Source organism: Streptomyces sp. IBSNAI002, assembly GCF_052244475.1.
Classification (GTDB): domain Bacteria; phylum Actinomycetota; class Actinomycetes; order Streptomycetales; family Streptomycetaceae; genus Streptomyces.
In genome coordinates this window covers 395,545-451,239 of sequence record NZ_JBQPXG010000002.1, presented here as the reverse complement: position 1 = coordinate 451,239, position 55,695 = coordinate 395,545, and the positions used below count along the sequence as shown (strand labels likewise).

General features: G+C 73.6%; 53 protein-coding genes and 2 pseudogenes (2 of these 55 cut by a window edge). 34 read left to right on the top strand and 21 right to left on the bottom strand.

Translation table 11 applies throughout. From position 1 onward, the window contains the following. Positions 1-352, top strand: partial view of an amino acid ABC transporter ATP-binding protein gene (locus ACTVZO_RS02420; RefSeq protein WP_443303023.1) — the 3' portion only. 401 nt of this gene lie to the left of the window's left edge; only the last 352 of its 753 coding nucleotides appear in the window; the start codon falls outside the window, past its left edge; it ends in the stop codon at positions 350-352. Between the two features lie 97 nt (positions 353-449). Here the strand turns inward: ACTVZO_RS02420 and ACTVZO_RS02415 are convergent, their stop codons facing one another. The 3 genes from ACTVZO_RS02415 to ACTVZO_RS02405 form a co-directional block, all read right to left on the bottom strand. Next, a complete protein-coding gene (locus ACTVZO_RS02415; protein ID WP_443296729.1) occupies positions 450-665 on the bottom strand; it encodes a hypothetical protein in 216 nt (71 codons plus the stop codon). A gap of 22 nt (positions 666-687) precedes the next feature. Beyond that, positions 688-1,041 carry a PRC-barrel domain containing protein gene (locus tag ACTVZO_RS02410; RefSeq protein WP_443296728.1) on the bottom strand — a complete coding sequence of 118 codons (354 nt, stop codon included), beginning with the start codon at positions 1,039-1,041 and terminating at the stop codon, positions 688-690. Between the two features lie 127 nt (positions 1,042-1,168). Beyond that, entirely contained in the window at positions 1,169-2,356 is a 1,188-nt protein-coding gene (locus tag ACTVZO_RS02405; protein WP_443296727.1) for a winged helix DNA-binding domain-containing protein, read from the bottom strand. Positions 2,357-2,653: 297 nt separating this feature from the next. On the opposite strand from ACTVZO_RS02405, the gene ACTVZO_RS02400 reads away from it, so the two are divergent. From ACTVZO_RS02400 to ACTVZO_RS02385, 4 genes are read left to right on the top strand one after another with little or no spacing between them, the layout of a single operon-like run. Further along, complete coding sequence (locus ACTVZO_RS02400; protein WP_443296726.1) at positions 2,654-3,343, top strand: HemK2/MTQ2 family protein methyltransferase; 690 nt, start codon at positions 2,654-2,656, stop codon at positions 3,341-3,343. Continuing rightward, positions 3,327-3,617 (top strand): CDGSH iron-sulfur domain-containing protein, encoded by a 291-nt coding sequence (locus tag ACTVZO_RS02395; protein ID WP_443296725.1) that lies wholly within the window; start codon positions 3,327-3,329, stop codon positions 3,615-3,617. Before ACTVZO_RS02400 ends, ACTVZO_RS02395 begins: the two co-directional genes overlap by 17 nt. Then, entirely contained in the window at positions 3,614-4,621 is a 1,008-nt protein-coding gene (locus ACTVZO_RS02390) for an iron-containing redox enzyme family protein (protein WP_443296724.1), read from the top strand. The genes ACTVZO_RS02395 and ACTVZO_RS02390 overlap by 4 nt, the downstream gene beginning before the upstream one ends. Positions 4,622-4,675: 54 nt before the next feature. Beyond that, positions 4,676-7,087 (top strand): SpoIIE family protein phosphatase, encoded by a 2,412-nt coding sequence (locus tag ACTVZO_RS02385; RefSeq protein WP_443296723.1) that lies wholly within the window; start codon positions 4,676-4,678, stop codon positions 7,085-7,087. 80 nt (positions 7,088-7,167) lie between these two features. Here ACTVZO_RS02385 and ACTVZO_RS02380 read toward each other — a convergent pair whose 3' ends face one another. After that, positions 7,168-8,151 carry an aldo/keto reductase gene (locus ACTVZO_RS02380; RefSeq protein ID WP_443296722.1) on the bottom strand — a complete coding sequence of 328 codons (984 nt, stop codon included), beginning with the start codon at positions 8,149-8,151 and terminating at the stop codon, positions 7,168-7,170. 97 nt (positions 8,152-8,248) lie between these two features. Here ACTVZO_RS02380 and ACTVZO_RS02375 point away from each other — a divergent pair, with 97 nt between their 5' ends. After that, positions 8,249-8,836, top strand: a complete 588-nt coding sequence (locus ACTVZO_RS02375) for a TetR family transcriptional regulator (RefSeq protein WP_443296721.1) — start codon at positions 8,249-8,251, stop codon at positions 8,834-8,836. A 200-nt stretch (positions 8,837-9,036) separates the two neighbouring features. Here ACTVZO_RS02375 and ACTVZO_RS02370 read toward each other — a convergent pair whose 3' ends face one another. Beyond that, positions 9,037-9,330, bottom strand: coding sequence for a winged helix-turn-helix transcriptional regulator (locus tag ACTVZO_RS02370; protein ID WP_443303022.1), 294 nt, complete (start codon positions 9,328-9,330; stop codon positions 9,037-9,039). A 59-nt stretch (positions 9,331-9,389) separates the two neighbouring features. On the opposite strand from ACTVZO_RS02370, the pseudogene ACTVZO_RS02365 reads away from it, so the two are divergent. Then, positions 9,390-10,047, top strand: a pseudogene (locus ACTVZO_RS02365) (NAD(P)-binding domain-containing protein). 154 nt (positions 10,048-10,201) lie between these two features. Continuing rightward, positions 10,202-10,741, top strand: a complete 540-nt coding sequence (locus tag ACTVZO_RS02360; RefSeq protein WP_443296720.1) for a SixA phosphatase family protein — start codon at positions 10,202-10,204, stop codon at positions 10,739-10,741. A gap of 88 nt (positions 10,742-10,829) precedes the next feature. On the opposite strand, the gene ACTVZO_RS02355 is transcribed toward ACTVZO_RS02360, so the two are convergent. After that, complete coding sequence (locus tag ACTVZO_RS02355; protein ID WP_443296719.1) at positions 10,830-11,300, bottom strand: lamin tail domain-containing protein; 471 nt, start codon at positions 11,298-11,300, stop codon at positions 10,830-10,832. A gap of 461 nt (positions 11,301-11,761) precedes the next feature. Here ACTVZO_RS02355 and ACTVZO_RS02350 point away from each other — a divergent pair, with 461 nt between their 5' ends. The 3 genes from ACTVZO_RS02350 (at position 11,762) to ACTVZO_RS02340 (ending at position 17,772) form a co-directional block, all read left to right on the top strand. Then, entirely contained in the window at positions 11,762-12,757 is a 996-nt protein-coding gene (locus ACTVZO_RS02350) for a hypothetical protein (RefSeq protein ID WP_443296718.1), read from the top strand. A 150-nt stretch (positions 12,758-12,907) separates the two neighbouring features. Continuing rightward, complete coding sequence (locus ACTVZO_RS02345) at positions 12,908-14,770, top strand: HSP90 family protein (protein ID WP_443296717.1); 1,863 nt, start codon at positions 12,908-12,910, stop codon at positions 14,768-14,770. Then, on the top strand, positions 14,770-17,772 hold the full coding sequence (locus tag ACTVZO_RS02340; protein WP_443296716.1) for a tetratricopeptide repeat protein: 3,003 nt from the start codon (positions 14,770-14,772) through the stop codon (positions 17,770-17,772). Before ACTVZO_RS02345 ends, ACTVZO_RS02340 begins: the two co-directional genes overlap by 1 nt. Positions 17,773-17,893: 121 nt before the next feature. Here the strand turns inward: ACTVZO_RS02340 and ACTVZO_RS02335 are convergent. Further along, positions 17,894-18,547, bottom strand: a pseudogene (locus tag ACTVZO_RS02335) (DNA glycosylase AlkZ-like family protein); the annotation flags it as partial. Positions 18,548-18,836: 289 nt separating this feature from the next. Here ACTVZO_RS02335 and ACTVZO_RS02330 point away from each other — a divergent pair. Then, complete coding sequence (locus ACTVZO_RS02330; RefSeq protein ID WP_443296715.1) at positions 18,837-19,421, top strand: TetR/AcrR family transcriptional regulator; 585 nt, start codon at positions 18,837-18,839, stop codon at positions 19,419-19,421. 30 nt (positions 19,422-19,451) lie between these two features. Here the strand turns inward: ACTVZO_RS02330 and ACTVZO_RS02325 are convergent, their stop codons facing one another. Then, entirely contained in the window at positions 19,452-20,633 is a 1,182-nt protein-coding gene (locus tag ACTVZO_RS02325) for a serine hydrolase domain-containing protein (RefSeq protein WP_443296714.1), read from the bottom strand. 253 nt (positions 20,634-20,886) lie between these two features. Between ACTVZO_RS02325 and lanKC the strand changes: the two genes are divergently transcribed. The 4 genes from lanKC to ACTVZO_RS02305 all read left to right on the top strand — a co-directional run bounded on the left by lanKC (position 20,887) and on the right by ACTVZO_RS02305 (position 27,367). Beyond that, positions 20,887-23,532 (top strand): class III lanthionine synthetase LanKC, encoded by a 2,646-nt coding sequence (lanKC, locus tag ACTVZO_RS02320; RefSeq protein ID WP_443296713.1) that lies wholly within the window; start codon positions 20,887-20,889, stop codon positions 23,530-23,532. Continuing rightward, positions 23,519-23,659, top strand: a complete 141-nt coding sequence (locus ACTVZO_RS02315; RefSeq protein WP_443296712.1) for a SapB/AmfS family lanthipeptide — start codon at positions 23,519-23,521, stop codon at positions 23,657-23,659. The genes lanKC and ACTVZO_RS02315 overlap by 14 nt, the downstream gene beginning before the upstream one ends. A gap of 85 nt (positions 23,660-23,744) precedes the next feature. After that, positions 23,745-25,553 (top strand): ATP-binding cassette domain-containing protein, encoded by a 1,809-nt coding sequence (locus tag ACTVZO_RS02310; protein WP_443296711.1) that lies wholly within the window; start codon positions 23,745-23,747, stop codon positions 25,551-25,553. Further along, on the top strand, positions 25,550-27,367 hold the full coding sequence (locus ACTVZO_RS02305; RefSeq protein WP_443296710.1) for an ATP-binding cassette domain-containing protein: 1,818 nt from the start codon (positions 25,550-25,552) through the stop codon (positions 27,365-27,367). Before ACTVZO_RS02310 ends, ACTVZO_RS02305 begins: the two co-directional genes overlap by 4 nt. A 28-nt stretch (positions 27,368-27,395) precedes the next feature. Here ACTVZO_RS02305 and ACTVZO_RS02300 read toward each other — a convergent pair whose 3' ends face one another. Then, positions 27,396-28,004, bottom strand: a complete 609-nt coding sequence (locus tag ACTVZO_RS02300) for a response regulator transcription factor (RefSeq protein WP_443296709.1) — start codon at positions 28,002-28,004, stop codon at positions 27,396-27,398. A 205-nt stretch (positions 28,005-28,209) separates the two neighbouring features. Then, a complete protein-coding gene (locus ACTVZO_RS02295; protein ID WP_443296708.1) occupies positions 28,210-28,659 on the bottom strand; it encodes an SRPBCC family protein in 450 nt (149 codons plus the stop codon). Between the two features lie 420 nt (positions 28,660-29,079). Between ACTVZO_RS02295 and ectA the strand changes: the two genes are divergently transcribed. From ectA to thpD, 4 genes are all read left to right on the top strand, one after another. Continuing rightward, positions 29,080-29,637 carry a diaminobutyrate acetyltransferase gene (ectA, locus tag ACTVZO_RS02290; RefSeq protein WP_443296707.1) on the top strand — a complete coding sequence of 186 codons (558 nt, stop codon included), beginning with the start codon at positions 29,080-29,082 and terminating at the stop codon, positions 29,635-29,637. Between the two features lie 101 nt (positions 29,638-29,738). Further along, complete coding sequence (gene ectB / locus ACTVZO_RS02285; RefSeq protein WP_443296706.1) at positions 29,739-31,004, top strand: diaminobutyrate--2-oxoglutarate transaminase; 1,266 nt, start codon at positions 29,739-29,741, stop codon at positions 31,002-31,004. A 110-nt stretch (positions 31,005-31,114) separates the two neighbouring features. Further along, positions 31,115-31,519, top strand: a complete 405-nt coding sequence (locus ACTVZO_RS02280) for an ectoine synthase (RefSeq protein WP_443296705.1) — start codon at positions 31,115-31,117, stop codon at positions 31,517-31,519. Between the two features lie 50 nt (positions 31,520-31,569). Beyond that, the gene (gene thpD, locus ACTVZO_RS02275) at positions 31,570-32,469 is read left to right on the top strand and encodes an ectoine hydroxylase (protein WP_443296704.1); all 900 of its coding nucleotides are present in this window, start codon (positions 31,570-31,572) and stop codon (positions 32,467-32,469) included. Positions 32,470-32,514: 45 nt separating this feature from the next. On the opposite strand, the gene ACTVZO_RS02270 is transcribed toward thpD, so the two are convergent. After that, positions 32,515-33,267, bottom strand: a complete 753-nt coding sequence (locus tag ACTVZO_RS02270; protein WP_443296703.1) for a class E sortase — start codon at positions 33,265-33,267, stop codon at positions 32,515-32,517. A gap of 130 nt (positions 33,268-33,397) precedes the next feature. Then, complete coding sequence (locus ACTVZO_RS02265; protein ID WP_443296702.1) at positions 33,398-34,177, bottom strand: CAP domain-containing protein; 780 nt, start codon at positions 34,175-34,177, stop codon at positions 33,398-33,400. 430 nt (positions 34,178-34,607) lie between these two features. Here ACTVZO_RS02265 and ACTVZO_RS02260 point away from each other — a divergent pair, with 430 nt between their 5' ends. After that, on the top strand, positions 34,608-35,108 hold the full coding sequence (locus tag ACTVZO_RS02260; RefSeq protein ID WP_443296701.1) for a hypothetical protein: 501 nt from the start codon (positions 34,608-34,610) through the stop codon (positions 35,106-35,108). Between the two features lie 48 nt (positions 35,109-35,156). Then, on the top strand, positions 35,157-35,576 hold the full coding sequence (locus ACTVZO_RS02255; protein WP_443296700.1) for a ribosomal maturation YjgA family protein: 420 nt from the start codon (positions 35,157-35,159) through the stop codon (positions 35,574-35,576). Between the two features lie 5 nt (positions 35,577-35,581). Here the strand turns inward: ACTVZO_RS02255 and ACTVZO_RS02250 are convergent, their stop codons facing one another. Then, positions 35,582-35,839 carry a hypothetical protein gene (locus tag ACTVZO_RS02250; RefSeq protein ID WP_443296699.1) on the bottom strand — a complete coding sequence of 86 codons (258 nt, stop codon included), beginning with the start codon at positions 35,837-35,839 and terminating at the stop codon, positions 35,582-35,584. Continuing rightward, a complete protein-coding gene (locus tag ACTVZO_RS02245) occupies positions 35,826-36,119 on the bottom strand; it encodes a DUF6400 family protein (RefSeq protein WP_443296698.1) in 294 nt (97 codons plus the stop codon). The genes ACTVZO_RS02250 and ACTVZO_RS02245 overlap by 14 nt, the downstream gene beginning before the upstream one ends. Positions 36,120-36,316: 197 nt before the next feature. On the opposite strand from ACTVZO_RS02245, the gene ACTVZO_RS02240 reads away from it, so the two are divergent. The 9 genes from ACTVZO_RS02240 to ACTVZO_RS02200 all read left to right on the top strand — a co-directional run bounded on the left by ACTVZO_RS02240 (position 36,317) and on the right by ACTVZO_RS02200 (position 46,629). Next, the gene (locus ACTVZO_RS02240) at positions 36,317-38,881 is read left to right on the top strand and encodes a molybdopterin-dependent oxidoreductase (protein ID WP_443296697.1); all 2,565 of its coding nucleotides are present in this window, start codon (positions 36,317-36,319) and stop codon (positions 38,879-38,881) included. Then, positions 38,878-39,840: an FAD binding domain-containing protein gene (locus ACTVZO_RS02235; RefSeq protein WP_443296696.1), complete on the top strand. Its 963-nt coding sequence runs from the start codon at positions 38,878-38,880 to the stop codon at positions 39,838-39,840. The genes ACTVZO_RS02240 and ACTVZO_RS02235 overlap by 4 nt, the downstream gene beginning before the upstream one ends. A gap of 346 nt (positions 39,841-40,186) precedes the next feature. Further along, positions 40,187-40,357: a hypothetical protein gene (locus ACTVZO_RS02230; RefSeq protein WP_384222953.1), complete on the top strand. Its 171-nt coding sequence runs from the start codon at positions 40,187-40,189 to the stop codon at positions 40,355-40,357. Positions 40,358-40,435: 78 nt separating this feature from the next. Further along, positions 40,436-40,663 carry a hypothetical protein gene (locus tag ACTVZO_RS02225; protein WP_443296695.1) on the top strand — a complete coding sequence of 76 codons (228 nt, stop codon included), beginning with the start codon at positions 40,436-40,438 and terminating at the stop codon, positions 40,661-40,663. Beyond that, positions 40,660-42,315 (top strand): B12-binding domain-containing radical SAM protein, encoded by a 1,656-nt coding sequence (locus ACTVZO_RS02220; RefSeq protein WP_443296694.1) that lies wholly within the window; start codon positions 40,660-40,662, stop codon positions 42,313-42,315. Before ACTVZO_RS02225 ends, ACTVZO_RS02220 begins: the two co-directional genes overlap by 4 nt. A gap of 3 nt (positions 42,316-42,318) precedes the next feature. Next, on the top strand, positions 42,319-43,215 hold the full coding sequence (locus ACTVZO_RS02215; protein ID WP_443296693.1) for a multinuclear nonheme iron-dependent oxidase: 897 nt from the start codon (positions 42,319-42,321) through the stop codon (positions 43,213-43,215). Beyond that, positions 43,212-44,003, top strand: a complete 792-nt coding sequence (locus tag ACTVZO_RS02210) for a hypothetical protein (RefSeq protein WP_443296692.1) — start codon at positions 43,212-43,214, stop codon at positions 44,001-44,003. Before ACTVZO_RS02215 ends, ACTVZO_RS02210 begins: the two co-directional genes overlap by 4 nt. Then, positions 44,000-45,295 (top strand): MFS transporter, encoded by a 1,296-nt coding sequence (locus ACTVZO_RS02205; RefSeq protein WP_443296691.1) that lies wholly within the window; start codon positions 44,000-44,002, stop codon positions 45,293-45,295. The genes ACTVZO_RS02210 and ACTVZO_RS02205 overlap by 4 nt, the downstream gene beginning before the upstream one ends. Then, positions 45,292-46,629, top strand: coding sequence for a hypothetical protein (locus tag ACTVZO_RS02200; RefSeq protein WP_443296690.1), 1,338 nt, complete (start codon positions 45,292-45,294; stop codon positions 46,627-46,629). Before ACTVZO_RS02205 ends, ACTVZO_RS02200 begins: the two co-directional genes overlap by 4 nt. Here the strand turns inward: ACTVZO_RS02200 and ACTVZO_RS02195 are convergent. From ACTVZO_RS02195 to ACTVZO_RS02180, 4 genes are all read right to left on the bottom strand, one after another. Then, positions 46,596-46,934 (bottom strand): hypothetical protein, encoded by a 339-nt coding sequence (locus ACTVZO_RS02195; protein ID WP_443296689.1) that lies wholly within the window; start codon positions 46,932-46,934, stop codon positions 46,596-46,598. The genes ACTVZO_RS02200 and ACTVZO_RS02195 overlap by 34 nt on opposite strands. A 181-nt stretch (positions 46,935-47,115) precedes the next feature. Beyond that, entirely contained in the window at positions 47,116-48,441 is a 1,326-nt protein-coding gene (locus ACTVZO_RS02190) for a lipase family protein (protein ID WP_443296688.1), read from the bottom strand. Positions 48,442-48,587: 146 nt separating this feature from the next. Next, positions 48,588-49,040, bottom strand: a complete 453-nt coding sequence (locus tag ACTVZO_RS02185; RefSeq protein WP_443296687.1) for a hypothetical protein — start codon at positions 49,038-49,040, stop codon at positions 48,588-48,590. Between the two features lie 164 nt (positions 49,041-49,204). Then, positions 49,205-50,209, bottom strand: a complete 1,005-nt coding sequence (locus ACTVZO_RS02180) for a BtrH N-terminal domain-containing protein (RefSeq protein ID WP_443296686.1) — start codon at positions 50,207-50,209, stop codon at positions 49,205-49,207. Between the two features lie 155 nt (positions 50,210-50,364). On the opposite strand from ACTVZO_RS02180, the gene ACTVZO_RS02175 reads away from it, so the two are divergent. From ACTVZO_RS02175 to ACTVZO_RS02165, 3 genes are read left to right on the top strand one after another with little or no spacing between them, the layout of a single operon-like run. Beyond that, a complete protein-coding gene (locus ACTVZO_RS02175) occupies positions 50,365-52,041 on the top strand; it encodes an FAD-dependent oxidoreductase (RefSeq protein ID WP_443296685.1) in 1,677 nt (558 codons plus the stop codon). Next, positions 52,038-53,555, top strand: a complete 1,518-nt coding sequence (locus ACTVZO_RS02170; RefSeq protein WP_443296684.1) for an ATP-binding protein — start codon at positions 52,038-52,040, stop codon at positions 53,553-53,555. The genes ACTVZO_RS02175 and ACTVZO_RS02170 overlap by 4 nt, the downstream gene beginning before the upstream one ends. After that, positions 53,552-53,905 carry a UBP-type zinc finger domain-containing protein gene (locus ACTVZO_RS02165; protein WP_443296683.1) on the top strand — a complete coding sequence of 118 codons (354 nt, stop codon included), beginning with the start codon at positions 53,552-53,554 and terminating at the stop codon, positions 53,903-53,905. The genes ACTVZO_RS02170 and ACTVZO_RS02165 overlap by 4 nt, the downstream gene beginning before the upstream one ends. 51 nt (positions 53,906-53,956) lie before the next feature. Here the strand turns inward: ACTVZO_RS02165 and ACTVZO_RS02160 are convergent, their stop codons facing one another. From ACTVZO_RS02160 to ACTVZO_RS02150, 3 genes are all read right to left on the bottom strand, one after another. Next, positions 53,957-54,079 carry a hypothetical protein gene (locus ACTVZO_RS02160; protein ID WP_443296682.1) on the bottom strand — a complete coding sequence of 41 codons (123 nt, stop codon included), beginning with the start codon at positions 54,077-54,079 and terminating at the stop codon, positions 53,957-53,959. Between the two features lie 28 nt (positions 54,080-54,107). Next, a complete protein-coding gene (locus tag ACTVZO_RS02155; RefSeq protein ID WP_443296681.1) occupies positions 54,108-54,602 on the bottom strand; it encodes an ATP-binding protein in 495 nt (164 codons plus the stop codon). A 158-nt stretch (positions 54,603-54,760) separates the two neighbouring features. Further along, a protein-coding gene (locus ACTVZO_RS02150; protein WP_443296680.1) for an anti-sigma factor RsbA family regulatory protein crosses the window boundary here: on the bottom strand, positions 54,761-55,695 show its 3' portion. Its footprint extends 13 nt past the window's final position; the window shows 935 of its 948 coding nt (coding positions 14-948); its start codon lies off the right edge, out of view — the gene reads right to left on this strand; its stop codon occupies positions 54,761-54,763.

The window sequence follows — 55,695 nt, the reverse complement described above, 5'->3', positions numbered from 1 at the left end:
GGGTCTGGGTGACAAGGGCGGGAACTATCCCACCCAGCTGTCGGGCGGGCAGCAGCAGCGGGTGGCGATCGCGCGTGCGCTGGCGATGGAGCCGAAGCTGATGCTCTTCGACGAGCCGACCTCGGCTCTCGACCCGGAGCTGGTGGGTGATGTGCTGGACGTGATGCGGGACCTGGCCGAGTCGGGCATGACCATGATCGTGGTCACCCACGAGATGGGTTTCGCGCGCGAGGTCGGTGACAACCTCGTCTTCATGGACGGCGGCGTCGTCGTGGAGTCCGGCCACCCCCGCGAGGTACTGGGCAATCCCCAGCACGACCGCACCAAGGCATTCCTGTCCAAGGTCCTCTGACACCGGGCCGGCGCGTATGGAAGAGGGGCGGTACGGGAATCCCGTACCGCCCCTCCGCCGTGCCCGGCCCCTACTTCAGGCCCAGGACCAGCCGTGCCTATTCGGTGAGCCGTTCCACCACCCGGCGGGCGGCCTCCTGCTCGGCGGCGGGCGGTGACAGTTCGTCCAGGGTGTCGAGGTCGGTGTCCTGTTCGAGTTCCTTCTCCCACGCCGCGGCGAGCCGCTCCTGCTCCCCGCGCGCCTTGGCGCCCAAGGCCTCCCGGTGAGCCGGATCGAGAGCCGCCAGAAAGCGTTCGACCACGTCTGAAGACATCGGTGCTCCTTGTCGCGAGGTGTCACATGTGCGGCATGCCGTAGTACTTGGCGAACTGCTCGAGGTAGGTGGGGTCGCGGGGCTGCTTCTCCCGCTCGAACTCGGGGGCGTGCTTGATCTGGTCCTTCGTCCGGCTGACGTGGACGATTTCGTTGGCGTGGTCGATGCGCTGAATGGTGCTGGCGGGGAGCAGTACGTGCTTTCCGAAGATCCATACGCCGGTGTCGACGACGAGGTAGCCGGTTCCGGCCTCGTCCGAGTGCTCGTCGACCTTCCCGACGTTCCCGTCGGACGCCTCGACCTTGAACCCGGTCAGGTCGGTTCCGGTCGCGTAGCCGCAATCGTCGCGGTAACCCCAGATGTCTTCGTTCGTCATGGCTGCTGCTTTCCTCGCTCGCTGCTACTGCTGTCCGGGCCGTTCAGGCTGTCCACCATCACCCGCACCGGGTGGAGCCGGGCGGGTGGCGCTCCGGCGACTCCCCTGTAAGGCGCAGCCGTGGGGATCAGGAGCGGTCGCCCTGCGACAGGCGTCGTTCCAGCGGTGTGCGGAAGCCGGGGCGGATGCGGATGTCGCCGAAGAAGGCGGCCAGCCGTGCGGTCTCGGTGGCGATGGAGCGGCGGGCGTCGCGGCCGATGCCGGTGTCGCTCAGCAGGTGGGTGACGATCTCACCGTCCGGGCGCTGGGTCCAGCCGCCGACGACCCGGCCGTGCCACCAGAGGGTGGGGCCGATGTTCCCGTACGCGTCGAAGAGTTCGGGAACGTGGGCGGGGTCGAGGTACCAGTCGCGGTGGCGCCAGCCCATGGGGGTCGGATCCAGAGTGGGAAGCAGGGCCGCGGACGGCTCGGGGGCGGCGGGGGCGTCGAGCTGGGCGGGCAGGGCGTGGCCGGGGCCGCAGGCCAGGTCCACGTCGACGCAGTGGGTGGCGGCGAGGGCCTTGCGGGTGTCGGTCACCGTCCAGCCGGTCCACCACCTGAGGTCCTCGGTGGTGGCGGGGCCGAAGGCGGCGAGGTAGGCGGCGGCCAGCTCGGCCCGGGCCCGGTCGGCGGGGAGTTCGGGGTGGGGCTCGGCGACGGTCCAGCGGAACTGGGAGGAGGCCCAGGTCCCCAGCGGGCGGCCGCGGCGGATGCGGCCCTCGGCGGCCAGGACGGACAGGACGCGGCTGGTGAGGCGGGGCCTGGACTCGTACGGCTTGCCCGGCGCGAGGAGGAGCTGCTCCTTCAGCCGCGGTACGGCGTCGGCGAGCTGGGCGGCGGTCGCCTCGCCGCGCTCCGCGAGCGCGGCGAGCACGGCCCCCTCGGTGGCCGACAGCCAGCGTACGTCATGGCCGAGTTGCTCCATCAGCACCTTGAGGAGGTTCCGGCGCTCCCGGGCCGCGACGGTGCGGGCGGTGGAGGCGTCGATCACCGGTGCCAGGGCGCGCGGGACGACGAACACGGTGCGGCGCATGCACAGCATCCGCACCAGGGTCCGGTCCGTGTACAGGGCCCGCTCCGCCTCGGCGACCGAGGGGGTGGCCAACCGGGCGGCCAGGCTCAGGTGGACGCTGGCCGCGTCCGTCGCGTGCAGGGCCAGCAGGGCGTCGGCGACCTGTTCGGGGCTGCCCGCACGGGTCGCGGGGGTGAGCAGATGGCGGGTGGTGAGCAGGCTTCGCCGGTGCTCGTCGGTGATCTTCGGCCGTTTCGGGGTCATGTCGGGTGCTGGGCGGCATGGCCGCCGTCGCCCCTCCCTTCGGATCTGATCGGACCGGACAGGCCGGGCGGCCTGCACACGATGTGACACAAGGTAGCCAGCACGGTGCGGGGGGTGCTTCCCGCCCCGGTCGGCTCACGGGAGCACGCCAGAACCCGTTGAGGACGGATTCGGTCCTGGATCACGCGCACCCGGCTCCGGACGGGTAGGGCGTCAGGTGCCGGGTAGCCGCCCCTTACGACGACCCGCCGCCCCCGGCTCCACGGAGTGCGGGGAGCGGCAGACCGGGAGGTACGCATGACGGCCACCGCCGGCGCGACCATGAGAACCATCCCGCCCGGACTGTTCGTTCCACCCGGTGTCTACCGGCCCCAGGCGGACACCCGGCTGCTGGCCGAGGCGTTCGGGCTCGAGGAGCTGGCACCGGGAACCGACGTGCTGGACATCGGCACCGGCACGGGCGCGCTCGCGCTCCTGGCCGCCTCGCGGGGCGCCCGTGTCACCGCGGTGGACGTCTCCTGGCCCGCGGTCGTCTCGGCCCGCGTGAACGCGTTGCGGCGGCGCCTGCCGCTCAGGGTCGTGCACGGCGACTTCGCGGCCCGTGCGCGAGGCGGGCGCTTCGACGTGATCCTGGCCAACCCGCCCTACGTCCCCTCACCGCGCGCCCGGCTCCCCTCGCGCGGCGCCCGGCGCGCCTGGGAGGGCGGGCTCGCCGGGCGGGAGGTCATCGACAGGATCTGCGCGCGGGCCCCGGCCCTGCTGCACCCCGGCGGCGTCCTGCTGATGGTGCACTCGGCCCTCTGCGGGGCCCGCGCCACCGTGGCCGACCTGGAGCGGGCCGGCATGTCGGCGGAGGTGACGCTCCGGACCTCGGTCCCCTGGGGGCCGGTCCTGCGCTCCCGGCGGGCCTGGCTCGAAGGACACGGCCTCGTCGGCCGGGGCGAGACGCGGGAGGAACTGGTGATCGTCCGTGCCGAATCCCGCTAGGCCGTCCTGTCCGTTCCCGCCGTCCGGCGCCGCCCGGGAATCCGCGGCCGGGCCGCCCGCCCGTGCCGCCGCCCGGCGGGTGACCGTGGAACCGGAGGGGCCGGTCCTGGTCGAGGGCCCGGTGGAGGTCGTCCTGGACGACGGGACGGTGGCCCGCTCCGACCGCTTCGTGGTCGCGCTGTGCACCTGCCGCCGCAGCCGCGTCCACCCCTGGTGCGACACCAGCCACCGCCCGCGCGCACAGTCGGCCCCCGAGGACAGGAGCCCCCGATGACGGCCGGCCCGGCCACGGCCCCGGGCCCCGCCCTGGTCGGGGGACGCGGCGCGCTCTCCGGCCTCGTGGTGGACGCCCTGCGCACCGGTCTGCCGCCCGCCGACCCCGCCGGGGCCGTCCCGGCGGCCGATCCGTGGGGCGAGGACCTCCAGCTCGCGCTCTACCTCCTGTACGAACTCCACTACCGGGGCTTCGCAGGCGTCGACGACGACCGCGAGTGGGATCCGGACCTCCTGCGGCTGCGCCGGGCGCTGGAGACCCGCATGCTGCACGCACTGCGCGGCGACCTCCGCGGGTCGCCGAGCTCCGTCGACGAGGCCTTCGCGCCGCTCCTGGTCGAGCCCGTGGACCTGACGGGCAGCCTCAGCCGTCACCTCGAGACCGACGGCGAACTCTGGCAGCTGCGCGAGTACGCGTCGCTGCGCTCCCTCTACCACCTGAAGGAGGCCGACCCGCACGTATGGGTCATCCCCCGGCTGACCGGCCGGGCCAAGGCCGGCATGGCCGCCGTGGAGTACGACGAGTTCGGCGCCGGCCGCGCCGCCCGCGTCCACGCCCGGCTCTTCGCCGATCTGATGTCCGACCTGGACCTGGACACCACGTACGGCCACTACCTCGACCAGGCCCCCGCACCGCTCCTGGCCACCGTCAACCTGATGTCCCTCTTCGGCCTGCACCGGGCCCTGCGCGGGGCGCTCGTGGGCCACTTCGCCTGCGTCGAGGTCACCTCCTCGCCGGGCTCCCGCCGCCTCGCGAAGGCCATGCGGCGGTGCGGTGCGGGGCCCGCGGCCGAGCACTTCTACGCGGAGCACGTCGAGGCCGACGCCGTGCACGAGCAGGTCGTACGCCGCGAGGTGATCGGCGGACTCCTCGCGGACGAGCCGCGTCTGGAGCCCGACATCGCGTTCGGCTGCACGGCGACGGTCCTGCTGGAGGACCGCCTGGGCGCACACATCCGCGAGGCCTGGGACGCGGGGCGCTCCGCCCTGCGGCGCTGCCCGTAGGCGTCCCCGTAGGCGTCGCCGTCGACGTCCGGCCGGACGTGTCATGCTCGGAGGATGACGGGCGATCCCGCACTCGCCGACGGTCCGGTCGGCCCCGAGGTGCTTGCCCTCGCCAAGGTCGTCGCCAGGCTGCGCGCCGAGCTGGAGGAGCTGGAGGGCGTCGCCTCCATGGCGTCGGTCGTGGAGCGGGCCAAGGGCGTGCTCATGGCCCGGGACGACGTGTCCGCGGAGACGGCCGGCCGGCTGCTCGGCGAGCGCGCCGCCCGCGGCGGGCGGACCTTGGTGGAGGAGTGCTGGTACACGCTGGGCTCCGTGGGCGCGGCCGCCGAGCCGGGCCCCGCACAGGCCCGTACCGGCCCGGTGACCGAACCGCCCGGCTCCCCCTCCGGTACCGCCGGGTACGCCCGGGGCACCAGGCGCGGAGGCGAGGGCCCGGGCGGGCCCCTCGCCCGGCTCGCCGAGGGCCTGAGCAGGACCGCCACCCCGGATGACGTGGCGGCGCTGCTCGCGGAGACACTGGCGGGCCCGGCCGGCGTCGACGCCGTCATGATCTACACGGAGGCGGTCGCCGGGAGTCTGGAACTGGCCGGACACGCCGGAGTCACCAAGGGCCTCGCCGAGCAGTGGTGCCACATCCCGCCGCTCAGCGGAGTCGCCGCGCTGGACGCCGTCGCCGGACGGGAGGCGGTGTGGCTGGAGGATCCGCGGCAGGACGCCGTCCGCTACCTGCTCATCGGGGACCCGCCCGGGCGGTGGCCGTCGCGCGCCTGGCTCCCGGTGCCCGGCGACGGCCCGGTCGCCAAGGTCGTCGGATTCTTCCGCACCCGCAGAGGACCGTTCGACGCCGCGACGAGGAAGCTGCTGCGCCGGTCCGTCAGGCTCTGCGCGGGCGCCCTGCGGGTACGGGGCGAGGCCGGCGCTCCCGAACCCGCGCAGGAGCACGTGGGGGAGGTGCAGCGGATCTTCGACGCCCTGTCCGGAACCGCGACGCTGCTCACCCCCATCCGGTCGCGGACGGGGGAGGTGGAGGACTTCCGGATCGACGCCGCCGCCCCCGGGTCGCTCGACGTGGCCGGACGGCTGGGGAAGGAACTGGTCGGCCGGTCGGTCCTGGAGACCTACCCGACGGTGGCGGGCACCGCTCTGTGGGACGGCTACCTGGACACGCTGACGACCGGGGTGGTCTACGAGGGCGAGCCCTTCGTGTACGAGGAGGTGACCGGCGGCGCCCCGCAGCGCTCCACGTTTTCCGTACGGGCGTCCAAGCTGGACGACCGCCTGGTCGTTTCCTGGGTGCGCCACGACACCGACGAGCGGGAGAGCCGCCGGCTGGCCGACATGCAGCGGCTCGGCAACCTGGGCTCCGCGGGCTGGAACCTGGTGACGGACACGGTCGTGTGGTCCGAGCAGGTGTACGCGGTCTTCGACCGCGATCCCGCTCTCGGGCCGATGAAGCTGGAGGAGCTGCCGGGGCACGTGCTCCCCGAGGACCTGCCGAAGCTCGGTCGCGCGACACAGCGGCTGCTCGAGGACGGCGAGGCGATGGACCAGGGGTTCCGCATCACGACGGCGGCCGGGATCCGGCACGTGCGCATCGTCGCCGAAGCGCAGACCGACGCGGAGGGCACTCCGGTGGAGGTGCACGGCTTCTTCCAGGACGTGACCGCCCTGCGGGACGCCGAACTCGCCCTGCTCGCGAGCGAACGCGCCGTCCTCGTACAGACCGGCATGCTCCAGGCCGAGCGCACCCTCGCCGCCCACCTCCAGCACACCCTCCTGCCCGTTCCCCAGCAGTCCCTGGAACTCGCCGGCCTGCGCGTCGACGTCGCCTACCTGCCCGCCGACCGGGGCCTGAACGTGGGCGGCGACTGGTACAGCGCCATCGGGCTCCCGGACGACAGCGCCCTGTTCGTCGTCGGCGACGTGGCCGGTCACGGGCTGGCCGCCGTAGGGACCATGGCCCAGCTGCGGTTCACGGCCAAGGGCATGGCCATCACCGGCTCGGCCCTGCCGGACGTCCTGGGCCGGCTCAACCGGCTCCTGCTGCACACCGCCCGGGACGCCGGTGTGACGACCGCGACCATGGTGATGGGCCGCTACGGTCCCCGGGACCACCGCCTGACGTGGGTGCGGGCCGGGCACCTGCCCCCGCTGCTGATCAGGGACGGGGAGGCCAGCTACCTCCCGCAGCCCGAGGGCAACCTGCTCGGCGCCGCCTTCGACTCGGCCTACGCCCAGGCCGACCTGCGCCTCCAGCCCGGGGACCACCTGCTCCTCTACACCGACGGGCTGGTCGAGGAGCCGGGGGAGGACATCGACGCGGGCCTCGCGGGGCTCGCCGTCACGGCCCGGCGGCTGATCGAGGAAGGCCGGGGCGATCGGCTCGCGCGCACCCTCGCGGCCCGCAGGCCGGGGCGCCGCGACGACATCTGCGTCGTGCACGTCCACCTCCCGGGCGGCAGATGAGCCGCGGTCCCGGAGGGACCCAGAGGGACCCAGAGGGACGGAGAGGGACGGAGAGGGCGCCGGACGCGCGGGCCGCACGGTCAGCCGTTCAGCGAGTTCATCAGCTCGGGGGCGTAGCGGTCTCCCGAGGCCACGCCGTGCGGGGCGACGGCGTCGATGGCGGCCAGGTCCGCGTCGCTGATCGTGACGGCGGTGGCGGCGATGTTCTCCTCCAGGTAGCGGCGGCGCTTGGTGCCCGGGATCGGCACCGCGCCCTGCCGCAGGGTCCAGGCCAGCGCGAGCTGCGAGGGCGTGACGCCCTTCTCCGCGGCGAGGCGGCGGACCTGGTCGACGACGGCCAGGTTGCGGTGGAAGTTCTCGCCCTGGAAGCGGGGGTCGGTGCGGCGGAAGTCGTCGTCGGCGAAGTCGTCCGGGCTGGTGATGGCCCCGGAGAGGAAACCCCGGCCGAGCGGGGAGTAGGCGACGAGCCCGATGCCCAGCTCGCGCAGCGTGCCGAGGACGCCGTCGTGCTCGATGCCGCGCTCGAAGAGGCTGTACTCGGTCTGTACGGCGGCCAGCGGATGCACGGCGTGAGCGCGGGCGATGGTGGCCGGAGCGGCCTCGCACAGGCCGATGTGGCGGACCTTTCCGGCGGCGACGAGTTCGGCCAGTGCGCCGACGCTCTCCTCGACGGGCACGTCCGGGTCGATCCGGTGCAGGTAGTACAGGTCGACGTGGTCGGTGCCCAGGTGGCGCAGGGACCGGTCGAGCGAGTGGCGGATGTACTCGGGGGTCGCGTTGTGGCCGCGGAAGGCGCCCTCGTCGGTGAACTCGACCCCGGTCTTGGTGGCGACGACGGCTGCCTCCCGGCGGCCGGCCAGGGCCTTGCCGAGCAGCTGTTCGTTGCGGAAGGGACCGTAGCCCTCGGCGGTGTCGAGCAGGGTGACACCCAGCTCGAGGGCCCGGTCGATCGTGGCCAGCGACTCCGTCTCGTCGGTGGCTCCGTAGTGGGCGCTCATGCCCATCAGCCCGAGCCCTTCGGCGCCGACCTCGAGTCCCTGGGTGCCCAGTGCGCGGATGTCCATCGTGATCTCCCGGGAAGTAACTAACTGGATAGATGCAGCATGCGGCGCGCCAGGGCGTCATGTCAATAACCAGATAGTTACTTGCTAGGCTCGGGGCATGGCACGGGATTCCAGCGCGACCAAGGCACGCCTGCTCGATGCGGCCTTCTCCGAGTTCGCGGCGTACGGCATCGCAGGCGCGCGGGTCGACCGCATCGCCGAGGCGGCACAGGCCAACAAACGCCTCATCTACGTCTACTACGGCAACAAGGAGCAGCTCTTCGACGCCGTGCTCCAGCGGGCGCTGGAGACCGGCTCGGAGTCCGTGCCGTTCGACGCCGACGACCTGCCCGGATACGCGGGCGCCGTCTTCGACCACCTCATCGGGCGGCCGTCCCTGATGCGCCTGGTGCTCTGGAAGCAGCTGGAGCGCCCCGAGACGGCCGGCACGGAGGCGGCGCCCTACGCGGGCAAGATCGCGGCGGTCCGGCAGCGGCAGGAGGCGGGCCGCATCGACGCCGGGACCGACCCCGCCGATGTGCTGACGCTGGTGATGGCCCTGTCGCAGGCGTGGTTCGGCGCGATGGGCGCTCCGGCGGACGGCGGTACGGGCTCCGGCTGGGAGGCGGACCGGACCGCCCGCCACCGCGCGGCGGTGGTGGAGGCCGTACGACGGATCACCGCACCGCCCGGGAACGGCGGTTGAGCCGCGCGCCGAGGCGGTGGTAGCGGGCGTTCCCGCAGGGGCCGCCACTGCGGGGCCGCGCCCGTCCCGGCCCCGCCCGTTCGCCCGTGGCACCCACCTTTTTGTGGGTACTTGGCAGCGGATGGAGCCGGGGCGAAGCTGGTCGTGCGCGGTCGGGCGGAGTGCGGACGGGGAGGAGACACGGGGGACGCACCGCTGCGTCAGGAAGCCGACGAGGCCTTGTTGAGCTTCTCCAGGCGGCGATGGCCCCAGTCGGAGAGGGAGTTCAACGCCTCGGAGAGCTCGCGGCCGAACGGCGTCAGGGAGTAGACCGTCTTCAACGGCAGCACATCGTGCACCTCCCGGTGCACCAGCCCGTCCGTCTGCATCTCGCGCAGCGCCTGGGTCAGCACCTTCTCGCTGAGGCCCGGCAACCGCCGCCGCAGCTCACCGGGGCGGTGCTGGCCGGATTCCAGCAGCCAGAGCAGAGCGGTCTTCCACTTGCCGTCGATCATGGCGATCGCGGCGGTCACTCCGCAGACATCCGGGTCCTGGGCACGGCCGCGCGGCCTTCCTGGACGCCGGCCTGCGGACCACGTTCTGGAACCGGACGCCGGGCAGGGACCGCGAGCTGCTCGAACGCGGCGCGCTCGGCGCGCGCTCGGTGGAGGAGGCGGTCTCCGCGAGCCCGCTGACCGTGGTCTGCGTGGTGAACATACGACGCGTCCGACGCCGTACTGCGGTCCGGCACGGTCACCGCTGCGCTCAAGGGGCGCACGCTCGTCAACCTCACCGCCGACACCCCGGCGCGGGCCCGGGACACGGCGGCCTGGGCGGCCGCGCACGGCATCCGGTACCTGGACGGCGCGATCATGACGCCGACCACGACCATCGGAACGCCCGCCGCGGTGTTCATCCACAGCGGCCCCGAGGAGCTCTACCGCGAGCTCCGGCCGTCGCTGGACGCGCTGGGCGGCACCCACACCCACGTGGGCGAGGACACCGGCAGGGCGGCGGCGTACGACATCGCGCTGCTCGACACCTTCTCCGGGGAGGGCAACCCGATCACCTCGGCGGTCTCGTCCATGGCGCACATCGTCCACACCTCCGAGGCCCACGGCATCGATGCGGGCGTGATGCGCGCGGCCGAGGGCATGGCCCGCCGGGCCGTCGGGCGGGGGCACGGCGCGGACGGGTTCATCCGCATCGCGGAGCTCCTGGGCCGTCGCTGAGGGCCGTCACGCGCCGACGGCGCCCGGGCCCGGCCCTCCACGGCGGGGGAGGGGCCCGGGCGGCGCGGACCTCCGTCGGAGGGCTCGCACGTGCGTACGTCAGGTGGCGGCCGCACCATGGCCTTGTACCAGCCCCGCGCCGAAGGAGACGACCATGCCCGTGGAACCCGCGGCCCGCGCGGGCGGCGACGGCCGCCGACTGCTGCTGGTCCGGCACGCGAAGGCCGTGCCCAAGGGGCAGACGGACGACTTCGACCGTCCCCTGAGCGACCGGGGCCGTACGAACGCGCCCGGGGCCGGACGCTGGCTGGCCGGGTCGGGGTACGGGGCCGATCTGGCCCTGTGCTCCCCGTCGCGCAGGACCCGGCAGACGTGGGAGCTGATGCTGCCCGCCCTGACGAGCCCGCCCCCGACGGTGTACGACGACCGGCTCTACGACGCGACTCCGAGCGTGCTGGTCGAGGTGCTTGCCGCGCGGGGCGGGAACCTCGGCAACGTGCTGCTCGTCGGCCACAACTCCGGCATCCACGAACTCGCCTCGGCCCTGTGCGGGAGCGGCCCGGCGGACCTGCTGGCACGGCTCCGGGAGGGGTTCCCCACGTCGGGAGTCGCCGTGGTGGACCTGGCCGACGGCTGGGACGCCGTGACCCCGGGCCACGGCAGGCTGGCAGCCCTCTGGTCCCCGTCCTCCTGACGGGCGGTACCGCTACGCGGCGGCGTGCCGCGGCGGGGTCGTCGCCGCGGCACGCCGTAGGGGAGAGGGGCAGCCCGGAGGCGAGGAGCTAGCGGCGGTTGTCGCGCCGGCCCCAGGACTTGGCGTCGACCACGCGGTCGCGGTCGTCGCGCAGGGTGGCGGTGTCGCGCTCGTCCCAGATCTGGTGGCGGCGGTCCTGGTAGAGGTCGCGGTTGCCGTTGTTCCCCTGGCCGGTGTGGACCTTGACGCTGGAGCGGCCGTCGAGGCGGAAGCCCCGGAAGCGGTAGCGGTTGCCGTCGCTGTCGGTGAGGGTGAAGCCGCGCAGCTCCACCGCGTGGCGGCCGGTGTTCTTCACCTCGACCCACTCGCGGTTCAGGGCGCGGTTGTCGCGGCCCCGGCTCTCGTGCTGCACGTCCCCGATGACGATCGAGGAGTGCCGGCCGCGGTGGTCGCGCCGGTCGTCGTCGTGGGCGGCGGCCGGGACGGCGGCCGCGCCGACCAGGGTGCCGGCGGCCAGGACCGCGGCGAGGAGACGGCGGGTGGCGGGAGAAGCGGACATGGAGAGGACTCCTTCGGAAAGTCAGCCCGGTCCGGCCTCGTGACGGCCGTGCGGGCTCCGTGCGGTGACCGGCGTCCTGCCGGCGAGCCACACTCTGGCCCGATCCGCCACCAAACGCCACAACTCAGGACCCGTGTTGCCAAATGAGGACATGTCGGTAACCCTCCCTTGTAAGAGGCATACGTCAATCCGGTGTTGACCGGATCTCAGGTGACGGATGTGAACGGCCCGTGCGATAGCGGGGCATGCGGGTTTCGGCCACCAGACCCGCGTGTCCGCGCCGGCTCGTGCGCTCTGCGCCGAACGGGTTGGCTGTTCCGTAACAGGCGATCCTGCCGCGTGTTCGCCTACGCGTACGCTGTGAAATCGAGTGTGCGATTTTCGGTCACGCGTGATAGTCACTACCTTCACGAGGGGGTGATCCACGGCCTCCCCGTTCGAACACGGCAAGGGGTGGGGACATGGCGTTGCTCCGTCAATGGGGGCTCACGCTGGGGAAATGGGCGGGCCGGCCCGTCGCGCAGGTGCAGGAGGACTCGGGCGATCCCGAGGCGCGGCGCGTACGGGACGCCGCATCGGCGGGGGACTGGGCCACGGTACGGGCGGTGCTCGACGCGCGTCCCGAGAGCGAGGACCGGACGGAACTGCTGTGGGCCGTCGGTGAGACCGCGGGGGTGGAGCGGTGGATCACCGCGGTCCTCGAAGCGGAACCAGACGCGCCACTGCCCCGTCTGGTGGCCGGAATCCGCCAGATCGGCTGGGCATGGGAAGCCCGGACCGGCGCGCGGGCGAAGGACGTCTCGCGCGAACAGTTCGAGGTGTTCCACGCACGCCTGCACACGGCCGAGCAGTGGCTGTACGAGGTGGCGGAACGCGAACCGCGGTGGAGCTCCCCCTGGTACGGCCTCCAGATCACCGGCCGAGGCCTCGAAGTCGGCCAAACCGCCGCGCGACGCAGGTTCGCGGCGACGGTGCGCCGCGACCCGCACCATCTCGGAGCGCACCAGCAGCAGTTGCAGCAGGTCTGCGCGAAGTGGGGCGGATCGCACGAGGAGATGCACTCCTTCGCCCGCACGTCCGCGTTCGCCGCACCCGGCGGCACGCTCCTGGGCCAGCTCGTCGCCGTCGCGCACCTGGAGGAGTGGCTCTCCCTCGACGCCGGACCCGACGCCGCGTACATGCACCGGCCCGAGGTGAGGGCGTCCCTGCGGGAGGCGGCCGACCACTCGTTCCGGCACCCGGACTTCGACCGCCGGGGTGCCTGGAGCCAGGTCCTCAACACCTTCGCCATGGCCTTCTCCCTGGCCGGGGACCGGGACGCCGCACGGGAGTGCTTCGACGCCACCGAGGGCCGCGTCACCAAGTTCCCCTGGTACTACCTGAACGGTTCGGACCCCGCCGCGGCCTACCGCAAGCAGCGTTCCTCGACCGGACGCCAGGCCGGCCAGGCCGTCTGAGACGACCGGGTGCCGTGACCGGGCGGGACGGCCGGCGCCGCCGCGACCCTGCCCGCCCTTCCACGCCGCACCCCGAACCCCCTCCGTCAGCCCTCCCGCCGGCGCCGCCCCCGCGGCCGCGCCGGCGCGCCCACCGAAAGACCGTGCCAGGTGCCCCCTTCCGAATCCGCCCACACCTTCCAGGTCGACCTGCGCGGCCTGGTCGACCTGCTCTCCCACCACCTGTACTCGAGCCCCCGCGTCTACCTGCGCGAGCTGCTGCAGAACGCCGTCGACGCGATCACCGCACGGCAGGCGGTCGACCCCGGTGCGCCCGCCGCCATCACGGTGCGCACCGGCGACACCCTCACCGTCACGGACACCGGCATCGGCCTGACCGAAGCCGACGTCCACCGCTTCCTCGCCACCATCGGGCGCAGCTCGAAGCGGACCGCGGACGGCGCCCTCGACGGCGCCGGGCTCGACGCCGCCCGCGGGGAGTTCATCGGCCAGTTCGGCATCGGACTGCTCGCCTGCTTCGTCGTGGCCGACGAGATCACCGTGCTCAGCCGGTCCGCGGCCGACCCGGCGGCCCCCGCCGTCGAATGGCGCGGCCACTCCGACGGCCGCTACACCATCCGCACCCTGCCCGCCTCGGCCGTCCCCGAGCCCGGCACCACCGTGCGCCTCACCCCCCGCGCCGACAACGCCGAGTGGACGAAGCCGGAGCAGGTGGTCTCCCTGGCCCGGCACTACGGCGGCCTGCTGAGGCACGAGGTCACCGTCGTCGGACCGCGGGGCGAGACCCACCGGATCAACGACACACCCCCGTGGGAGCAGACCCACCGCTCCCCGCTTGCCCGCCGCGAGGCGCTGACCGGCTACTGCCGCCGGCTCTTCGACTTCACCCCGCTCGACACCATCGAGTTCGACCTCCCCGCCGCCGGACTGCGCGGCGTGGCCTACGTCCTGCCCACCGCCGTGAGCCCGGCACAGCGCGCGGGGCACCGCGTGCACCTCAAGGGCATGCTGCTCACGGACCAGGCACCCGAACTCCTCCCCGAATGGGCCTTCTTCGTGCGCTGCGTGGTGGACACCACCAGCCTGCGGCCCACCGCCTCCCGCGAAGCGCTGTACGAGGACGGCACGCTGTCCGCCGTGCGCGACGCCCTCGGCGACCGCATCCGCGACTGGCTCACCGGACTCGCCGCCAGCGACCCCTCCCTGCTGCACCGCTTCATCGACACGCACCACCTCGCGGTGAAGGCGCTCGCCCGCTACGACGACGAGCTGCTGCGCATCGTGCTGCCGTGGCTGCCCTTCGAGACCACCGACGGCAACGTCACGCTCGAGGAGTTCGCTCGGGCGCACCCGACCGTCCTGGTCGCGCGCAGCGTCGAGGAGTTCCGTCAGGTCGCGCCCATCGCCTCGGCCGCCGGCCTCGGCGTCGTCAACGGCGGGTACACGTACGACCGCGACCTCGTGCACCGGCTGCCGGAGATCCGTCCCGGCACGGCCGTCACCGACCTCGACCCGGCCACCGTCACCGCCCACCTCGACGCCGTCGACCCGGCCGCCGAGCTGAGGGCGGCGCACTTCCTCGCCGTGGCCCGCGAGACCATCGGCGTCCACGACTGCGACGTCGTGCTGCGGGACTTCCAGCCCGTCACCGCCCCCGCGCTGCTGCTCGACAACCGGGAGGCCCGCCATGAGCGGACCAGGTCGAGCCTCGCCGCCGACAGCGACGGCCTGTGGGCCGACATCCTCGGCTCCCTGCGCCACGAGACCCCGCGCGCCCAGCTCGTCCTGAACCACCTCAACCCGCTGGTCCGCCAGGCGATCACGATCACCGAGCGCGGACTGGCCGTCACGACCGCCGAAGCCCTCTACGGCCAGGCCCTGCTGCTCAGCCGGCGCCCGCTGCGGGCGGGAGAGAGCGCCCTGCTCAACCGGGCCTTCATCGGCCTGCTCACCCACGCCATGCACCACCCCGGCACCGGGGCACCCGGCTCCGAGCCCCGGAAGGAACACTGATGCCGGACACCCACGAGGCCGTGGTCGACGCGCTCCGCGAGAACCACGACCGTCCCCACGGCCTGCAGCGCACCATCACCGCCGAGGAACTCGTCGAGGCGGCCGAATCCTTCGACGAGCCCGACGTCCTCATCACGGCCCTGCTGGAACTGATGACGGCCTACGAGCACACCGGCGAACACCGCAAGTCGCCCGTCGTCTTCGCCCGGGTCCTCAAGCTGTGGGAGACCGCTCCCGAATCCTTCAGCCAGTGGGAGGCCCATCAGGTCTTCTGGCGCTTCAAGTGGGTGACGACCTCCCTCCTCCAGGTGCCCGAGGTGTCCCTGGCCACCGTCCGCGGATGGATCGACCAGATGCGCATCCGCTACGAGGCCGCCGGACACGGCATGCAGCCGGTGGCGGCGATGCGCTACCACGTCGCCTCCCACACCGGCGCCGGCGTCGCCGACGCCTACGACCTGTGGGCCACCCGCCCCCGTACCGAGCTGAGCGACTGCGAGGCCTGCGAGACCCGGCACCTGGCCTGGCACCAGGTGACGGCGGACGACGACGCCGGAGCCCTGGACGTCTGGCGGCCGGTCCTCGACGGAGCCATGGGATGCAGCGACGAACCGCAGATGAGCCAGGCCCGCGCCCTGCTGCCGCTGCTGCGCGCCGGCCGTCCGGACGACGCCCGCTCCCACCACCTCACCGGCTACCGGCGGGTGCGGGGCAACACCGGCATGCAGGACGAGGTCGGTCTGCACCTCGAATTCTGCGCCCTCTCGCGCAACGAGGGCCGGGGGCTGGAGATCCTCGCGGAGAACCGCCCGCTCTTCGAGGCGACCGGCGCCCCCCTGGGCCGCCTGCACTTCCTCACCGGCGTCGAGGTGCTCCTCGCCCGCCTCGTCGAGGACGGCCACGGCGACACCGCCGTCGCGGGACCGCCCGGACGGAACTGGCGCGCCGGTGAACTCCTCGCCCACGTCCGTACCGAGTCGGACCGGCTCACCACCGCGTTCGACGCGCGCAACGCCACCACGGCCGTCGGCGACCAGCGCCGCACGCGCCTCGCGCGGCGCCCGCTGCTCGACCAGCCGCTGCTGCCGCTCGGACTGCGGGCGTCCGTCACCCTGTCCTCCGCGGCGGGCGGCACGAAGCCGGCCGGCACCGCGCCCGTCGCGCAGACGGAGGTACCCGACGACTTCGTGTCCCTGGTGCGCGAGGCCCGCCGCATGGCGGCCGCCGGCCATCCCGGGGAGACCAGGCTCTGGAACCGGGTAGCGGAACGCCTGGCCGCGGACCCCTCCCCGTACGAGGACCAGCTCGGCCCGGAGGACCTCCTCCAGGCCGAGCTGGCCGCGCACCGCGCGTACCGGCTCGCCAAGGAGGACCGGGTAGCGGAGACCGGCGCGGAGCTGGAGCGGGCCGCCGGGCTGTACGAGCGGCTCGGGATGCCCTGGCACGTCCTCGCCGTGCGCACCCGCGCCCTCGCCTGGGCCTCCTCCGGCCTGGAGACGGACGACGAGGCCCCGCAGCAGGACCCGGCGGCCGGCCACGGCGCCGCACGGCCGGACGCGGACGCGATCCGGGCGGGCCTCGACGAGGCCCCGCGCGAGGCGGAGAGGCTCAAGGCCGAATTCCCGCTCACGGACCGGGACTCCGGAGCCGACGGGCAGCCGGCGGAGCGCGTACAGGAGTACCTGAACGTGCTGTTCTCCTGCGCCTTCGCCGCCTACCAGGAGGCGCTGCGGCAGCCGCCGGAGGCCACGGGCCCCGTCATGGAGCGGTTCGAGGAGCGCGCCGGGGCGCTGCGCGCCGAGGCGCAGCGCCTGTCCGTGCCCCACCAGGTGGCCAATGCGCGGCAGCTCGCCGCGGACCTGGCCGGCCGCGCCGGCGACACGGTGCGCGCCGAGCAGGAGCTGCGCGCCGCGCTCGAGGAGGTGGACGGCTCCGGGCGGCCCTGGCGCGGTTCGCGCCTGCGCGCCATGCTGGCCCAGATCCTGCTCCGCAAGGACGAGCCGGCGGAGGCGGCGGAGCTCCTGCACCGGGCGGTCTCCGACGCGGCCCGCTACGACGACACGGACTTCGCCCTGGCCCCGACGTACGCCCTGCTCGGCCACGCGGCGACGCACCTCGGGGACTCCGGCGGCGCCGTGCGCCACCTCTCCGAGGCGGCGGCGCGGTTCGACCAGGACGGGGCGCACGACCAGGCCGCCGACGCGCGGCTCCAGCTCGCCGATGTGCTGGCGCGCAGCGGGCAGCAGGCCGACGCCGTCGCCGTGCTGGAATCGGTGCTGTCCGACGAGGCGGCGCCCGCGCTCGACGAACGCGTGCTCGCCCAGGCCCGGCTGACCCTGGGGCGCGGGCTGCGGGAGCTGGGGGAGTTCCTGCCCGCGGCCGAGGAGTTCCTGCGGCTGGCGGACACGGTCGCCGGATGGGAGGACGACCGCGCCGTCCACACCCTGGTGGCGGGGGAGGCGGCCACCGCACTGGCGATGGCCGACCGCTGGGACGCGACGGGCACCGCGTACGAGCGCGCCGTCTCCTCGCACGCCGAGGCGCCGAACCCCGGCCTCATCGTGCACATGATGTGCGAGTTCGCGCGCCTCACCCTGGAGTCCCGGGGCGCCGAAGGCCTCGACACGGCACTGGAGCACCTCGTACGGGCGGACGGGGTACGGGCCGCCGTGCCGGAGGAGACCGAGGACTTCGCCCCCTGGCACGCGGCGGGTTCGGTGCACTACCGCCGTGCCCGCGTCCTGGCGGCGGCCGACCGCTTCCCGGAGGCGCTGACCGAGGCGGAGGCGGCCGTCGCCGCCCACGAGCGGGGCGGGGAGCACGGCGAGGTGCCGCGCGCCGAAGCGGTCCGGATCGCCGCCCTGATCGAGGGGAACGGCCTCGCCCGGTTCGAGGCCGCCGTCGCCCGGCTGACGGCGGCGGCGGCGCGCTGCCGTGCGGCGGACCTGCCCGAGGCCGCCCACGTCCTCGACGCCCTGCGGCAGGACTACCTCAACCGGTAGCGCGGGAGGCGCGGTCCGCGCGGTCAGGCGTGCGGACCTACGGTGATCTTGTCGAGCGCCAGTTCCGCGGTCCCCTCGAGGATCGCGGCCGTACGCTCCGCCTGCTCGTCCAGTGCGCGTCGGGGAAGGCGGTGTCGCCGGCGGCGAGCCATGCCCGGCCGGACGCGAAGGCCACCTCCTCGATGCGTCCCTGCCCGGCGAGGGAGGCGAAGAGATCGCCGGCCCAGCCCTTGGGGGCGGCGAGCCAGGAGGCGAAGTCCTGGGCCGTGGCGGGTCCGTAGGCGTGCAGGTAGCGGTCCACCAGCTCGTGCAGCGACCGGGTGGCGGCGGCCGGGGTGCAGCCGGGGTTGGTGTAGGTGACCTTGCGCCCCCGGTCGCGGCCGAAGGCCAGCACGCCGCGGTGGGCCGCGGTGTGCGTGACCTGGCGCCAGCGCGGCCACACGGTCTGGAAGGCGGGCACGACGGGGTCCGCGGCCCAGGCGCCGGTCCGGGCCGGCAGCAGATGGACGGTGCCGCGCGGCCCGAAGGTCTTGACCAGAGCGCCCGCTGCCGGTCCCGCTGCCGCCCCCGTTACCCGGCCTGGTGGAGCGGCCGGCTGCCGTCCGAGGGTCAGGGCGTCGCGTACGTCCGTACGTGTCGCGCCGTCCAGGCGCAGCGCGATGGAGAGTTCCGCCGCGGACGCCACCTGGGCGTGCGCGCCGAGCATCCGCCCCGCGATGTCGGCGGGCGAGGCACGGCCCGCCGGGACCGGAGTCAGGAGCCCCTGCCGCTCCATCCGGCGGGCGCTCGCGGCGGTCCAGGAGACCGGGATCCTCTGCATGGCCCCACGCTACGACGCGCCGCGAGCCGTGCCGGGACCGGCGCCGCCCGGTTCCGGCCACCGGCGTGCGCGCCGGGCCTCGACGATCTGCCGTACGGCACCTTCGGCGACCGGGCCGGCCATGCCTACTGTTCGTTCGAACGAACCGTGGGCATGGTTCCGCCCGTTGTGCACACCGTGAGCGTCCCCAACTCCCCGTTCCCGCCCGGTCGGCAGCGCCGCCCGATGGGGCAGAATTGCCGGCATGTCCCCTGCTTCCGACACCCGCCAGAGCATCATCGACGCCGTACTGCGGATCATCGGGGAGGACGGCATCGCCGCCGTCACCAACCGGCGGATCGCCAAGGAGGCCGGCGTCTCCCTCGGCTCCGTCACCTACCACTTCGTCACCCAGCACGAGCTGCTGCGCGAGAGCCTGCTGCACTTCGTGGCCGAGGAGACCCGGCACTTCACGGCGCTGGCCGACGCCTGCTCCGACGAGCGCTTCGACCTCGGGCAGGCGGCCGACGCGGTGGTGCAGGTCGCGGGCGGCAACGCCTTCGACAGCCGCCACATCGCGCCCTTCGAGCTGTACGTCCAGGCCGGGCGCGACGAACGGCTGCGCGCCGCCGCCGCCGAGTGCTTCGCCGCCTACGACCTGCTCGCCACCCGGATCCTGACCCAGCTGGGCGTACCGGACCCCGAACGCCTGGCCGGCGCGGCCGTCGCCCTGGTCTTCGGGCAACAGCTGCGCCGTCTGGCCACCGGGGCCCCCGCGGAGGACCTCGTCGACGCCCTGCTGGTCCTCACGGAGTTCGCCCCGCCACGGAGGCCCGTAGAAACCCCGTAGACCCTCCGCGGACGCGGAGGCGGGTGCGGCTCAGCTCGCGGGGGCCGCCGCCGGGCAGTACTCGGCCTCCATGATGCTGGTCGGGGATCCGCTGCTCCAGTCCCCGTTGCGGTTGTAGACGAGCTGATGGCGGCCGTCCTCCGTGGAAACGGCCAGGGAGGTCGACCCGATCATGCCCCCGCCGTGGCCCCAGAGCGTGGTCCCGCAGCTCGTCCGGAGCCGGGTGAGGCCGAGTCCGTAGGCCATGTCGGGGCGTTCGGGGGACTCAACCGTGGTCTTCATGGCCTTGAGCTGCTTCGGCGGCAGCAGCTCACCGCGCAGCAGGGCGCCGTAGAACCGGTTCAGGTCCCCGGTGGTGGAGATGATGTCGCCGTCGGCCCAGCCCTGCGACCCGTTCATCTCGGTGACGTCGTCGATCCGGTCGGGCGCCGACGCGAACAGCTTGGAGTAACTGCGGCTGCTCGGGCGGGGGATGCGGATGCCGTTGCCGGGGTTGGAGGTGGCCTTCAGGCCCAGCGGCCTGATGATGCGGTCGCGGACCTCGGCCTCGTACGTCCGGCCGCCCGCCTTCTCGATGATCAGCCCGGCCAGCACGTAGTTGGTGTTGGAGTAGGAGAACCGGTCACCGGGCGCGAACAGCGGTTCGTGGGAGACGGCCACCTTCACGTGCTTCTCGGGCGGCAGCGTGTCGTAGCGGTGCTCGAGGTATCCCTGACCGCTCATGTACGTCGCGAAGTACTCCTCGTCGGCCAGGTAGTCGAAGAGACCGGAGGTGTGGCTCAGGAGCTGACGCACGGTGATCTTGTCTCCGTCATTCCCGTTGCCCCTCACCAGACCCGGGAGGTGGTGCTCCACACGGTCGTCGAGACCGAGCTTCCCCTCCGCTTCCATCTGGAGCAGTACGGTCGCCACGAACGTCTTGGTGATGCTGCCGACCCGGAACCGGTCGTTCGCGCCGCGCGGCGCCCCCGTCTTCCGGTCTCCGACGCCCGAGGTGGCCTTCCAGACGCCCTTGCCATCGCGCACCTGCGCCGTGATGCCGGGGATGCCGCCCTTCACCTCCGCGTCCATCGCACGCCGGGTCGCCTCGTGCCCGGCCCTCGCGGCGGCGGTGTCGGACGCGGCCTGGGCGGGGGCCGCGAGGACGGTGGCCGCCACCGCGGCCGCCGCCAGACCCACCATGCCGACCCGTGCGGTCTTCCGTAACGTCATGCCGTGCTCCTTGGCGTGTCCTCTGCGAACTCCGTGGCCCTCGTGCGGTTCACGCGGGCCATGGGGAGCCGCTTTCCCCACAAGACCGTGAACGGCCCGCGGATGGTTGAGCGGCCTGCGGCCGAGCCGTGCGCGGGCCTCCGCGGCCTTCGTGACTCATGAGTACTGCACACCGCACCGGTGACAGCCGTGACTGTCGCCGCCCGCGCCGGGCGTGACACGGTCAGGTCTGCCACCGACCGAGGGAGCAGGTGTGAACAAGGGGTACGCCGCCTTCTGCGACGCCGACCGCTGGTTCTACGACGCGCCGTACCGGCGGGCCGGCGAGAGCTACCCGGCCGCGCTCGCCCCCGTGCCGGCGGGGTGGCGTTCGCACCGGAGCGGCGACTGGCTCGCGCTGCGTCCCGACGCCGTCGAACTGCCCGCGCAGGGCTGGAAGATCCACGTCTCCGCCACGCTCGACAACGCCGAGTCGACGCTGACGACGGTGTACGACTACTGCACCGCCCGGCGCATCGCCTTCAAGTTCATACCGAGCCGCTACCTGCTGCACCTGCGCAACGCCAAGTACGCCGACCGTGCGGCCAGCGGCAAGTTCATCACCGTCTACCCCGCCGACGAACAGCAGTGCCGCCGGATCGCGGAAGACCTCGACAGCGCGCTGGGCGGGGCGGCAGGCCCGTACATCCTCAGCGATCTGCGCTGGGGCGCCGGACCGGTCCACCTGCGCTACGGGAGCTTCACCCTGCGGCACTGCTACGACGACCACGGCGAACTGGTCCCCGCCCTCGCAGCCCCCGACGGGCGGCTCGTCCCGGACCACCGCGGACCGGCGTTCCAGCCGCCCGAGTGGCTCGAACTGCCCGACTTCCTCGCACCGCACCTCGCGGCGCGCTCGGCGGTCACCCTCACCGACGTCCCCTTCACGGTGGAGCGGGCCCTGCACTTCTCCAACGGGGGCGGCGTCTACGCCGGCACGGACACCCGCACCGGTGAGCCCGTGGTCCTCAAGGAGGCCCGCCCCCACGCCGGACTCGCCGCCGACGGCGCCGACGCGGTGACCCGGCTGCACCGCGAACAGGCCGCGCTGGAACGGCTGGCGGGGCTGGACTGCGTCCCCGCGGTCCGCGGCACGTTCACGGTCGGCGACCACCACTTCCTGGTGCTGGAACACCTCGCCGGCAAACCGCTCAACACCTACTTCGCCCGCCGTCACCCGCTCATCGAGGCGGATCCCGACCCGGCCGAGCTCGCCTCGTACACCGACTGGGCACTGAAGATCCACCAGCGGGTCACGGCAGCCGTCGACGCCGTGCACGCCCGAGGCGTGGTCTTCAACGACCTCCACCTCTTCAACATCATGGTGGCGGAGGACGAGGCGGGCGAACCCTCCGTCGCACTGCTCGACTTCGAAGCCGCGGCGCACGTGGACGAGGGCCTGCGGCAGACCGTGGCCAACCCGGCCTTCGTCGCCCCCGCCGAGCGGCGCGGGTTCTCCGTCGACCGCTACGCCCTCGCCTGCCTGCGGCTCGCCCTCTTCCTCCCGCTGACCAGCCTGCTCGTCCTGGACCGGGCCAAGGCCGCGCACCTGGCCGCCGTCGCCGCCGAACAGTTCCCGGTCCCGCGGAAGTTCCTCGACGAGGCCGTCGAGGAGATCCTGTCCGGTGTCCCGCTCGGCGCACCGGGCGACCGCCCGCCCGCACCGGCGGGACCGTACCTGCCCGTCGAACCGGGGCAATGGCCGGCCGTCCGTACGTCGATCACCGCGGCGCTGCACGCGAGCGCCACCCCGGACCGCGAGGACCGGTTCGTCCCCGGCGACATCGCCCAGTTCGCGACCGCCGGCGGAGGCACCGGCTTCGGCTACGGGATCGCCGGAGTGCTCCACGCCCTCGCCGAAACCGGCGCCGACCCCTGGCCCGAGGCCGAGGAATGGCTGCTCGACCGGACGGCGGACCCCGCCTCCGGCACTCCGCTCGGCTTCTACGACGGCCTGGCCGGCACCGCCTGGACCCTGCACCGGCTCGGACACCGCGAACGCGCCCTCGCCCTCGCCGACCTGCTGCTGAGCCAGCCCTGGGAGAGCGCCGGCCCCGACCTGTACAGCGGACTCGCCGGCATCGGCCTGGCCCTGGACGCGCTCGGCACCGCGAGCGGCGAGAGCGCACTGCACTCCGCGGCCCTGCGCTGCGCCGAACTGACCATCCGGCCCGGGCAGCGGCCCAGCCGCGCGGGACTGCTGTACGGCAACACCGGCCCCGCCCTGCTCCTGGTACGGCTGTACGAGCGCACCGGCGACAAGGAACTGCTGATCCAGGCCGCCCACGCCCTGCACCGCGACCTCGACCGCTGCGTCACCAGCGCGTACGGCACCCTCCAGGTGAACGAGGGCTGGCGCACGATGCCGTACCTCGGCGAGGGCAGCGTCGGCATCGGCATGGTCCTCGACGACTGGCTGGAACACGGCCCCGACGAGCGCTTCGAACAGGCCCGGCGCGAGATCGTACGGGCGGCGCAGGCGACCTTCTACGCCCAGCCCGGGCTGATGCGCGGGGCCGCCGGGATGATCCTCCACCTGGCCCGGACCACCACACCCGGCCCGGGCACCGGACCCGGCGCCGTCGCCCGCCAGATCGAGGCACTGGCCCGGCACGCCGTGCCGTACCAGGGGCATCTGGCCTTCCCCGGCGAGCAGATGATGCGGTTGTCCATGGACCTGTCCACGGGCACGGCCGGCGCTCTCCTCGCCCTCGGCAGCGCGGCGCCCGGCGGGCGCGCGCACCTGCCGTTCCTCCCGCCGCTGCGCGAACGCGCGCGGCCCCACGAGCCGGTCCCGTCCGGGACCGTGACCCATCGCACCACTCGAGAGAAGAAGAGGAACCGACATGACGCTTCTTGACCTGCAGTCGATGGAGACCCCGAAGGAAGAGGCCACCGAGGTCGCGATGGGCGGCGGCGGTGGCGGCAGCCGGGCCAGCCTGCTGCTCTGCGGTGACAGCAGCCTGAGCCTCACGACCTGTAACTGACCAGGTCACCTCGGGCCCGGGCGGTTCGCCGCCCGGGCCCGCACCACATCACTGGAGGCACCCGCACCACTGGAGGCACCCGCCGATGAGTCCCCCCGACCCGGCGGTCGACCGGGCCGAGACGCGAGCCCTGGAACGAGGCGCCGACCGGGCACTCGTGGCAGCGGCCCGGCACAGTGGTGGGCGCACCGCCGCCGTCCTCGGATGCACGGTGGCCGCCGCCGCGGCGGCACTCGCCGAACCCGCGGTCCTCGGGCACACCCTCGACCTGCTCCTCCGCGGCGACCCGTCGGGCCCCGCCTGGACGCTGCTGTGCGCCGTGGTCATCGCGGCCGAAGTGGCACTCGACGCCGTCGCCGCCCGGCTGACCGGCGAGGTCGACGGCCGCACCACCGCCCGGCTGCGCAGGCTCGGGCTCGCCCGGCTGCTGCGGACCGCCCCGCACCACGCGGCCCGCCACGCCTCCGGAGAGACCGCCGCGCGCCTGACCGCTCACGCCACTGAGGCCGGCCGGGTCCCGGCCGCCGCCGCACACGCCGTCTCCGCGCTGCTGCCGCCGATCGGCGCGGTCGCCGCACTGTTCCTCATCGACCTGTGGACCGCGCTCGCCTTCCTCGCGGGCGTCCCGCTGCTGGTGCTCCTGCTGCGGGCCTTCGCCCGCGACACCCTCACCAGCGTCGGCCGCTACCAGCAGGTGCAGCTCGCGACCGCCGGCCGGCTCCAGGAGGCACTGGCCGGGGCGCGCACCATCGCCGCCGCCGGCAGCGCCGACCGCGAACGCGCGCGGATCCTCGCCCGGCTGCCGGAGCTCGGCGCCGAGGGCAGGCGGATGTGGCAGGTGTACGGCGGTACGACGGCCCGGTCCGCGGCCCTGATGCCGATGCTCCTGTACGTGGTCCTCGCCGTCGGCGGCGTCCGCCTGTCGGCCGGGGCCATCGGCGTCGGCGAACTCCTCGCCGCCGTACGGTACGCGGGCCTCGCGGCCGGGGTCGGCGCCGTGACCGGAGGACTGGCCGCCGTGGTCCGCGGACGCGCCGCCGCCCGGCGGACCGCCGCCCTGCTGGCCCTGCCCGTACTAGGCCACGGCGGGCGGGAGCTGCCGGAGGGCGGCCCGGGCACGCTGGAACTGCGGGGCGTCCGGGTCGTGCGCGGCGGATCCACGGTCCTGCGCGACATCAGCCTGGTGATCCCGGGAGGCAGCACGGTGGCGGTGGTGGGCCGGTCCGGCGCCGGCAAGACGCTGTTCGCCGCCGTGGCCGGCCGGCTCACCGACCCCGACGCCGGCCAGGTCCTGCTGGACGGCGTACCCCTGGCGGAAGTGACCGCCGAGGCGCTGCGCCGCGAGGTCGGGTACGCCTTCGACCGGCCCGTGCTGCTCGGGGACACGGTCGGGGACGCGATCGCCTTCGGCGCGGGCGGGCATCCCGGTCCGGGGGCCGTCCGCGCGGCAGCCCGGGCCGCGGGCGCCGACCTGTTCGTACGCCGCCTGCCCCACGGGTACGGCACGCGCGTCGCCGACGCGCCGATGTCCGGCGGCGAGGTCCAACGCCTGGGTCTGGCAAGGGCGTTCTGCCACGCGGGCCGGCTCCTCGTGCTCGACGACGCCACGTCCAGCCTGGACACCGTCACGGCCCGGCAGGTGGAGCGGGCGCTCGCCCACGAGATCCGGCCCGGCACCCGGATCGTGGTCGCGCACCGCCTTTCCTCCGCGGTCCGCGCCGACCTCGTCGTATGGCTGGAGGACGGGCGGGTGCGGGCGGCGGGCACGCACGGCGAACTGTGGGGGCAGGACCCGGCCTACCGGGCGGTGTTCGCCGCCGGGGAGAACGCGGACGCCCGAGGGGGAACGGCGCGGGAAGCGGCTCCGGAAGCGGGAACGGAGGCGGCACGGTGAACCGGAGCGGCAGCGGCAGCGGCGCGGTGACGGAGGGCGAGGCCTGGCGCCGGGTGGCCCCCGAGGGCCGCCGCTTCCTGCGCGGACGCAAGCGCGCCGTGGGGCGGCTGGCGGCATGGTCGCTGCTCGAATCGGCGCACACCTTCCTCGGAGGCTACGGCGTGGCCCGCGCCCTCGACGACGGCTTCCTCGCGGGCCGCACCGCCACCGGACTGGCCTGGCTGGCCGCGGCCGGAGTCGGCGCCCTGCTCGGCGGGTTCGCGCTGCGCGGTGTGTTCGCCGGACTCGCCGACCTCGTGGAGCCGCTGCGGGACGGCCTGGTCCGGCGGGCGGTCCGGCAGGCCCTGGACCACGCGCTGGCCGACCCGGCCCGCACCCCCGACGCCGGCGCCGTGTCCCGGCTCACGCAGCAGACCGAAATGGCCCGGGACTCCTTCGCGGGGCTGGTCCTGACGACACGTTCGTTCGTCTTCACCGCCGTGGGCGCCCTGGCGGGCATGGCGGCCCTGGCGCCCGCGCTGTTGCTGATCGTGCTGCCCCCGCTGCTGCTGGGCATCGCCGGCTTCCTGGCCACGCTCCGCCCCATGGCCGCCGTGCAACGCCGGTACCTGGACGCCGACGAGGCGCTCTCGGACCGGGTGGGGGAGCTGGGGGACGGGCTGCGCGACATCGTCGCCTGCGGTGGACAGGCGGCGGCGGAAGCCCGGGTGGAACCGCTGATCGCGACCCAGGAACGGCTGGCCCGCACGCTCGCGCGCTGGGCGGCCCTGCGCACCCTGGCCCTGGGGACGGCGGGCCGGCTGCCGGTGATCGCACTGCTCGCCGCGACTCCCTGGCTGCTGGGACGGGGGATCACCGCCGGAACGCTGGCCGGCGGTCTCACGTACGTGGTCACGGCGCTGCTTCCCGCCCTCAACTCCTTGATGACGGCGCTGGGTTCGGCCGGCACCCGACTGCTGGTGGTCCTCGAACGGTTCTGTGACCCGCTGCCGGGGGCCCCGCACGACGACCGCGTGACGCAGCCGCGGGCCCCCGTCCACAGCCGCCCGCCGACCGCCCCGGCCGCCGAGCTCCGAGGCGTCACCTTCGCGTACGGCCCCGGCGCGGCCCCCGTACTCGACTCCCTCGACCTGGTGGTGCGGCGGGGTGAGCACCTCGCCGTGGTCGGGCCGAGCGGCATCGGCAAGTCCACGCTCACGGCGCTGCTCGCCGGGATGCTGAAACCCGGCGCGGGGACGGTCCTCCTCGACGGAGCACCGGCCCGCCCGGAGCCGGGCGCCGGAGGGCCCGACCCGCGGCGGACCCTGCTGCCGCAGCAGGCCTACGTGTTCACCGGTACCGTGCGGGAGAACCTGACCCACCTGAGTCACCTGCCCCCCCACCCGTCCCCGGGGCAGGGCGGGGCGCTCGGGGACGCCGAGCTGGGACGCGCCGTCACCGCCCTGGGGCTGGAAGAGCTGGTCGTGCGCCTGGGCGGCCTGGACGGCGAGGTGACCCCCCGGCAGCTGTCCCGGGGCGAGTGCCAGCATCTCGCACTGGCCGCCGCCTACCTCTCGCCGGCGCCGCTGCTGCTCCTCGACGAGGCCACCTGCCACCTGGACCCGCGTACGGAGGAGCACGTCGAACGGGCCCTCGCCGACCGCCTCGGCACCCTCGTGGTCGTGGCCCACCGCGTCTCGTCCGCCGCCCGCGCCGACCGGGTCCTCGTGCTCGACGGGTCCCGCGCCGTGTGCGGCACGCATGCGGAGCTTCCGGCCAGGTCGGCCCTGTACCGCGATCTGGTGGGGGAGTGGAACGGGACCGCGGACGCATGACGCGGTCCTCGCTGCCGTCGGAGGAGGCTCAGACCCAGCCCTGTCGCCGGGATATCCGGATCGCGTCGATGAGGTTGCGCGCGCCGGTCTTGCGGGTCGCCGCGGCCATGTAGTTGCGCACGGTTCCGCTGGCCAGGTGCAGGGCTCGGGCGATCTCGACGATGGAGTCGCCCTCGGCGGCGCGGGCCAGCACGCTGACCTCGCGCGGGCTCAGCGGTACGGGATCGGCCTCCATGAAGGCGGAGGCCAGTGAGGCGTCGATGAACCGTTCTCCGGCGGCGACCTTCCGGACGGCCCGTACGAGGCGGCCGGGCGACCCGTCCTTGTCGACGTAGCCGCGGGCCTCGGCCCGGAAGGCCCGGTGGAGCGAACCGGGCGCGCCGGTCGAGGCGAGGACCAGGACCGGGGAGGGGGACGCGAGGACCTGGCGGTCCGCGCGCCGTTCACCGGCCAGGACGGCCGTCGTCCCCGGACAGTCGAGGTCGACGACCGTCACGTCTGGTCGTAAGGATTCGGCCTGGCGCACCGCGGTCCGCCAGCCCGCCGAGGTGACCTCGAAGGGCCCTTCCGATCTCAGCAGGGCGGCCAGTGCCGACCTGACCAGGCTGACGCTGTGCAGGACGAGGACCTTCGTCATCGTGCGCTCTCCTCGGTAGACGAACCAACTGCACCACGCGAGTGCCCCCGTACAGGGGTGCTGGAACGTCACTGCGGGGGGCGCGGAGGGGCGTACGCGCAACTTGGCCGAGATACCCAAGGATTCCCGCTTCCGTTCGGCGGATTTCCCACTTGAAGACCGGCCCCTGCGCCGCTCCGGCCTGCGGCAGCGCCGCTCGCCGCGGTCAGACCATGCCGCGCCAGGCGCCCGTCTCGGCGCCGCGCGACTCGATGAACAGCTTGAACCGCTTCAGGTCGCCCACGACCTGGCGCTTGACGAAGCCGAGCTTGTCGGCGGCCGTTTCGGCCAGACCCTCCGGCACCCAGTTCATGTGCAGGACGATTTTGGTGGTGGTCGCGTCGATCGGCTGGAAGACGACGAGCCCGGCCTGGCGGGCCTCCCCGTCCACCGTCATCCACGCGACCCGCCGGTCCGGGAGCTGCTCGGTGATCTGGGCGTCGAACTCGCGCTGCACACCGTTCATGTTCGTCACCCAGTGGGTGAGCGTGTCCGTGCGCTGTTCGATGCGCTCGACCCCCTCCATGAAGGCGGGGAACTCCTCGAACTGCGTCCACTGGTTGTAGGCCGTGCGAACGGGGACGTTGACCTCGACATATTCCTCGACGTGCGACATGCGTGCACCCCTTCCGTGTCGTCGGCGGCCCCGCGGCGTGCGGGGCAGCCGTCCGTCTGGACGTCTCGAAGCGCGGTTGCCCATCGCGGGGGTACCCCATGCGCCGTCGCGTGCGGCGGCCTCGCGGCCCCGAAGGCCCGATGGCGCCCGCCCCGCCTTCCCCGTCCGGCGCTCGCGAAACGGTCCCGAGAGGGGAAGTGGCGACGATTACAAGGGCTGTTCACGCCCGATGTGAGAAGTTATGTTCTCGTTATAATCGCTTGGGAGGGGTAAATATGTCCCTCTAAAACATCCTAAATGGGTCACTCGTGAGAGTAGATGAAGGGTTCTCGTGGACTTCGCCAACTATCACGTCCGGTCGCTGCATGGAAGCCTTCAGGTCCATGCAATTTGAGCTTGTGCTGGGTAACTTCCCTCCGCATGACCACTGCACCCGCAGACCTGGCCCGCAGCCCGAGCGGCGGCTTCCCGGAACTTCCGGCGGAGCTGGCGTTCGACCGCCCGGACGAGGGAGACGGAGCCTCCCTCTGGCGCATCGCCCGTGACTCCCAAGTCCTCGACCTGAACTCCCCGTACAGCTACCTCCTCTGGTGCCGCGATTTCGCCGCGACCTCCGCGGTGGCCCGCGACCCGGGCGGACGGCCCGTCGGATTCGTCAGCGGGTACCGGCGGCCCGAGGCCCCCGGCACCCTGTTCGTCTGGCAGGTCGCCGTCGACGAGGCCGTGCGCGGCCGGGGAGTGGCCGCGGCGATGCTCGACGGGCTGTCCGCCCGCGAGGCGCGACGGCAGGGCGGCCTGCGCTGCCTGGAGACGACCATCGAGCGCGGAAACACCGCGTCGGAGCGCCTGTTCACCTCGTACGCCGCGCGTCACGGAGCCTCGCTCCGCCGCGAAGTGCTCTTCGAGCCCGGCCACTTCCCCGAGGGCGAGGCGCACGCCACCGAGGTGCTCCACCGCATCACCCTGCCCGGCTCCTGACGTCCGGGCCCCCAGGCCTTCTTCGCCGGTCCACCGCACCACCCGCGTGGCGGTCCCGCACAGCCGAGCCGCAGCCACGCCGCACAACGTTTGGAGAGCGCATGACCATCACAGAGCCGCTTCTGAGTGTCTTCGAGACGGTTGAGTCGGAGGTCCGCAGCTACTGCCGCGCCTGGCCGACCGTCTTCGAGACGGCGAGCGGCAGCCGGCTGTTCGACGAACGGGGCCGCGAGTACCTCGACTTCTTCGCCGGAGCCGGATCGCTCAACTACGGCCACAACCACCCCGTACTGAAGCGCGCCCTCCTCGACTACATCGAACGGGACGGCATCACCCACGCCCTGGACATGTCGACGTCCGCCAAACGGGACTTCCTGGAGGCCTTCCAGTCCGCGGTCCTCGCCCCGCGCGGTCTCCCGTACAAGGTGATGTTCCCCGGGCCGACCGGCACCAACGCCGTCGAGTCGGCGCTCAAGCTGGCGCGGAAGGTCAAGGGCCGTGAATCGGTCGTCTCCTTCACCAACGCCTTCCACGGAATGTCCCTCGGCTCGCTCGCGGTGACGGGCAACGCCTTCAAACGGGCCGGGGCGGGCATCCCCCTCGTACACACCACCCCCATGCCCTTCGACAACTACCTCGGCGGCCGGACACCGGACTTCATCTGGTTCGAACGGCTCCTGGAGGACCAGGGGTCCGGCCTGAACCAGCCCGCCGCCGTGATCGTGGAAACCATCCAGGGCGAGGGCGGTGTGAACGTCGCCCGCGCCGAATGGCTGCAACAGCTGGCGGACCTGTGCCGCCGCCGCGACATGCTCCTCATCGTCGACGACGTCCAGATGGGCTGCGGCCGCACCGGAAGCTTCTTCTCCTTCGAGGACGCGGGCATCACCCCGGACATCGTGACGGTGTCCAAGTCCATCAGCGGCTACGGACTCCCCATGGCGCTCTGCCTGTTCAAGCCGGACCTGGACATCTGGGAGCCCGGCGAGCACAACGGCACCTTCCGCGGCAACAACCCGGCCTTCGTCACGGCCACCGCCGCCCTGGACACCTACTGGCGCGACGGCCTCCTCCAGCAGCGCACCCTCGCCAACGGCAGCCGGATCGACGCGGCCCTGCGCGAGCTCTGCTCCGACCCGGGCCTGGGCGCGGCCCACCGGGGCAAGGGCATGGTCTGGGGCATCGAGTTCCAGGACGGGAAGCGGGCCGCCGAGGTGTGCGGGCGGGCCTTCGAGCACGGCCTCCTCGTCGAGACCTCCGGCCCCGAGGGCGAGGTGGTGAAGCTGCTGCCGCCGCTGACCGTGTCGCCCGCCGAGCTGGACGAGGGGCTGGGGATCCTCACGCGCTCGGTCCACGAGACGGCCTGACCACGGGCCACACAGGCCACACAGGCCACTCGGGCCACACAGGCCACTCGGGCCACACAGGCATAGGCCGCACAGGCCACGGGCACCGGAAGAAAGGAAGGCAGACCAGAATGATCGTCCGTTCCTTCAAGGACATCGAGGGCACCGAGCGGCACGTGAAGGCCGCCTCCGGAACCTGGGAGAGCAAGCGCATCGTCCTCGCACGCGAACGCGTCGGCTTCTCCCTGCACGAGACGGTGCTCTACGCCGGCACGGTGACGTCGATGTGGTACGCGAACCACGTCGAGGCCGTCGTGTGCGTGGAGGGCGAAGCGGAACTCACCGACGAGGAGACGGGCGAGGCGTACCGCATCACGCCCGGAACCATGTACCTGCTCGACGGCCACGAGCGGCACACCCTGCGCGTCGAGCGGGACTTCCGCTGCCTGTGCGTCTTCAACCCGCCCGTCACCGGGCGCGAGGACCACGACGAAACCGGCGTCTACCCGCTGCTCACCGAGCCGGACCACGCCTGACGCCCCGACGGGCACCGAAACGGATGACGAGAGGAGAGGCAGGCAACACCATGAGCACCACAACCGAGCGCATAGCGGACCTCTACCCGACCAGGGGCCCCGAAGAGGCCCTGATCGGTCGCAAGGACCCCGTCGTATGGTCCGCCCCCGGAACTCCGGGACCCCTGTGGAGGCGCGAACTGGAGGAGTTCGAGCAGCACGGGTTCCACCCGGTGGAGCAGCTGATCACGCCCGAGGAGGTCGAGGTCTACCGGAGCGAGCTGGACCGCCTGGTCGCCGATCCCGCGGTACGCGCCGACGAGCGCTCCATCGTCGAGCGCACCTCGCAGGAGGTGCGCTCCGTCTTCGAAGTGCACCGGATCAGCGAGGTCTTCGCCCGGCTCGCGGCGGACCCCCGTGTCGTGGGCACGGCCCGCCAGATCCTCGGTTCGGACGTGTACGTGCACCAGTCCCGGATCAACGTGAAGCCCGGGTTCGGAGCCCGCGGATTCTACTGGCACTCCGACTTCGAGACGTGGCACGCGGAGGACGGACTGCCGAACATGAGGACCGTCTCGGTGTCGATCGCGCTGACTCCGAACCACCCCACCAACGGCGGGCTCATGATCATGCCCGGCTCGCACCGCACCTTCCTGGGGTGCGCGGGCGAGACGCCGGAGGACAACTACAAGAAGTCACTCCAGATGCAGGACGCGGGCACGCCCTCGAACGAGGCCCTGGCGAAGTTCGCGGAGGCCTGCGGGATCCGCCTGTTCACGGGGCAGGCCGGCTCGGCCACCTGGTTCGACTGCAACGCGATGCACGGCTCCGGCGACAACATCACGCCGTACCCGCGCAGCAACGTCTTCTTCGTGTTCAACAGTGTCGAGAACGCCCCCGTGGAGCCCTTCGCGGCCCCCGTCCGCCGCCCCGGTTTCATCGCGGCGCGGGATGTGACCCCCGTGCGCTGACGGGCGCGCACACCTCGTGTGCCGCCGCCGCCGTCCGGCCCGGCCTCAGCCGGCGGGCGGGGGCGTCGGCGCGGTCGCGGTGGTCTTGCGGAGCACGCCTATCTTGTCGATGCGGTGCTCGGGGTTGCCCTGGGCATCGCTCCAGAAGTTCCCCTTGGCGTGGTCCTCCGGGGTGGCGCAGGTCGAGAGGGTGATCATGGCCTGGCTGGGCGCCGCCCCGGGCTCGCCGGGCACCGCGGCGCGCTGCTCGCTCAGCGACAGCGCGGACCGGAAGGACGTCTCGCGGGTCGCCACTATCTCGTACGTGTACACCACGTCACCCACCGTGACCATGACATCGTCGCCCTCCTTCACGGCGGGCAGGTCGCGCAGCGGTCCGCCCGCCGACAGGCGGTGCGCGGTGACCAGGAAGTTCCCGACCTGCCCGGGTCCGACGCCGCCCCGCTTCCCGTACGGGCTGGCCGCCTCGCCCCGATCCTGGATGCGGGTGCCCGGCACGTCGTCGGTGGTGCCCTCGTACGGGACCACCCGCAGCCCGGCGACGCCCGCCGAGGGTATGGACAGCGTGGACTCGCGGGGCTGCGCGGTGGCGGCGGGAGACGGGTCCGGCGCGGCCGTGGGCGACGGGGCCGCCGGAGCAGGGGCGGCCGGGGCCGAGACCGGCGCCGCTGCCGCCCGCACCGGGCCGGCCGGATGCGCCGGACCGGCGGCGGCCTCGGGTGCGCAGGCCGCCAGCAGGGCGGTCGCGGCGGCGGCCAGTACGGCTGCGGCGGCTCGGGTCGGGTTCGGCAGGGGCATGGCGGTGTTCCGTGTCGCTCGGTCGGCAGGATCGCGGGCTGTGGGTCGTACGTCGGCGCGGTGACCCGGCCCGCTCCGACAGAGTGACATACGGAGCAAGCCGCACATAAGGCCCTTCGGGGCAGTGATGTCAGCGGGCCGCGCCGAAGCTCTGGGTCCAGTAGGAGTTCGGCTGTGCGAGGCCGACGCCGATCTCCTTGAAGGCGCAGTTGAGGATGTTCTCCCGGTGCCCGGGGCTGTTCATCCAGCCGGTCATCACCTGCTGGGGCGTGCTGTAGCCGTAGGCGACGTTCTCGCCGTAGGTCCTCCAGGGGTAGCCTGCGCGGGTGATGCGCTCGCCCGGGTCCGAGCCGTCGGATCCGGTGTGCGACATGTTGGAGTGCGCGGCCATGTCCTTGCTGTGGTTCAGCGCGGCGGTCGTCAGCTTCGCGTTGACGGTCAGGGCCGGGCAGCCGGCCTTGGCGCGTTCCTGGTTCACCAGCGCCACCACCTCGGCCGCCGGGCCGGACGGCGCGGCGGCCGGCGGCGTGCTCGGCTGCTTCGGCGCGGCCGGGGGCTTCGGCTTGGCCGGGGCCGGCTCGGCGGGCCGCGGGGCCGCCGGGGGCTCCGTCGTCGCGGCGGGCGGTTCGACCGGCTGCGGATCCGCCGTGGGCTGCTGCTCCGCCGGCTCCGTCGTCGCGGGAGCCTCGGCGGGGGCCGCCAGGGTGTCCGCCTGGGTCTGGAGCGGCACGGTGGGCGACGGCGCGCCGGAGGAGTAGTGGCGGGAGCCCTGCCTCTCGGAGGCCCTCGCCCCGCCCGTCTCCTGCGTGTCGAAGCAGGCGATCGCGGCCGTGGGTACGGCCACGATGCCGAGGGTGACGGCGGCGATCGATATCTTCCGGTGGTGCTTCTTCTTGCGGTGCTTCTGCATGCTGGCCTCACCTGGTCTCTCTGCGAAGCGTCCTGCGCCTGAGGTGCCGGAGCGCCGGGCGGGCCGCCATTCTTAGAAGGCGGGTGAGGGGCTGGCAAGTCTCGGCGCCGACCCGCGCGGCAGCGCCGTGCGCGGGGCTTGAAATGGGCGGAGAGTCGTGCTGGCGGGGTGTGCGGCCGGTCGCCCGAAGTGGAGGAGAACCCTCAGAAACGCTTGTGACGTGGCACGTTGCGCGACGTCGCCCCCTCACTGGAAAAGCCCATTTCGGCGGCAGGGGGAATGTCGACTCCGGTGGGACAAATCTCGACATTTCTGTAAGCACTTAACGGACGTAATACTTCCGTGACCCTGGAGCCCGCCGTGACGCATGTCACTGTTTCGCGGCGCAACCGGAGGCGCTGCCGGACAAGAGACGAGAACGGGAGTCGTTGTGGCGATGGTCGGACTGTTCTGGGTCACTCCCGACGCGGTGTACGTGGGTTCGCCGCCGGCCGCCGACGGGGGGTGCGTCCGGCTGGGCGCCGACGGGCTGGAGGCCGTAGACCCCGACGGCTCACGGTCGTGGGGGTGGGACGGACTGAGCGCCGCGGTCGTCGAGGACGTGCCCACCGAGGGCCCGGCGGGGCGCGCGCCGAAGTTCCTCGGGTCGATCGTCTCGGCCGCGGTCGGCGCGTTCCTCGGAGAGGGACCGCCCGAGATGACACTGCGGCTGGAGACCGGGGGCGGGCCGCAGGAGCTGACGGTGCACTCGGCGGCGGCCGGAGGGTACGGAGCCGAGGAGGCGGCGCTCTCGCAGGAGCTGCTCTCCCGCTTCGTGGCGGGAACCGCGGACCCGCGGGTCATCGGGGCCTGGGGCCGCGAACACGGCCTGGAGGGCACCCCGAAGCCCCGCGAACGGGAGGTCTTGCTGCGGGCCTGGGCGCAGGGCTGACCCGGCCAGGGCCCCGCCGGTCGTCGAAGCCTCCGGCAGGATGACCCCGTGACCGCCCTGCCAGGAACCCGTGACCGAACCGCCGCCGAGCCGCTGCGCAGCCGCGCGGCGGCGGCCGGGGCCGCGGTGCTGACGGTCGGCGCCGGGCTGGGGCTGCGGGCCGTGACGGAGGGGAGCGTGGCCAAGTACGGCGGCGACGCGCTCTACACGGTCCTGATCCTGGCCCTCGTCGTCCTGGCCGCCCCGCGGCTGACCCCCCGGAAGGCCGCCGCGAGCGCGCTGGCCCTCAGCTGGGCAGTCGAGCTCCTCCAGCTCAGCGGCGTACCGGCGGAGCTGTCCGAGCGCAGCCTCGTCGCCCGTCTGGTCCTCGGGTCCACGTTCAACGCGCCCGACCTGTTCTGGTACGCCGTCGGCGCGGGCGCGGGATGGCTCGTCCACACCGCGTTGCGGCGGTGCCGGCGACGCTGAACCGCTCAGAAGTGGGGCAGCGCCCCGACGATGCGGTTCCACACGGAGCGGGTGGCGCCGAATCCGCTCTCGTGCACCCAGACATGGGTGCACGCGGGGCACTGGAGGTGGAGCAGGCTGCCGGTGTTGGTGAGCAGGTAGCGCCAGTGGGTGGAGCAGCTCCGCCGCTGTTCGCAGGGCTCACAGCCCTGGGCGTCCGAGCACTTCGGGCAGGCCACCCAGGCACGGCGGCCGGGGTCGGCCTGCGGGTCAAGCGGCAGCACGGCCGTCTCCCCTCGCGGGCAGCACACCGGCCGCGACCAGGTCGTCGTAGAGGCGCTGCTGCTGCGCGTCGAGTCCGGAGTACAGCAGGTCGTACGCGGCCTCCTCGCCGAGCAGCACCTCGACCGGATCCCAGTCCGGTCCCAGGGCTTCCATCACCTGGGCGCGCCGGAGCACCTCCTGTGACGTGAGGTCCACCTCGAAGTCGACCGGCGCGGACGCGCCGGAGACGTCGGCGGCGCCGGGCTCGTCCGGGGTGGGGGTGGGGTCGTGGGGGGCCATGACATCGAACTTAGGTAACCCTTCCTTCCCTGGTCAAGGGAGGGTGGGCGGAGTCACAGAGCAGGGCCGTCGGCGGCCGGAGACGGCCCGGTGCGTGCGCGCGCCGAACTGCGCCGACCTCCGGAGCGGGATATCAAGGAGCGTGAAGGCGAGCGCGCGGCACGGCGGTCGCCCACCACGGCTAAGGAGCACGTCTCGTGGAATTCGAGGTCAATGGCGTCCGGCACACGGTGGACGTGGACGACGATCCCGCCGCCGTGGACGTGGTGCGCGACCGGCTGGGGCTGACCGGCACCAAGCTGGTCTGCGCGGGCGGGGTGTGCGGGGCCTGCACGATCCAGGTCGACGGTGAGCCGCGCGTGTCCTGCCTGACGCCGGCGGTCGTGCTGGCCGGCCGGCGGGTGACGACGGTCGAGGGCTTGGCCGGTCACCCGGTGGGACGCGCCTTCGCCGGCGAGGACGCTCTCCAGTGCGGCTACTGCACCCCCGGGTTCGTGGTCGAGGCGGCCGCCTTCTTCGAACGGTGGCGGGCCGAGCACGGCCGCACCCGGCCCGGGCGGGAGCAGATCGCGGACGCGCTGGCGGGCCACCTGTGCCGCTGCGGCGCCTACGAGGGGATCTTCAACGCGGTGGCCGCGGCCTGCGCGGGCGACTACGACCGGGCGCCGACCGGTGCGGGGGCCCCGGCAGTCCCGCGCGCCGAGGCCCCGGAGAAGGCCGACGGATCGGCCCGGTACACCACGGACCTGCGCCCCGAGGGGCTGCTGGAAGGGGTGATCGTCCGCTCGCCGCACGCCCACGCGCACGTACGTTCCCTGGAGGCCGGAGACCTCCCGCTGGTGCCCCTGCTGCCGCCCGACGGAGTGGTGCGGTACGTCGGACAGCCGGTGGCCGCGGTCGCGGCCCCGGACCGGGCCTCGGCGCGGGCGGCCGCGGCGCGGGTCGTGGTCGACTACGAGGTGCTGCCGGCGGCCCTGGACCCACGCCGGGCCCGGACCGGCGAGGGCCCGCTGGTCTACGAGGACAAGGCGGCGCGCAAGCGGGCACCGGGATCCGGCGAGACCCCCCAGCTGGTGCCCGCCCGCTGGCGCGGGAACCTGCGGGGACCCTCCGCCATGAACAAACGCCCCGCCACGGCCGTGCGCCGGATCACCGAGGCCCGCAGCCGGAACCCCGAACGGGTGGTGGAAGGCGTCTTCACCACCGCCGCGCAGACCCACACCCCGCTCGAACCGCACGCCTGCCTGGCCCAGTGGATCGACGGCACCCTCCACCTGGACGTGTCCACGCAGTCCGTGAAGCACACGGCCGAACTGGCCGCCGAGCGCTTCGGGCTGCCCGTCGACCGGGTGGTGGCGCGGGCCGTCCACGTGGGCGGCGGTTTCGGCTGCAAGATGGGCCTGACCTCAGATGTCGTCGCCGCGGTGGAACTGGCCCGGCTGCACGGCGCCCCGGTGCGGGTGGTGCTGGACCGGGACGAGGAGCTCACCGACGGCGGATACCGGCCCGGCACCCGGATCCGGCTGGCGATGGCCGCGGACGAGGCGGGCGGCCTCAGCGCGCTGGCCATCGACGCGGACACCGACGGCGGGGTCGCGGTGGGCGGCACCGTGGCGGCACTGGCCCGGTTCATGTACGGCAAGGCCCCGCGCCGCCTGCGCGACTTCGACACGCTCACCCACCGGCCTCCGGGCGCCCCCTTCCGCGGCCCGGGCGGACCCACGATGTGCTGGGCCCTGGAGCAGGCCGTCGACGAGATGGCCCACCGCCTCGGCCAGGACCCGATCGCCCTGCGCCGGCGCTGGGACGGCAACCCCAAGCGGCACGCCCTGTACGACCGGGCCGCCTCGCTGCCCGTCTGGGCGGGCGCCCGCGGCGGCACCGGGCGGTTCCGCCGCGGTGTCGGCGTCGCCGCCGCCAACTGGCTGTACTTCCTCGATCCCGTCACCGAGGTCGAGCTCACCGTCGAGGACGGGGTCGTCGTCGCCCGTTGCGCCGTGCAGGACATGGGCACGGGCTCGCGGACGGTGCTGCGCCGGGCCGTCGCCGAGGGGCTCGGCGTGCCGGAGGACCGGGTGCGTGCCGAGATCGGCCACAGCGACGCCGTCCACGGTCCCACCTCCGGCGGCAGCCGCACCACGCCCTCCATCGTGCCCGCCGCCGCGGACGCCGCGGCCCGGCTGCGCGAGGCGCTCGGCGGCGGTGACGTCGCCGCCCGGCTGGCCGCGGCGCACGGCGTACGGGTGACCGGCAAGCGCCCCCGCGACCGCCGGGGCTACGTGTCCCCCTTCCCCCTGGGCGGTATCGCCATCGGCCGCGGCTTCACCGGATCGGTACAGGTCGCGGAGGTCGAGGTGGACACGCGGCTCGGCCGGATCCGGCCGCTGCGAGTATGGAGCGGCATCGCCGCGGGCCGCATCCACGAGGAGCGGCTGGCCCGGAGCCAGTGCGAGGGAGCCGTCGTACAGGGCGTCGGCTACGCCCTGTACGAGGAGCGGCGCACCGACCCGGCCACCGGGCGGGTGCTGACCGAGAACCTGGAGGACTACCGCATCCCCGGGATCGGCGACACCCCCGAGATCACCGTCCACTTCCATCAGGAGGGCTTCGACCACGTCCCGGGCGGCGGGGTCGGCCTCGGTGAGATCGCCACCCTGCCCACCGCGGCCTGCCTGGCGAACGCGGTCCACGACGCGACCGGCTGGCGCCCGTACGACATGCCCATCCGCCCCGACCGGCTCCTGGAAGGACTGGGCACATGAGCACCGAGCCCGCCCTCACCGACCTCTCGGCCGCCGTCCTGGCCCGCGGCGGGGAGCTGCGCGCCGGCGGCACCGACACCACTGCCCGGCGGAGCAGCGGCATCTCGCCCGGTCCGTTCACCGACCTCGGCGGCATCGGCCGCCTGCGCGGCACCGCGCCGCTGCCCGGCGGCGGACTTCGGATCGGCGCCCTGACCACGCTCGCCGCGCTCGCCGCCGATCCGCAGCTGCGCGAAGGCTGGCCGGCCCTGGCGCTGCCGGCCGGGACGGCGGCCACCCCGCAGATCCGCGCCGCCGGCACCCTGGGCGGCAACCTGCTGCAACGCAACCGCTGCTGGTACTTCCGCAATCCGCACGTCGGCTGCTTCCAGAAGGGCGGGACCGGCTGCCCCGCGCGCGAGGGCGACCACCACTTCGGTGTGGTCAGCGGAGACGGCCCCTGTGTGGCCCCGCACCCGTCCACCCTCGCGATGGCCCTGCTGGCCTACGACGCCGAGGCCGAGATCCACGGCGAATCCCCGCGCGGAGTAGCCGACCTGTACGGAGACGGCGACGGACTGCACCGCGCCGACCACCTGCTCGCGCCGGACCGCATCCTCACCGGGGTGCGCCTGCCCGCGCCCCTGCCCGGCGAACGGGCCGCCTACCACCGGGCGATCAGCCGCTCCCACGCCGAATGGCCCCTGGTCGAGGCGACCGCGCGGCTCGCGCTCGACGGCACCACGGTCACGCACGCCGCCGTCGCGGCGGGCGGGGTGGCACGGGTCCCGCTGCGGCTGCCGGAGGTGGAGGCCGCGCTGATCGGCCGGGAGGCCACCCCCGGCCAACTCGCCGCGGCGGCCTCGAGGGTGCTCACCCGCTGCCGCCCGCTGCCGCAGACCGGCTACAAGGCCACCCTCTTCAGGGACACGGTCCTGGAAGCCCTGGAACAGGCCGCCGGCCAGTCCGCCGTCCGCTAGTGCGGTGACCGCTAGCCCGGTGACCGCCCGGCGCCCGCCGTGTCCGGCCCCAGCCGGAAGCGGCGGGCGCCCCCGCGGCGGGTGAAGGTGTGATCAGCGGATCTCCGGACCGGTCCTGACGATCCGTCCGTGCGTTTCGACAGTCCTGCGGCCACGCCCCGCGCACACCTGTCCGCCGTGCGCCCCCGAATGTTCCGGTTGTGTCCCGACACGCCTCGCGCGCCCCTGCCGATCCGAGATCAAGCGGAACCCGTGTAACTAGCATCTGGGTAAGCGGTTTCCCTGGTGACAGGGCGACTTTCGATCAGGCGCCGGAGCGATCCGGAAGATACGGAGGGAAAGACCGATGACCCGTGACCACAGCGAGAACCAGAACACCGTCCGCAAGTCGCTGACCGAGCTCACCGAGTCCGAGCTGGAGATCAAGGGCTTCGACGAAGTCGACACCCCCGAGGCGGACATCGTCAGCCTCGGCAGCGCCAGCTACACCAAGATGCTCGGCAAGATCTACTCCTGACCCAGTGTCCGGGACCGGGATCCCGGGGCGGCTCGGCCGTCCCGGGGCCCGGGCCGGCCGAGCCCCGGAGGGCGGCTGATGGTGCGATTCATTCCAGAACTCCCTTACCTGGACCAGGCGGGCCACGTGTACGTGCCTCTGGCCGGCGACGACCGGTCGTGTCTGAAACTGAACCGCCACGCCTCCCAGCTCTGGCGCGACGCGGTCTCCGCACCCGTCGACCACGACGGACTCCCCGAAGCGGACCGGGCCTTCCTCGCCCGGCTCGTCGAGCGCGGCGCGCTGCGGACGGAGGCGGCACGATGAGCGGCCCCCCGGCACGTACACCGGGCATCGCCTTCGTCAACCCCTCCGTCGGCTTCTCGGACCGCCGCAAGGCGAAGCCCATCGGCCTCGCCTACATCATGGCCTACCTGGAAAAACACGGCTACGCGAGCTCCGGGTTCGACTTCGGGGACTCCGAGGACGACGCGGTGGAACTCGCCGAGATCTACGGGCTCGACCGGTTCGACGTCGTCGGCTTCTCCGTCTACAACGAATCCTTCCGCAACGCCGTCGCGATGGCCGACTGGATCAAGAGCCGCCACCCGGGATGCCTGATCGTCCTCGGCGGACCGCACGCCACCGCCGTGCACGAGCACATCCTGACCCGCCACCCCAGCGTGGACGTCGTGGTCCGCCGCGAGGGCGAGGAGGCCATGCTCGAACTCGTCCGCGCGCTCGACGACCGCGAAGCGCTCACCCGCGTCAAGGGCACCACCTGGCGTTCGCCCGCCGACAGCGCACCGGCCGTCAACCCCGACCGCGCCTTCGTCCCCGACCTGGACCAGATCCCCTTCCCCGACGCCGAGTTCGTCTCCCACTCGGGCTATCCGGACCTGACGTACTACGACGAGGTGCAGGGCCGGCTGAAGGCCGCGCTGACCATCTGCAGCAGCCGCAGCTGCCCGTACAACTGCTCCTTCTGCGGGGTTCTGACCATCGGCCGCAAGTACCGCTCGCGCGAGGCCGGCCGGGTCGCCGCCGAACTGCTCCACTTCCGCGAGCGGCACGGCATCCACTACGAGCACGTGTACTTCAGCGACGCGAACTTCTTCGTCTCGCCCTCCCGCGCCCTGGAGGTCGCCGAGGCCCTGTACGAGGCCGACCCGCTGATCTCCTTCAGCTTCGGCACCCGCGTCAACCAGATCCTCAAGGCCGCCGCCGTCCTGCCGCGGCTCAAGGAGCGCGGCCTGCGCTTCATCGAACTGGGCATCGAGAGCGCCTCCGAGCCCGTACTCGAACGCCTCGCCAAGCACGTGGCCCCCGACGTGAACGTGGCGGCCGTGCGCCTGCTGCGGCGCCTGGGCATCGAGATCTCCCTCGACTTCATCATGCTGGACCCGGCCACCACCCTGACCGACATCCGGGCCAACATGGAGTTCCTGCGCGAGTCCGGCTTCTACGACTACCTGCCGCACGACCACCTGTACACCGCGCTGGTGCTCTACGAGGGAACCCCGATCCGCGGCTTCTACGCCGAGCGGCACGGGGTCGAGTTCGACCCCGACGAACTGCCCAACCCGTACACGATGTTCGAGGTCCCCGAGGTCCAGCGGTTCAGCGACGAACTGCGCGCCTTCCGGCGGCGCTGGCAGGGCCGCATCGACGACACCCTCGCCCGCGCGGAACTCGCCCTCTCCGCCCTGCCCGAGGACACCCCGCGCGCCCTGCACGCCCAGCTCCAGCTGGACGTCGTATCGCTGCGGCACGCCCCCAACCTGCTGATGGAGGCCCTGCTGGCGGACGCCGAGCAGGGCTACCCCGTCCTGGGCGCCGGCGGACTCGAGGCGCTCCTGCCGGTGCTCGGCCCCGACCGGCTCACCCTGGACGAACTGCTCACGCGCGCCGAGACGGTGGCGCGGGACGCCGGCTGCGCCGAGCTCCCCGGATCCACCGGACCCCTTGGGAGGGACTGACCGATGACCACCGCCGTCACCCACGGCTCACAGATCCGCGAACTCGGTCCGCCCGGCCTGCGCGGCATCTGCTTCAGCTGCGACTCGATGACCGGGCTCGACATCGCCGAGGAGACCGCCCGGCGGGTGGGGGACGCCGCCGCCTGGTACGGGGTCGGCATCCTCGCCCACGACGAGGAACTGGCGCTGCGCTGCGCGGAGTTCGCGCGCGGCCACGGCCTGCACCCGCTGTTCCACCCGCTGGACCTCGACGTCTGCGGCACCGACCCGCTCGACGACCGGGTGCTGAAGGCCATCGGCGCCCGCGCCGACGAGCTCGGCTCCCCGTGGCTGAACGTCGACCTCGCCATGTGGGTGCGCCAGGGCGAGACGCTGCTGGAGTCGCTGGTCCCGATGCCGCTGGTCGACGAGGCGGTGGAGTGGGCCGCCGACCGCATCAAGCACGCCCAGGACGTCATCGGACGGCCCCTCACCATCGAGAACGCCCCCTACCCGTTCGTCGTGGGCAACCAGGACGTCCTGCTGCTGATGACCAGGATCGCGGAGCGCGCCGACTGTCTGATGACCGTCGACGTCGGCCACCTCTACGGACTGCGGATGCAGCGCGGCGTCCCCGCCCGACTGCCCTCCGACGACGGGGACGTGGCCTGGGAGCGCGTGGTCGAGGCCCATATGAGCGGCACCTTCACCCGCCGCTTCGACGAGGGGGTGCTCGTCGTCGACGACAAGCACGACTGGCCCGTCGCCGACGAGGTGTGGGCGCTCGCCGACGACCTGCTGCCCCGGGCCGCCAACCTGCGCTCCGTGATGGCCGAGGCCGAGGGCATGAACGCCGACGATCTGACCGACAGCGTGCTGCGCTTCGCGCGGAGCGCCGACCGATGGTGGAGCACGCCGTGACCACTGACGCGACCCTGGACGTCACCCGCATCCAGGACACCACCTGGCACATCCTCAACGCGACCGCCGCCGGCCGCCGACGGCTGCTGGCGGCCCTGCCCGAAGCCGAACGCGAGATCGTCGCCGCGGGCACCACCGGCCCGGGCTTCGCCATCGAACAGGCCCGCCGCCGCAAGACCCTCGCCAACGTGCTGACCGTCAGCTACCCCGTCACGTTCTTCGCCTACTACGCCCGCACCGGCGCCGACGGCCTGCACGGCCTGCTGGAGGGAGAGCACTGGCGCGGCCGGTCCGCACAGCCGGGCTCCGCCTTCCCGCCCGCCGCCTCCACCTCGGCCGCCTTCAGCGCCCACCTGCGCACCGGAGGCTGGCCGGACCGGCAGGAGGAATGGGTGCGCGAGGCCTTCCGGTTCGAGGACGGCCTGCTCTTCGGCGCCACCATGCCGGGCGCCGCCCGCACCCGCCTGGTCCCCGGCGCGTGGGCCGTCGAAGCCTCCTTCGACGTACCCGAGTACGCCACCGTGCTGCGCGAGCGCGGCGCCACCGACCCCTGGCCCGAGGCGCTGCTGCTGACCAAGCGGCGGCCCGCCCCGACCGCCGTGGTCAGCGTGCCCGCCGACGGCCGGATCCGGCGCCTGCGGCTGCGCGGCGCCGACGTGGCCGCGCTGCGCTGGCTGTGGGACGACCGGCTGCCGGTGCCCGAGGACGCGGCCGGGGCCGCCTCCGTCCGGCGGGCCGTGGCTGCCGGGATCGTGGCCGCAGGGATCGTGGACGGGGTGCGGCCGTGACGGCGGGCGGAGTCGAGGTCCGCCGGGTCCGCCGCACCTACCTGCTGGTCTCCGGCCTGGACTGGTTCGCCGACATGGCGCTGACCGTCACCTCCGTGCTGCTCCTGCAGTCCCTCGGCATGAGCGGGACCGGCGTCTTCGCCGTCATCGCCGCCGTCTGGATCGTCGAGGGACTGTCCGAGATCCCCACCGGCATCGCCGCCGACCTCCTCGGACGCCGCTCCGCGGTCGCGGTCAGCTTCGTGCTGCGTGCCGTCGGCTACTCGGCGCTCTTCTTCAGCGACAGCATCCCGGTCGCCGTGGCGGGCACCCTGCTGGCCGCCCTCGGCGGCACGTTCAGCTCCGGCGCCCTGGAGGCCTGGGCCGTCGACGAGACCGAGCGCACCGACCCCGGCGGGCTGGACCGCATGTTCACCCAGGGCCGGATCGCGGACAACACCGGCCTGGTCCTGGGCACCCTCACCGGTGCCTGGCTCGGCACCCTCGACCTGGCCCTGCCCCAGCTCGCGGCGGGTCTGGCCTGCCTGGCCGGAACCGCGCTGGCGCTGGCCCGGATGACCGAGACCCGGCGGCCGCCCGCGGACGGGCGGTTCGCCGCGAGGCTCCGCGAGTCCACCACCGACGTCCTGGCCGGCACCCGGATCACCCTCTCCGGGGACCGCGTCCTGCTGGCCCTCATCGTCGGGGCAGCCGTCCTCGGACTGTGCCGGGGCGTGCCGGGCGTGCAGTGGACCGTCGTGTTCGAGAGCGCCGCGGGCGGCAGCCTGCTGCTGCTCGCCCTGATGCGCGGCGCCGGTTCGCTGCTGGAGATCCCGCTGCTCGGCTGGGTACTGCGGTTCCAGAAGCGGAACACCGGCGCGCGGCGCACGGTGATCGCCGCCGGGGCCCTCGTGGCGGGCCTGGCGCTGACCGGGGCCGCGCTGCTGCCCGGTGCGCTCGGCCCGGCAGTCGCCTTCGTGGTCTTCACCACCGCCTTCGGGATGTGCATGCCGGGCATCCGGGCGGCGCTCAACGAGCGCATCGGCGGGGAGCACCGGGCCACCGTGCTCTCCGTCGCGGCCCTGTTCACCAATCTCTTCACCGGTGGGGCGCTGGTCCTCATGGGCGTGGTCGTCGGGGATCTCGCGGCCGTCTCCGTGGCCTGGCCGCTGGCCGCCCTGGTCTTCGCCGCGACCGGTCTGGGCATGGCCCACCTCGCCGGCCGCCCGGCTCCCGCTCCGGACCCGGCCTCCACCCCTGCTGTCCCGGGCCCCAAGCCGCGGTCGGCCGTGGGCGTGGAGGAGGTGGCGTGAGCACCGCCGTCGGAGCCGGCGCCGAGCCGTTGCTGGAGGGGCTGCTCGCGGACCTCCAGCTCGAACTGGCCGGACTGCCCGGGTCCGGTCGGTCGCCCGCCGCCGGTCGCGCCGGAGCGCTGGCCGCGGACGCGGCTCGGCTCGGCCTCGGCGCGTACCTCGGCGAACTCCTCGGTACCGGCCCGCCGGTGCCCGGCACCCGCACCCTGCTCGACCTGGAGGCCGACGAGGAGGGCCGCCGCCGCAGCCACACCCGGTGGTGCGCCGAGGCCCGCGACCTGACGGTCCAGGTGTGGGACTGGCTGGCCGACCGCCGCGCCGAAGCCGCTCCGGGCCGGCCCTGGTGGAGCACCCGCATGGCCTTCCCGCTGCCCGCCGGTTCCCTGCACGCCCTCGCCGCGGCCACCGCCGCGCCCGCCCCGCTGGCCCCGCTGGCCCCGCTGGCCCGCGAGTGGGCTCGTACGGCCGGGGTCGCGGACGGCACCGCGGAGCACAACTGGCGCTGGCTGATGCTGGGCAAGGGCCTGCTGCCGCCGGGCACCCCGTTGCCCGGGCTGAACGAGCTGATCACCGGCCTGGTCGAGCGGCTGCGGGACCGCTCCCTGCTGCCGGCCGAGCACCGGGTCAAGGTGCTGCGCAGGCCCAACAGCCCCTCGATGGTGCAGGCCGTGCGCCTGCCCGGCCTCTCGCTGCTGTCCATCCCCACCGCCGTCACCCCGGTGACGGTCCAGTACCTCCAGCACGAGCTCGGCCATCTCGTGGAACACGCGCTCCGCCCGCCCGGCGCACCGCTGGCGGAACGCTGGAGCTTCGACCCGGTCCGCTCGGAGGGGTGGGCACTGCTGCTGGAGCACCTCGTCCGGTCGCCCGCCGTGCTGCGGGAGCTGGGGATGGAGCCTTCCACGGCCGGGACCGTGGCCCGCTTCCTCGCCCAGGAGGAGCGGTTCAGCCGCGGTCTGATGGCCGTGGACGCCGCTTTGGACACCGCCCTGGACGGCGTCACCACCCCCGCCGCCGCCCTCGCCCGGGCCGCCGAACTGGCCGCCCCCACGGGCCTGCACTGGGCCCCCGAACTTCTCCTGCTGCGCCAGGTCCGCATCGTCCAGTGGCGCGCCTACCTGGCCGGATACGCCTGGCGCGACGCCGCTCTGGCCACCCTCACCAGCCGCTTCGGTCCGGGCTGGCCCGCCTCGGCCGACGCCTGGGCGCTGCTCCGTGCGGCCCTGGCCGCCACCGGTTCGGCCGGGGACTTCCTGCACACCCTGCGCACCTCGCGCCGCGCGGCCGCCGCGCCCCGCCGTCAGTTCTCGACGAGCCGGACCACCAGCAGGTAGCAGGCGAGCAGGAGCAGGACGATGGTGTACACCGCGAGCAGCCGGCGGCGCCCCTGCCGCAGGCTGCGGACCGCGGCGGTGATGCCCAGAGCGGCGGCCGCAATCCCCAGGCCCCCGAGCACCGCGGCCGTCCAGTACGCCCAGCCGTGCTCCCCGAGGTAGCGCAGCAACGCGAGGGCGGGCGCCAGCAGCACCGTGGCCGGCAGGTTGTCCACGAGGCCGAACCCGTCCGGCCGCGCCGCCGCTCCCGGCTCCGCCGTCCCGCGCTCCGCCGCCTCCGGTCCCGCCGTACCCCGCTCCGACATCCCCGTGCCTCCCCGTTCCGGCGCGTCCCGTACGCACCGCCTCCCGCGAAGACGCCCGTTCCGGCCCGCAGGGTTGCCCCGCTCGCGGATCACCCCGTCCGTGACGCCGCGAACCCGGACTCCGCGCCGTCGCGCCGGAGCCCGGGTTCGCAGGGAGCAGACCCTGTACGGTGACGTACCGTCAGCAGTTGTCCGGAGCCGGGCGGCCCGCGAAGCGGTCGGCGATCCAGGTCAGGTACTCCTGCTCGGCGACGAACGGGATCGTCTGGTGCGTCGCGCCCTGGTACCGCGTGTACTGCACGGGCTGGTCGAAGGTGCAGGCCCGCTTGACGTAGTCCGTCGTCGAGTTGGGGTTGATGACGGTGTCCGCCGTCCCCTGCATGACCAGCACCGGGGCCACCGTCGTCACGTAGCCCTGGGTGTTCTCGTGGAACCGCTGGTGCCAGGTCTCCGGCACCTCCAGCAGCCCCTTGAACAGGGTGTCGAGCTGTCCGACGTTGCCCACGTTGTTCTGGATGACGTCGGAGAAGTGCTCGATGCACGCCACCCCGTCACCGCCCAGCGCGTCCAGTCCGGCCGGCTTCAGCACGTCCGTCGCCTGGAGTTCGGGGTACGCGGCCAGGAACCCCCGGTACACGTTCACCCGCAGCGCCGCCTGGTGCGAGGGCGAGGTGGCGTCGGTCGGCCCGGGCAGGACCAGGCCCCTGAACTCGGGCCCGAGGTCGGCCGCGGGCGCCAGCGCCGCCACGCCGACCAGCTGGGTCTCGGGGGTGTACGAGGGCGCGTTCTGCCCGACGAACAGTCCCGCGCCGCCGCCCTGCGACCAGCCCAGTACCGCCGTCTTGTTGTTGGCGTGTGCCGCCTGGATCCGGCGGGCCGCGCGCACCGAGTCCAGGACGTTGTTCGACTCGGTCGCGCCGACCACGTACTGGTGCACGCCCGGCGTGCCCAGCCCCTGGTAGTCGGTGCCGACGACGACGTTGCCCGCCGCAAGGAAGTCGGTCAGCGCGGGAACGCCGACGTCGATGCCCCACGGGCTCTGGTAGGTGAAGTAGTCCACGAGGTCCACCGCGGGCTTCGGCACTGCCGACGGGGCGCACATGTTCGGCCCGCCGACCGTCCCGTGCGCCCAGGCCACCACGTTGCGGCCCTGCTGCGGCGCATGCCGGTCGGGCCATGCGACGATGCCCGACACCGCGACGGGGCTGCCGTCGCCCAGCGTCGACAGGTACAGGATCCGGCAGGCCCGGGCTCCGGACGGGGCGTCCACCCGGCGCGCCCAGATCAGGTCGCCGTGTTCGCCCTCGGGGAGCGGGGACGGCGGGGTGTAGAAGCGCTCGCCGTGCGGCCCGGTCGGTACGCCCGGTGCGCACTCGACCTGCTGCCCCTTGCCGCCGGGGCCGCCCGGCCCGTCGTGCTCCGAGGCCGCGGCCACGGGGCCGCCGACGCCCAGGGCGAGCACCGCGGCCGTTCCGGCCGCGATGACCGCCGATACCCGTCGTCTCATCCGATGTCCCTCTCGATCGATCGACCTCACTCGACGTCGGAGCAGACATTAGGGAGAACAGTGTGATGTGTCACATATGCGGACAAGTCGCATTTATGTGTCGCGTTGCTCGGAGGCCCGCTGACGGGCCGTGGCCGTCCGTCCCGTCAGTACACGAGCTTGTACGTCACGTCGTCGGGGACCGGAGCCGGTGCCGTGTCGGTGTAGACGAGGCGGATGAGCGTGAAGCGCTGCACCCCGGGCTCCTCGGGCCAGGCCTCCGGGTGGCTCAGGGTCACCTTCACCGGGTAGGCGCGGAAACGGCCCGCCGCGCAGTAGGGGCGGCAGTCGTTCACCATGTCGGTGCCGGTGGCCCGCGCGGTCCTCGGCCCCCAGGTGTGCCAGCGGAGACCGACGAGGCGGTTGTTCCCGTCGCCGCAGGCCAGCAGGTACTCCTTGGGGCGCCTCTGGGCCTCGGAGAAGCAGTCGACCACGACCGGTTCCGGGGGCGCCGCGCTCCGGGCGGACGCCGTGCCGCCGGGGTGCGCGGAGGCCGGGGCCACGGAGGCCGGGACCAGGGCCGCGGACAGCGCCGCCACCGTGCACAACAAGGTGGTCATCCGCACCCTGTTCCGGGAGGCGCGTGCGGGTCGGCCGGCTGCTGAAACGTTCACGAAAGGACCTTCCTCGCACTCCCTGGCCGCCGCCGCTGCGGCACTACCCAGCTTCCCCCATGCGTGGGGGCCTTGCACCCGCTGGGCAGCGCCGCGCCGGTCCGCCGCGCCTACCCCTCCAGCGACCGGACCGCCTGCCGTTCCAGGTCGAGGGAGCGGTCCACCCGCTCGGCACACGCGTCGAACAGCGCCCGTCGCTCCTCGGCTCCCGCATGCGGGTCCGCGTCGCGGGCGAGCGAGGCCAGCTCCGACCAGTGCCGGCCGGACTCCGCGAAGAGCTCGGCCGCCTCCCGGCGCCCGACCAGGCCGAGGAAGTCGGCGTACAGCGGCCGGGTCGCGCCCGGCGCGGTCCACTCCTGCTCCAGGCAGGCGTGCAGCCGCCCGGTCCCGGCCCGGAAGGCCTCGGGGGAGCTGCCGAAGCGGCGTTCCCAGCCCGTCTTGGTGGCGCTGTCGCGCAGCTGCGCCGCGAGCTTCTCCATCCCGGTGAACCCGAAGTTCACGTCGAACTTGTTCCCCAGGACCGGCCCGGTGAGGTGCGTGACGGTCGAGGCGACGGCCCCGGCCACGTCCGGCTCCGCCTCCGAGGGCCCGGTGGGAACGATCAGCTGGTGGCGGCCCTTGCGGTGCGCGGTCCAGGCGGCGCCGAACTCCTCGCGGTCGATCCGGTACGGGGTCCCGGCGCCGTCCTCGATCAGCAGCTCGTCGCCGTCGTACCCGGCGATGACCACGGTGTACGGGTCGGCGCCGGTCATCTCGGCGTCCGGGTCGGCCTCGTGCCAGGGCAGCGAGGAGCGGTCGACGACGCAGAAGGCGGGCTGCCCCTCGTCCAGCGCCGCGCGGACCCGGCCCCAGCGGGGCTTCATGGCGCGGGTGGCCTCGTACGGGACTCCCAGGCGGCCGAGCGCCACCTGCACCCACGGCTCGGGGTGGGCCTGGGCCACGATCGTGGCGATCGGCACCCGGCCCGCGTACTCGAAGACGAAGTACATGAAGCCGATCCCGCCGGCCAGGCCGGCCACGAGCTCCTCGTCGTGGACGCTGCCGAGCGCATGGCGGATCAGGGAGGCCTCACGGTGGCGTCCGGTGCCGAAGTCTTCGTACACGAGCACAGTCATGCGGTCAGCCTATCCGCGGGAGGTGCGGGACCTCGCCGCCCGGGGGCGGCGGCCGCGGCATCCCGGGGCACATCCGGACGGGCGAACGTACGATGGGCGGGAACCGGCGCCGGCGGCTCGCCGTGCCGCCGGTCCGGGCCCTTCGTGGGAGACGCATGGCAGAGCTGGCCGACACCGCGCGGACCGTCATCCTGACCGTGGACGACGATCCGGGGGTCTCCCGCGCCGTCGCCCGTGACCTGCGCCGCCGCTACGGGTCCGGCTACCGGATCGTGCGCGCCGAGTCCGGCGAGTCCGCGCTGGACGCGCTGCGCGAACTGAAGCTGAGGGGCGACCTGGTCGCCGTGATCCTGGCCGACTACCGCATGCCCCAGATGAACGGCATCGAGTTCCTCGAACAGGCCCTGAACGTCTACCCGGGCGCGCGGCGCGTGCTGCTGACCGCATACGCCGACACCGGCGCGGCCATCGACGCGATCAACGTCGTCGACCTCGACCACTACCTGCTCAAGCCCTGGGACCCGCCGGAAGAGAAGCTCTACCCGGTCGTGGACGACCTGCTCACCGCCTGGCGATCCAGCGACTACCGGCCGGTACCCGCCACCAAGGTCATCGGACACCGCTGGTCGGCGCGCTCCTCGAACGTACGGGAGTTCCTGGCCCGCAACCAGGTGCCGTACCGCTGGTACTCCTCCGACGAGCCCGAGGGGCGGCGGCTGCTGGAGGCCGCCGGGACCGACGGACACCGGCTGCCCGTGGTGATCACCCCGGACTGCACCGTGCTGATCGAGCCGGACGCCCCCGGTCTGGCCGCCCACGTGGGGCTCGCGACGACGCCGGCCGCCGAGTTCTACGACCTCGTCGTGATCGGCGGCGGCCCGGCCGGGCTCGGCGCGGCCGTGTACGGGGCCTCCGAGGGGCTGCGCACGGTGCTGGTCGAGCGGTCGGCGACCGGCGGGCAGGCCGGACAGAGCTCCCGCATCGAGAACTACCTCGGCTTCCCCGACGGCGTCTCGGGCGCGCAGCTCACCGAACGCGCCCGCCGCCAGGCCGGCCGGTTCGGCGCCGAGATCCTCACGGCGCGCGAGGTCACGGGACTGGAGGTCAACGGAGCCGCGCGCGTCGTCCGCTTCTCCGACGGCTCGTCGGTCACCGCGCACAGCGTCATCCTGGCGACCGGGGTGTCGTACCGGCAACTCCAGGCGCCGGGCTGCGAGGACCTGACCGGCCGCGGGGTGTACTACGGCTCCTCGCTCACCGAGGCCTCCGCCTGCCAGGGGCAGGACGTGTACGTCGTGGGCGGCGCCAACTCCGCCGGGCAGGCCGCGATGTACCTGGCACGGGGTGCGAAGTCGGTGACGCTGCTGGTGCGCGGCGAGTCCCTGGCGGCGTCGATGTCGTACTACCTGATCCAGCAGATCGAAGAGGCGCCGAACATCACGGTGCGGACCCGGACGGTCGTCGAGGCGGCGCAGGGCGACGGTCACCTGGAGCAGCTGACCCTGCACGACGTGGACAGCGGCGCGAGCGAACTCGTCGACGCCCAGTGGGTGTTCGTCTTCATCGGAGCCGCCCCGCGGACCGACTGGCTGGACGGCACGGTGCTGCGCGACGCGCGCGGCTTCATCCTGGCCGGGCCGGACCTCACACCGGACGGCCGCCCGCCCGCCGAGTGGGAGCTCGACCGGCCGCCCTACCACCTGGAGACCAACATCCCCGGCGTGTTCGTGGCGGGCGACGCCCGCGCCGAGTCCGCGAAGCGCGTCGCGTCCGCCGTCGGAGAAGGAGCCATGGCCGTGATGCTCGTCCACCGGTACCTGGAGCAGTCATGAGCGGGCACACCATGCCCTGCAGCCCGCAGGAGATCGCCTCGCTGTTCTTGTTCGAGAAGCTCACCCCCGAACAGCTCGGGCGGCTGTGCGCCGAAGGGCGGGTCGAGCGGTTCGAAACCGGTCCGGTGTACACCGAGGGATCCCCGGCGACCTGCTTCTACGTGATGATCGAGGGCACCGTCGTGCTCTCCCGCCGGGTCGGCGGCGACGACGTCGAGGTGAGCCGGACCTCGCAGCGCGGGGTGTACGCGGGCGCCATGCAGGCCTACCTGGGCGACCGGGTGCCCCAGACGTACACCAACTCGATGCGGGTGACCGAGCCGACGCGGTTCTTCGTACTGCCCGCGCAGTCGTTCGCGGACTTCATGCGGGACTGGTTCCCGATGGCCGCACACCTGCTGGAAGGGCTCTTCTTCGGCGCGAAGAACACCCAGCGCGCCATCGGGCAGCGCGAACGCCTGCTGGCCCTCGGTTCGTTGTCCGCAGGGCTCACCCACGAGCTCAACAACCCGGCCGCGGCGGCCGTCCGGGCCACCGCGGCACTGCGCGAACGCGTGGGCAAGATGCGGCACAAGCTGGCCGTCATCGCGCACGGCCCCTACTCCCGCGAGGCACTCGCCGAACTCATCGAGATCCAGGAGCGCACCGCCGAACGCGTCGCGAAGGCACCGGTGCTGAGCCCCCTCGAAGCGTCCGACCGGGAGGACGAGCTCGCGGACTGGCTCGACGACCACGGCATCGCGGAGGGCTGGCGGGTCGCACCGACCTTCGTGCAGGCCGGGCTGGACACGGACTGGCTGGAGCAGGTCGCGGCGACCGTGGCCGAGGACATCCTCCCCGGGGCGATCGGCTGGCTCAACTACACGGTCGAGACCGAGCTGCTGATGGACGAGATCGGCGACTCCACCACCCGCATCTCCCACCTGGTGGACGCCGCCAAGCAGTACTCGCAGCTCGACCGTGCCCCGCACCGGGTCGTCGACGTCCACGAACTCCTCGACAGCACCCTGCTGATGCTGTCGGGCAAGATCGGCCCCGGGATCCGGGTGGTCAAGGAGTACGACCGCTCCCTGCCGGACGTGCCCGCCTACCCGGCGGAGCTCAACCAGGTGTGGACCAACCTCATCGACAACGCGGTCTTCGCGATCGGGAGCACCGGCGGCGAGGGCACGCTCACGGTCCGCACGGGACGGGAGGGGGACCGGCTGCTGGTGGAGTTCCGGGACACCGGGCCCGGCATCCCGGCGGACATCCGCAGCCGCATCTTCGACCCTTTCTTCACCACCAAGCCGGTCGGCGAGGGCACGGGGCTCGGCCTGGACATCTCCTGGCGGATCGTCGTGAACAAGCACCACGGCAGCCTCCAGGTCGAGTCCGCACCGGGCGACACCCGCTTCCAGGTGCTGCTGCCGCTGACCGCACCGGAAGCCGGAACGGAGACCGGGACGAGATCCGAGACCGAGACTGAGCCCGTGACCGAGACCGAGAGCGACATCGCCGAGGAGCCGGTATGACCGACATCGACGGAATCGACCCGAGCGCCGCGCCCACCGGTGCCGGCTGCGGCGACTGCGACGCGGCGGGCGGCTGGTGGTTCCACCTGCGCCGCTGCGCCCAGTGCGGACACGTCGGCTGCTGCGACTCGTCCCCCGCCCAGCACGCCACCGCCCACTGGAAGGCCACCGGCCATCCCTTGGTGCAGAGCTTCGAACCGGGCGAGGAGTGGTTCTGGAACTACGACAGCGGCGAGCTCTACGAGTCCGGGCCCGAGCTGACGCCGCCGCGCGACCATCCCGCGGACCAGCCGGCGCCGGGACCGGCCGACCGGGTGCCCGCGGACTGGACGCAGCGGCTGCACCGCTGAACGGCCTGCCGTCCGGCGGCAGCCCGCGGGCCCGCCCGGCACCGGAGCGCCCTACCGGTGCCGGGCCAGGGTGCGCAACAGGACGAGCAGGGCGAAGGCGATGACGGCCAGGTGGAACCAGGCGGGGCCGGGCGCCGGGGACAGGGCCAGGGAGCTGAGCGTGTTGGAGGTCATACCGCGCGCCTGCCCCCGTCCGCCGCGCTCACGCGCCCGTACGGCCGCGACCCGGCCGGGTCGCGCCCGTGGACCTGCCCGAGGTCAGCCGGGACGCCTCGACCTCGGCCCAGACGGCCTTGCCGTTCTCCCGGGTGGCGGTGCCCCAGCGGTCCGAGAGACGGTCCACGATGTACAGGCCGTGGCCGCCCGGCAGGCCCCGCTGCGGGGTCGGGTGCGGGCGGGGCGGGGTCGTCGTGCCGTCGAAGACCTCGATCCGCAGGACCTCACCGGCCGTCAGCGCGAGTTCGATGCAACCACCCGCGTGCAGCGAGGCGTTGGTCAGCAGCTCGGACACGACGAGCAGGACGTCCTCGGCGGTGGCCTCCCGGTCCCAGCCCCAGTCCCGCAGGGCCTCGCGCGTGAAGTCGCGGCCCTTGGCCACGTGGCCGCGGACGCCGGACAGGGCGAGCCGTCGGCGCTGCCCCGCCACGGAAGGCCCGGTGCGCAGTGAATCGCCGGTGTCCGCTCCGATGGTTTCCACTGTGAACTCTCACCCCCACCGTTGGCACTGGTCTGTGATCGCGAGGACCGTCGCTGTTCCCGCCCGTCTCCGCACGGCCGGTGCCGCGCACCGTCCGTACCCGTACCCCCCGGTCCCGGGACATCGAGCGTGCCCGACAGTCTAGGGGAGCGTCGCCCTCAGGGCGTGTCCATGTGCAGTCTCAGAGTGAGGCCGTCGCCCGAGGCGCGGATCTCGACCAGGTCGCACAGCTGATGGATCATCCACAGCCCGCGGCCGCCGTTGACCGAGGTCAGGGAGGGCCGGCGGCGGCCCGCCAGCGGGTCGGCCAGGCGACCGCCGTCGCGGACCTCGGCCACGATCCCGGCGCCGGTGCTCCACAGCCGGAGCGCGCCCCTCCCGCCGCCGTGGGCCAGGGAGTTGGCGGCGGCCTCGCTCAGCGCGAGGATGAGATCGCCGCGCCGCGCCGCGCTCAGGGCGGTGCCGCGGGCCCAGACCTCGGCGTGGTCGCGCACCTCGCCCAGGTCCCCGTGGCCGTAGACGAGCCAGGGCGCGCCGCCCTCGGGTTCGGGCAGGGGGCGGTCGCAGTCGGCGCAGACCGACGGGGCGTCGGCGTAGTCCGTGCTGGCCAGGTCCGTACCCTTCTCGATCAGTGTGGGATGGGTACGCCGGGCGTCGGACACCACGGCGGCCGGCAGGCCCGCGGCGTCGTACGGGCACAGCACGGTGGCCGGCCGGCCCGCGAACGCCGTGTTGATCAGGGCCTCGTGGCGGGTGGCCTCCAGCACCTCGGCCTGCGAACGGCCGGGCCAGATGGGCTCGCCCACGATCCGGGCGGCCCGTCCCGCGTGCCGGTCGGCGAAGTCCTGCAACGCGGCCAGGATGCGGCCGGGATTGCGGCCCAGCCGCGTCATGTCCGTCCAGGTGACCCCGGCCGCGCCCGCGCCGAGGCTCTCGCGCAGGGCGTCCAGGCGCGGGCCGGGCACGGCCACGAGCACCGGCTCTTCGGCCGCCAGCGAGGCGCGTACGAAGCCTCCCACCCCGGACAGGTACTCCGCCTGACCCCGGTAGAAGAGCGCGGGGTGCACGAAGGCCCCGGGGCCGGCGGGCGCAG

Bases quoted from the DNA above. Each gene is read 5' to 3' on its own strand.
- ACTVZO_RS02415 (WP_443296729.1), bottom strand. From the start codon at position 665: ATGTCTTCAGACGTGGTCGAACGCTTTCTGGCGGCTCTCGATCCGGCT.
- ACTVZO_RS02410 (WP_443296728.1), bottom strand. From the start codon at position 1,041: ATGACGAACGAAGACATCTGGGGTTACCGCGACGATTGCGGCTACGCG.
- ACTVZO_RS02405 (WP_443296727.1), bottom strand. From the start codon at position 2,356: ATGACCCCGAAACGGCCGAAGATCACCGACGAGCACCGGCGAAGCCTG.
- ACTVZO_RS02400 (WP_443296726.1), top strand. From the start codon at position 2,654: ATGACGGCCACCGCCGGCGCGACCATGAGAACCATCCCGCCCGGACTG.
- ACTVZO_RS02390 (WP_443296724.1), top strand. From the start codon at position 3,614: ATGACGGCCGGCCCGGCCACGGCCCCGGGCCCCGCCCTGGTCGGGGGA.
- ACTVZO_RS02385 (WP_443296723.1), top strand. From the start codon at position 4,676: ATGACGGGCGATCCCGCACTCGCCGACGGTCCGGTCGGCCCCGAGGTG.
- ACTVZO_RS02380 (WP_443296722.1), bottom strand. From the start codon at position 8,151: ATGGACATCCGCGCACTGGGCACCCAGGGACTCGAGGTCGGCGCCGAA.
- ACTVZO_RS02375 (WP_443296721.1), top strand. From the start codon at position 8,249: ATGGCACGGGATTCCAGCGCGACCAAGGCACGCCTGCTCGATGCGGCC.
- ACTVZO_RS02370 (WP_443303022.1), bottom strand. From the start codon at position 9,330: ATGATCGACGGCAAGTGGAAGACCGCTCTGCTCTGGCTGCTGGAATCC.
- ACTVZO_RS02360 (WP_443296720.1), top strand. From the start codon at position 10,202: ATGCCCGTGGAACCCGCGGCCCGCGCGGGCGGCGACGGCCGCCGACTG.
- ACTVZO_RS02355 (WP_443296719.1), bottom strand. From the start codon at position 11,300: ATGTCCGCTTCTCCCGCCACCCGCCGTCTCCTCGCCGCGGTCCTGGCC.
- ACTVZO_RS02350 (WP_443296718.1), top strand. From the start codon at position 11,762: ATGGCGTTGCTCCGTCAATGGGGGCTCACGCTGGGGAAATGGGCGGGC.
- ACTVZO_RS02340 (WP_443296716.1), top strand. From the start codon at position 14,770: ATGCCGGACACCCACGAGGCCGTGGTCGACGCGCTCCGCGAGAACCAC.
- ACTVZO_RS02330 (WP_443296715.1), top strand. From the start codon at position 18,837: ATGTCCCCTGCTTCCGACACCCGCCAGAGCATCATCGACGCCGTACTG.
- ACTVZO_RS02325 (WP_443296714.1), bottom strand. From the start codon at position 20,633: ATGACGTTACGGAAGACCGCACGGGTCGGCATGGTGGGTCTGGCGGCG.
- ACTVZO_RS02315 (WP_443296712.1), top strand. From the start codon at position 23,519: ATGACGCTTCTTGACCTGCAGTCGATGGAGACCCCGAAGGAAGAGGCC.
- ACTVZO_RS02310 (WP_443296711.1), top strand. From the start codon at position 23,745: ATGAGTCCCCCCGACCCGGCGGTCGACCGGGCCGAGACGCGAGCCCTG.
- ACTVZO_RS02300 (WP_443296709.1), bottom strand. From the start codon at position 28,004: ATGACGAAGGTCCTCGTCCTGCACAGCGTCAGCCTGGTCAGGTCGGCA.
- ACTVZO_RS02295 (WP_443296708.1), bottom strand. From the start codon at position 28,659: ATGTCGCACGTCGAGGAATATGTCGAGGTCAACGTCCCCGTTCGCACG.
- ectA (WP_443296707.1), top strand. From the start codon at position 29,080: ATGACCACTGCACCCGCAGACCTGGCCCGCAGCCCGAGCGGCGGCTTC.
- ectB (WP_443296706.1), top strand. From the start codon at position 29,739: ATGACCATCACAGAGCCGCTTCTGAGTGTCTTCGAGACGGTTGAGTCG.
- ACTVZO_RS02280 (WP_443296705.1), top strand. From the start codon at position 31,115: ATGATCGTCCGTTCCTTCAAGGACATCGAGGGCACCGAGCGGCACGTG.
- thpD (WP_443296704.1), top strand. From the start codon at position 31,570: ATGAGCACCACAACCGAGCGCATAGCGGACCTCTACCCGACCAGGGGC.
- ACTVZO_RS02270 (WP_443296703.1), bottom strand. From the start codon at position 33,267: ATGCCCCTGCCGAACCCGACCCGAGCCGCCGCAGCCGTACTGGCCGCC.
- ACTVZO_RS02265 (WP_443296702.1), bottom strand. From the start codon at position 34,177: ATGCAGAAGCACCGCAAGAAGAAGCACCACCGGAAGATATCGATCGCC.
- ACTVZO_RS02245 (WP_443296698.1), bottom strand. From the start codon at position 36,119: ATGGCCCCCCACGACCCCACCCCCACCCCGGACGAGCCCGGCGCCGCC.
- ACTVZO_RS02235 (WP_443296696.1), top strand. From the start codon at position 38,878: ATGAGCACCGAGCCCGCCCTCACCGACCTCTCGGCCGCCGTCCTGGCC.
- ACTVZO_RS02230 (WP_384222953.1), top strand. From the start codon at position 40,187: ATGACCCGTGACCACAGCGAGAACCAGAACACCGTCCGCAAGTCGCTG.
- ACTVZO_RS02225 (WP_443296695.1), top strand. From the start codon at position 40,436: ATGGTGCGATTCATTCCAGAACTCCCTTACCTGGACCAGGCGGGCCAC.
- ACTVZO_RS02220 (WP_443296694.1), top strand. From the start codon at position 40,660: ATGAGCGGCCCCCCGGCACGTACACCGGGCATCGCCTTCGTCAACCCC.
- ACTVZO_RS02215 (WP_443296693.1), top strand. From the start codon at position 42,319: ATGACCACCGCCGTCACCCACGGCTCACAGATCCGCGAACTCGGTCCG.
- ACTVZO_RS02195 (WP_443296689.1), bottom strand. From the start codon at position 46,934: ATGTCGGAGCGGGGTACGGCGGGACCGGAGGCGGCGGAGCGCGGGACG.
- ACTVZO_RS02190 (WP_443296688.1), bottom strand. From the start codon at position 48,441: ATGAGACGACGGGTATCGGCGGTCATCGCGGCCGGAACGGCCGCGGTG.
- ACTVZO_RS02185 (WP_443296687.1), bottom strand. From the start codon at position 49,040: ATGACCACCTTGTTGTGCACGGTGGCGGCGCTGTCCGCGGCCCTGGTC.
- ACTVZO_RS02180 (WP_443296686.1), bottom strand. From the start codon at position 50,209: ATGACTGTGCTCGTGTACGAAGACTTCGGCACCGGACGCCACCGTGAG.
- ACTVZO_RS02175 (WP_443296685.1), top strand. From the start codon at position 50,365: ATGGCAGAGCTGGCCGACACCGCGCGGACCGTCATCCTGACCGTGGAC.
- ACTVZO_RS02170 (WP_443296684.1), top strand. From the start codon at position 52,038: ATGAGCGGGCACACCATGCCCTGCAGCCCGCAGGAGATCGCCTCGCTG.
- ACTVZO_RS02165 (WP_443296683.1), top strand. From the start codon at position 53,552: ATGACCGACATCGACGGAATCGACCCGAGCGCCGCGCCCACCGGTGCC.
- ACTVZO_RS02160 (WP_443296682.1), bottom strand. From the start codon at position 54,079: ATGACCTCCAACACGCTCAGCTCCCTGGCCCTGTCCCCGGCGCCCGGC.